Source organism: Streptomyces sp. NPDC051041, assembly GCF_044456065.1.
Lineage (GTDB): Bacteria > Actinomycetota > Actinomycetes > Streptomycetales > Streptomycetaceae > Streptomyces > Streptomyces glaucus.
The window spans coordinates 1-57,671 of record NZ_JBITFM010000006.1; the positions used below are offsets into that span (position 1 = coordinate 1).

Annotated in this window: 48 protein-coding genes, 1 tRNA gene, 2 pseudogenes and 1 riboswitch; of the genes and pseudogenes, 30 read left to right on the top strand and 21 right to left on the bottom strand. The window is 72.2% G+C overall.

Features of this window, described 5'->3' with window-relative positions:
• The first annotated feature begins 134 nt into the window (after positions 1–134).
• Positions 135–749: a hypothetical protein gene (locus ACIBAI_RS12430; protein WP_399033474.1), complete on the top strand. Its 615-nt coding sequence runs from the start codon at positions 135–137 to the stop codon at positions 747–749.
• A 155-nt stretch (positions 750–904) separates the two neighbouring features.
• Here ACIBAI_RS12430 and ACIBAI_RS12435 read toward each other — a convergent pair whose 3' ends face one another.
• Positions 905–1,267, bottom strand: coding sequence for a hypothetical protein (locus tag ACIBAI_RS12435; RefSeq protein ID WP_399033476.1), 363 nt, complete (start codon positions 1,265–1,267; stop codon positions 905–907).
• A 678-nt stretch (positions 1,268–1,945) separates the two neighbouring features.
• Between ACIBAI_RS12435 and ACIBAI_RS12440 the strand changes: the two genes are divergently transcribed.
• On the top strand, positions 1,946–3,133 hold the full coding sequence (locus ACIBAI_RS12440) for an MFS transporter (protein WP_399033478.1): 1,188 nt from the start codon (positions 1,946–1,948) through the stop codon (positions 3,131–3,133).
• A 171-nt stretch (positions 3,134–3,304) separates the two neighbouring features.
• On the opposite strand, the gene ACIBAI_RS12445 is transcribed toward ACIBAI_RS12440, so the two are convergent.
• Positions 3,305–3,391: transfer RNA gene (locus tag ACIBAI_RS12445), tRNA-Ser, on the bottom strand.
• Between the two features lie 104 nt (positions 3,392–3,495).
• Complete coding sequence (locus tag ACIBAI_RS12450; RefSeq protein ID WP_399033480.1) at positions 3,496–4,971, bottom strand: S1C family serine protease; 1,476 nt, start codon at positions 4,969–4,971, stop codon at positions 3,496–3,498.
• A 270-nt stretch (positions 4,972–5,241) separates the two neighbouring features.
• Between ACIBAI_RS12450 and ACIBAI_RS12455 the strand changes: the two genes are divergently transcribed.
• The 3 genes from ACIBAI_RS12455 to ACIBAI_RS12465 all read left to right on the top strand — a co-directional run bounded on the left by ACIBAI_RS12455 (position 5,242) and on the right by ACIBAI_RS12465 (position 8,184).
• Positions 5,242–6,174: a glycerophosphodiester phosphodiesterase gene (locus tag ACIBAI_RS12455; RefSeq protein ID WP_399033482.1), complete on the top strand. Its 933-nt coding sequence runs from the start codon at positions 5,242–5,244 to the stop codon at positions 6,172–6,174.
• Between the two features lie 249 nt (positions 6,175–6,423).
• On the top strand, positions 6,424–7,062 hold the full coding sequence (locus ACIBAI_RS12460) for an ATP-binding protein (protein WP_399033484.1): 639 nt from the start codon (positions 6,424–6,426) through the stop codon (positions 7,060–7,062).
• A 156-nt stretch (positions 7,063–7,218) separates the two neighbouring features.
• Complete coding sequence (locus tag ACIBAI_RS12465; protein ID WP_399033486.1) at positions 7,219–8,184, top strand: DUF5926 family protein; 966 nt, start codon at positions 7,219–7,221, stop codon at positions 8,182–8,184.
• A gap of 235 nt (positions 8,185–8,419) precedes the next feature.
• Here ACIBAI_RS12465 and ACIBAI_RS12470 read toward each other — a convergent pair whose 3' ends face one another.
• A complete protein-coding gene (locus tag ACIBAI_RS12470) occupies positions 8,420–9,007 on the bottom strand; it encodes a hypothetical protein (protein WP_399033488.1) in 588 nt (195 codons plus the stop codon).
• 370 nt (positions 9,008–9,377) lie between these two features.
• Positions 9,378–10,043 (bottom strand): bifunctional DNA primase/polymerase, encoded by a 666-nt coding sequence (locus ACIBAI_RS12475; RefSeq protein ID WP_399033490.1) that lies wholly within the window; start codon positions 10,041–10,043, stop codon positions 9,378–9,380.
• Between the two features lie 484 nt (positions 10,044–10,527).
• Here ACIBAI_RS12475 and ACIBAI_RS12480 point away from each other — a divergent pair, with 484 nt between their 5' ends.
• On the top strand, positions 10,528–12,042 hold the full coding sequence (locus ACIBAI_RS12480; protein ID WP_399033492.1) for a PP2C family protein-serine/threonine phosphatase: 1,515 nt from the start codon (positions 10,528–10,530) through the stop codon (positions 12,040–12,042).
• Positions 12,043–12,241: 199 nt separating this feature from the next.
• On the top strand, positions 12,242–13,726 hold the full coding sequence (locus tag ACIBAI_RS12485; RefSeq protein WP_399033493.1) for an aminopeptidase P family protein: 1,485 nt from the start codon (positions 12,242–12,244) through the stop codon (positions 13,724–13,726).
• Between the two features lie 111 nt (positions 13,727–13,837).
• Here ACIBAI_RS12485 and ACIBAI_RS12490 read toward each other — a convergent pair whose 3' ends face one another.
• A complete protein-coding gene (locus ACIBAI_RS12490; RefSeq protein WP_399033495.1) occupies positions 13,838–14,290 on the bottom strand; it encodes an ATP-binding protein in 453 nt (150 codons plus the stop codon).
• A gap of 230 nt (positions 14,291–14,520) precedes the next feature.
• On the opposite strand from ACIBAI_RS12490, the gene ACIBAI_RS12495 reads away from it, so the two are divergent.
• From ACIBAI_RS12495 to ACIBAI_RS12535, 9 genes are all read left to right on the top strand, one after another.
• Positions 14,521–15,333 (top strand): hypothetical protein, encoded by an 813-nt coding sequence (locus tag ACIBAI_RS12495; protein ID WP_399033496.1) that lies wholly within the window; start codon positions 14,521–14,523, stop codon positions 15,331–15,333.
• A 301-nt stretch (positions 15,334–15,634) separates the two neighbouring features.
• On the top strand, positions 15,635–16,372 hold the full coding sequence (locus ACIBAI_RS12500) for a YcnI family protein (protein WP_399033961.1): 738 nt from the start codon (positions 15,635–15,637) through the stop codon (positions 16,370–16,372).
• 76 nt (positions 16,373–16,448) lie between these two features.
• On the top strand, positions 16,449–17,105 hold the full coding sequence (locus tag ACIBAI_RS12505; protein WP_399033498.1) for an SCO family protein: 657 nt from the start codon (positions 16,449–16,451) through the stop codon (positions 17,103–17,105).
• Positions 17,102–17,554, top strand: a complete 453-nt coding sequence (locus ACIBAI_RS12510; protein WP_399033500.1) for a copper chaperone PCu(A)C — start codon at positions 17,102–17,104, stop codon at positions 17,552–17,554. The genes ACIBAI_RS12505 and ACIBAI_RS12510 overlap by 4 nt, the downstream gene beginning before the upstream one ends.
• 13 nt (positions 17,555–17,567) lie before the next feature.
• The gene (locus tag ACIBAI_RS12515) at positions 17,568–19,532 is read left to right on the top strand and encodes a copper resistance CopC/CopD family protein (protein ID WP_399033502.1); all 1,965 of its coding nucleotides are present in this window, start codon (positions 17,568–17,570) and stop codon (positions 19,530–19,532) included.
• Between the two features lie 8 nt (positions 19,533–19,540).
• The gene (efeB, locus tag ACIBAI_RS12520; protein ID WP_399033503.1) at positions 19,541–20,998 is read left to right on the top strand and encodes an iron uptake transporter deferrochelatase/peroxidase subunit; all 1,458 of its coding nucleotides are present in this window, start codon (positions 19,541–19,543) and stop codon (positions 20,996–20,998) included.
• A gap of 103 nt (positions 20,999–21,101) precedes the next feature.
• Positions 21,102–22,034, top strand: a complete 933-nt coding sequence (pheA, locus tag ACIBAI_RS12525; protein ID WP_399033505.1) for a prephenate dehydratase — start codon at positions 21,102–21,104, stop codon at positions 22,032–22,034.
• Between the two features lie 572 nt (positions 22,035–22,606).
• Positions 22,607–23,884 (top strand): serine--tRNA ligase, encoded by a 1,278-nt coding sequence (serS, locus tag ACIBAI_RS12530; RefSeq protein WP_399033507.1) that lies wholly within the window; start codon positions 22,607–22,609, stop codon positions 23,882–23,884.
• On the top strand, positions 23,881–24,696 hold the full coding sequence (locus ACIBAI_RS12535; protein ID WP_399033509.1) for an HAD family hydrolase: 816 nt from the start codon (positions 23,881–23,883) through the stop codon (positions 24,694–24,696). The genes serS and ACIBAI_RS12535 overlap by 4 nt, the downstream gene beginning before the upstream one ends.
• Positions 24,697–24,802: 106 nt before the next feature.
• Here the strand turns inward: ACIBAI_RS12535 and ACIBAI_RS12540 are convergent, their stop codons facing one another.
• The 4 genes from ACIBAI_RS12540 to ACIBAI_RS12555 are packed head-to-tail and all read right to left on the bottom strand — an operon-like array spanning position 24,803 to position 28,316.
• The gene (locus ACIBAI_RS12540; protein ID WP_399033511.1) at positions 24,803–25,522 is read right to left on the bottom strand and encodes an ABC transporter permease subunit; all 720 of its coding nucleotides are present in this window, start codon (positions 25,520–25,522) and stop codon (positions 24,803–24,805) included.
• Between the two features lie 10 nt (positions 25,523–25,532).
• Positions 25,533–26,444 (bottom strand): ABC transporter ATP-binding protein, encoded by a 912-nt coding sequence (locus ACIBAI_RS12545; protein WP_399033513.1) that lies wholly within the window; start codon positions 26,442–26,444, stop codon positions 25,533–25,535.
• Complete coding sequence (locus ACIBAI_RS12550; protein WP_399033515.1) at positions 26,441–27,358, bottom strand: ABC transporter permease; 918 nt, start codon at positions 27,356–27,358, stop codon at positions 26,441–26,443. Before ACIBAI_RS12550 ends, ACIBAI_RS12545 begins: the two co-directional genes overlap by 4 nt.
• Entirely contained in the window at positions 27,348–28,316 is a 969-nt protein-coding gene (locus ACIBAI_RS12555) for an ABC transporter ATP-binding protein (protein ID WP_399033963.1), read from the bottom strand. Before ACIBAI_RS12555 ends, ACIBAI_RS12550 begins: the two co-directional genes overlap by 11 nt.
• Before the next feature lie 403 nt (positions 28,317–28,719).
• Between ACIBAI_RS12555 and ACIBAI_RS12560 the strand changes: the two are divergent.
• The 4 genes and pseudogenes from ACIBAI_RS12560 to ACIBAI_RS12575 form a co-directional block, all read left to right on the top strand.
• A pseudogene (locus tag ACIBAI_RS12560) lies at positions 28,720–29,631 on the top strand (alpha/beta fold hydrolase); the annotation flags it as partial.
• A 253-nt stretch (positions 29,632–29,884) separates the two neighbouring features.
• Positions 29,885–30,433 carry an RNA 2'-phosphotransferase gene (locus tag ACIBAI_RS12565; protein WP_399033964.1) on the top strand — a complete coding sequence of 183 codons (549 nt, stop codon included), beginning with the start codon at positions 29,885–29,887 and terminating at the stop codon, positions 30,431–30,433.
• Positions 30,434–30,519: 86 nt separating this feature from the next.
• On the top strand, positions 30,520–31,422 hold the full coding sequence (locus tag ACIBAI_RS12570) for an LLM class flavin-dependent oxidoreductase (RefSeq protein WP_399033516.1): 903 nt from the start codon (positions 30,520–30,522) through the stop codon (positions 31,420–31,422).
• Between the two features lie 65 nt (positions 31,423–31,487).
• The gene (locus ACIBAI_RS12575) at positions 31,488–32,405 is read left to right on the top strand and encodes a Cof-type HAD-IIB family hydrolase (protein WP_399033517.1); all 918 of its coding nucleotides are present in this window, start codon (positions 31,488–31,490) and stop codon (positions 32,403–32,405) included.
• A gap of 6 nt (positions 32,406–32,411) precedes the next feature.
• Here the strand turns inward: ACIBAI_RS12575 and ACIBAI_RS12580 are convergent, their stop codons facing one another.
• From ACIBAI_RS12580 to hisC, 5 genes are all read right to left on the bottom strand, one after another.
• A complete protein-coding gene (locus ACIBAI_RS12580) occupies positions 32,412–33,461 on the bottom strand; it encodes a peptidoglycan DD-metalloendopeptidase family protein (RefSeq protein WP_399033519.1) in 1,050 nt (349 codons plus the stop codon).
• Positions 33,462–33,597: 136 nt separating this feature from the next.
• The gene (cydD, locus tag ACIBAI_RS12585; protein ID WP_399033521.1) at positions 33,598–37,086 is read right to left on the bottom strand and encodes a thiol reductant ABC exporter subunit CydD; all 3,489 of its coding nucleotides are present in this window, start codon (positions 37,084–37,086) and stop codon (positions 33,598–33,600) included.
• A gap of 12 nt (positions 37,087–37,098) precedes the next feature.
• A complete protein-coding gene (gene cydB / locus ACIBAI_RS12590) occupies positions 37,099–38,106 on the bottom strand; it encodes a cytochrome d ubiquinol oxidase subunit II (RefSeq protein ID WP_399033523.1) in 1,008 nt (335 codons plus the stop codon).
• A 20-nt stretch (positions 38,107–38,126) separates the two neighbouring features.
• Complete coding sequence (locus tag ACIBAI_RS12595; protein WP_399033525.1) at positions 38,127–39,632, bottom strand: cytochrome ubiquinol oxidase subunit I; 1,506 nt, start codon at positions 39,630–39,632, stop codon at positions 38,127–38,129.
• Between the two features lie 666 nt (positions 39,633–40,298).
• Positions 40,299–41,378 (bottom strand): histidinol-phosphate transaminase, encoded by a 1,080-nt coding sequence (gene hisC / locus ACIBAI_RS12600; RefSeq protein WP_399033527.1) that lies wholly within the window; start codon positions 41,376–41,378, stop codon positions 40,299–40,301.
• A 400-nt stretch (positions 41,379–41,778) separates the two neighbouring features.
• Here hisC and ACIBAI_RS12605 point away from each other — a divergent pair, with 400 nt between their 5' ends.
• The 3 genes and pseudogenes from ACIBAI_RS12605 to ACIBAI_RS12615 all read left to right on the top strand — a co-directional run bounded on the left by ACIBAI_RS12605 (position 41,779) and on the right by ACIBAI_RS12615 (position 45,309).
• Complete coding sequence (locus ACIBAI_RS12605; protein WP_399033528.1) at positions 41,779–42,891, top strand: LacI family DNA-binding transcriptional regulator; 1,113 nt, start codon at positions 41,779–41,781, stop codon at positions 42,889–42,891.
• Between the two features lie 250 nt (positions 42,892–43,141).
• Positions 43,142–44,254 carry a metallophosphoesterase gene (locus tag ACIBAI_RS12610; protein ID WP_399033530.1) on the top strand — a complete coding sequence of 371 codons (1,113 nt, stop codon included), beginning with the start codon at positions 43,142–43,144 and terminating at the stop codon, positions 44,252–44,254.
• A gap of 193 nt (positions 44,255–44,447) precedes the next feature.
• Positions 44,448–45,309 (top strand): annotated as a pseudogene (locus ACIBAI_RS12615) (hypothetical protein).
• A 299-nt stretch (positions 45,310–45,608) separates the two neighbouring features.
• Here ACIBAI_RS12615 and thiC read toward each other — a convergent pair.
• Positions 45,609–47,417 carry a phosphomethylpyrimidine synthase ThiC gene (thiC, locus tag ACIBAI_RS12620; RefSeq protein WP_399033532.1) on the bottom strand — a complete coding sequence of 603 codons (1,809 nt, stop codon included), beginning with the start codon at positions 47,415–47,417 and terminating at the stop codon, positions 45,609–45,611.
• Positions 47,410–47,599, bottom strand: a riboswitch (TPP riboswitch). It overlaps the preceding gene by 8 nt.
• A 71-nt stretch (positions 47,600–47,670) precedes the next feature.
• Here thiC and ACIBAI_RS12625 point away from each other — a divergent pair.
• The gene (locus tag ACIBAI_RS12625; protein ID WP_399033534.1) at positions 47,671–49,260 is read left to right on the top strand and encodes a YibE/F family protein; all 1,590 of its coding nucleotides are present in this window, start codon (positions 47,671–47,673) and stop codon (positions 49,258–49,260) included.
• A gap of 174 nt (positions 49,261–49,434) precedes the next feature.
• On the opposite strand, the gene ACIBAI_RS12630 is transcribed toward ACIBAI_RS12625, so the two are convergent.
• The 4 genes from ACIBAI_RS12630 to ACIBAI_RS12645 all read right to left on the bottom strand — a co-directional run bounded on the left by ACIBAI_RS12630 (position 49,435) and on the right by ACIBAI_RS12645 (position 51,735).
• A complete protein-coding gene (locus ACIBAI_RS12630; RefSeq protein ID WP_344600711.1) occupies positions 49,435–49,872 on the bottom strand; it encodes an SsgA family sporulation/cell division regulator in 438 nt (145 codons plus the stop codon).
• Positions 49,873–49,969: 97 nt separating this feature from the next.
• Entirely contained in the window at positions 49,970–50,704 is a 735-nt protein-coding gene (locus ACIBAI_RS12635; protein WP_399033965.1) for an IclR family transcriptional regulator, read from the bottom strand.
• 328 nt (positions 50,705–51,032) lie between these two features.
• Positions 51,033–51,245: a DUF5326 family protein gene (locus ACIBAI_RS12640; RefSeq protein ID WP_399033537.1), complete on the bottom strand. Its 213-nt coding sequence runs from the start codon at positions 51,243–51,245 to the stop codon at positions 51,033–51,035.
• Positions 51,246–51,417: 172 nt separating this feature from the next.
• Complete coding sequence (locus ACIBAI_RS12645) at positions 51,418–51,735, bottom strand: cupin domain-containing protein (protein ID WP_344600707.1); 318 nt, start codon at positions 51,733–51,735, stop codon at positions 51,418–51,420.
• Between the two features lie 59 nt (positions 51,736–51,794).
• Here ACIBAI_RS12645 and ACIBAI_RS12650 point away from each other — a divergent pair, with 59 nt between their 5' ends.
• The 6 genes from ACIBAI_RS12650 (at position 51,795) to ACIBAI_RS12675 (ending at position 56,962) form a co-directional block, all read left to right on the top strand.
• Positions 51,795–52,172 carry a phage holin family protein gene (locus ACIBAI_RS12650; protein WP_344600705.1) on the top strand — a complete coding sequence of 126 codons (378 nt, stop codon included), beginning with the start codon at positions 51,795–51,797 and terminating at the stop codon, positions 52,170–52,172.
• Positions 52,173–52,177: 5 nt separating this feature from the next.
• The gene (locus ACIBAI_RS12655; protein ID WP_399033540.1) at positions 52,178–52,672 is read left to right on the top strand and encodes a low molecular weight protein-tyrosine-phosphatase; all 495 of its coding nucleotides are present in this window, start codon (positions 52,178–52,180) and stop codon (positions 52,670–52,672) included.
• Complete coding sequence (locus ACIBAI_RS12660; RefSeq protein WP_399033541.1) at positions 52,669–53,832, top strand: cystathionine gamma-lyase; 1,164 nt, start codon at positions 52,669–52,671, stop codon at positions 53,830–53,832. The genes ACIBAI_RS12655 and ACIBAI_RS12660 overlap by 4 nt, the downstream gene beginning before the upstream one ends.
• Positions 53,833–54,049: 217 nt before the next feature.
• Entirely contained in the window at positions 54,050–54,955 is a 906-nt protein-coding gene (locus ACIBAI_RS12665; RefSeq protein WP_399033543.1) for a LysR family transcriptional regulator, read from the top strand.
• An 87-nt stretch (positions 54,956–55,042) separates the two neighbouring features.
• Complete coding sequence (locus tag ACIBAI_RS12670) at positions 55,043–55,525, top strand: NUDIX domain-containing protein (protein ID WP_399033545.1); 483 nt, start codon at positions 55,043–55,045, stop codon at positions 55,523–55,525.
• 570 nt (positions 55,526–56,095) lie between these two features.
• A complete protein-coding gene (locus tag ACIBAI_RS12675) occupies positions 56,096–56,962 on the top strand; it encodes a GNAT family N-acetyltransferase (protein ID WP_399033547.1) in 867 nt (288 codons plus the stop codon).
• Positions 56,963–57,049: 87 nt separating this feature from the next.
• Here ACIBAI_RS12675 and ACIBAI_RS12680 read toward each other — a convergent pair whose 3' ends face one another.
• On the bottom strand, positions 57,050–57,472 hold the full coding sequence (locus tag ACIBAI_RS12680) for a heme-binding protein (RefSeq protein WP_399033549.1): 423 nt from the start codon (positions 57,470–57,472) through the stop codon (positions 57,050–57,052).
• Between the last annotated feature and the right edge of the window lie 199 nt (positions 57,473–57,671).

The window sequence follows — 57,671 nt, forward strand, 5'->3', positions numbered from 1 at the left end:
GAGACGACACAACAACCCGTCCCTCCCGCCGAAACACCACCCCTACACCTGACCAGCGGAAACACACCCGCACTCTCGGAAAGACAACAGCTTCTCAGCGCAACTGTGGGCGTGTTCGGAGAGTCGTACCCGCCGTGACCGAAGCATGCACACAGCACAGCGTGAGGTTGTCGCCGGCCGTCTCCATGGCAACCGGCACCGGGAGCCTGGCACTCGCCGCCGTGGCAAGTTGGAATAACCTCCTGCTGGTCGTGCAGGGGCGGGTGATCCCCGGCTGGGGCGTGAGTGCAGTTCTCCTTGTCGTATCGCTCGTTCTCCGATGGACCCTCACCCGGGTGGGCCGCCTGACGGATGCCTCAAAGCTCCTGAGGAAGCGAGCCAAGTGGGCACGGCTGGGGAGCAGTCTGCTGATCGTGACGGCATCGCTCGGCACTACATGGGGAGCGGTAGACGACCTGATCTCGAACGTGGAATACCGCGTGCTGCGCCCTGTGGGGCCGAAGGGCTGCACGGCCGTGGTGCGGGAGACATCCTTCCTCGTGATCGGCAATGGCGAGGTGTACGCGGTGGGGCGCACCGGCCTGGCCCTGGGCGAGTCGGGTTCCTGGACGGTCGACGATGGTTACCGTCCCATCGATGCAGGCACGTACGAACTGTCCTGGGGACAGGAGGGCGGCCATTTGCGGATCAGTGGTACGAGCACCGATCCGGTCCTCCATGGGGCATCGACCGACATCGACTGCGGGTAACCGATCGCTTCAGAAGGCTTCTGACATCCGCAGCTGACATCAACGAAGCCGGACAGGGGCATACGCCAGCACACCTGTCCGGCAGTCGCTCCAGTCGACAGCAGCAGTCGAAACGGGCCCGGATCGAACTCCTGAAGCGGGTGTCGAGGGCGAGGTCATTCCTCGCGGTGCTGAGCGAACACCTGCTGCTGCTCGTCCCGCCAGCTCCAGTTGGCCGGCCGGGAGAAGGGCAGGCTCCGAGCAAGGCCGGAGAACTGCTCGGACGGCTCCCGGCTCGCCTTGTTCACCACGATCGCCGAAAGCATCGGTGCTCGTCCGTCCTCGTTACGGTGAAGGCAGACGTCCTTGAGCAGGTAGGTCATGATTCCGCGGTGAGGCGGAATGGAGTCAAAGCCCCGTGCCGCCAACTCTGCGCTCAGCTCCCCATACGTGATGGTCTGTCCCTGCCGGGCCCGCTTCCGCAGGATTTCCACGGCCGCTTCGACCGCTGCCGAGTACTCCGGATCCTTGATCCTCATTGCCCCTCCCCCATCGCGTGGACACTGCCCAGCCTGCGCATCGTACCGGCCTGACACCGGCCCGGTACTACTACAAGCAGTACAGCAGCGAAGTACAGCAACCACCACGACCGCAGCCGATCACCAACAGCCGTCAGCGGCCCACCGACCAGCTCAGCAGCCCTCGACGACCTCCCAGCCGAAAGTTCGGGACGAAGAGGTCGCGCCAGAACCGTGCCAGATCGTGCGGGGAACCACGGGGAAAGGCAGGGACCAGGTCGTCGGCCAGTCAGGGCTCCGTAGCCGGTCTACCGCAGGTCAGCCCAGCAACCATCTGTAGAGAGCCCAAGCTTCCCAAGCTCATGGTCTTGCAGTGGCCAGGCCGCTCTTGGCAGCGCCACGATTGGGTCTGCCGTACTCCCTGCGTCACGCGGGAGTCTCACTCTGGCTTGAGTCCGGATCTTCCCGGCTGAGTTCGCGCGGCGGGCTGGCCACAGTATCGCTGTCCTCTTCCGCTTCTACGCCAAGGCGATTCACCGCAGCCAGCGCTCGAACGAACAGATCGAGCGGGCCTTGGAAGCCGCCGAAGAGGAATGGACGGGCTGGGCTGGACAACGCCGCCACGCCAGGGTCATAGAGCGTCGCCCCCACGGAAAACGAGTGGGGGCGATACCCATTCCGGTGCTACTCCTTGGCCGTATGGTCACGACACAACCGGCTTCATGGCACAGGCTGGCAGTGCTCGCGGCCCTGATGCTGGCCGCCTTCACCTTCAACACCGCGGAAAATCTGCCGGTCGGCCTCCTGGAACTCATCTCCGAGGGCCTACAGGTGTCAGTGTCAGCGGTCGGCTATCTGGTCACCGGCTACGGCGTGACAGTCGCCGTGGCGTCCTTGCCGCTGGCCCACGTCACTCGGGTCATGCCGCGACGCTATGTGCTTACCGGACTGCTGGCCGCTCTCATCGTGTCCAGCCTGGTCGCGGCGCTGGCCACGTCCTACTCGGTGCTGCTCGCAGCTCGACTGGTGACCGCGCTCGCCCAGGCGCTGTTCTGGGCCGTAATGGGGCCGGTCGCGGTGGGCCTGTTCCCGCCCGAGATCCGGGGGCGAGTAATCGGGGCGCTGTCCGTCGCCGGTTCGCTCGCCCTCGTACTTGGCGTCCCCCTGGGTACCTGGCTCGGCCAGCAGAGCGGCTGGCCAGTGCCACTCGCTGTGCTGGCGGGTCCTGGGCTCATCTCCCTCGTCACGATCGCCGCCCTGTTGCCGACCTCCCGTCCGGACGAAGGGCGTGCCGCTTACGGTTCCAACCCTGACACGAACTGGTTCGGGACCGTACTGGCGGCCGGCACCCTGTCCGCCACCGGGGCGTTCGCGGGGTTCACCTACATCGTGAAGTTCCTTGGCGACGTGAGCGGGTTCTCTCCCAGTACAGTCAGCGCTCTGTTCGCCGCTCTTGGCGTTGCCTGTTTGGTCGGGGTGAGCATCACCGGGACACTGCTGAACCGCTTCCCGCACTCCACGCTGACCACTGCCGTAGCCACTCAGACAGTCGGCATGCTCGGCTTGTACGGAACCGGTACCCATCCGTTGGCAGCAGTGCTGTTCCTGGTGTTGATGGGCGGTGCACTCGGGCCGGTGTTCATGGCCACACAGAACGAGATGCTGCGCTGTGCACCTAGCCGCACTGATATCGCGCTCGCGGCCAACTCCGGTGCCTACAACGCCGGTATCGCGGCAGGATCCGCGCTCGGGGGACTGGTACTGCCGCTCGCCGACGTGCGTGGCATCTTCCTTGTAGGCGGGCTGCTGTCCATGGGGTCCTGCGCGCTGCTGCTCGGCGGGCGACTGCTGCTGCCGCAGCGAAAGTCCTCAACGTCCGGGTCGTGAACAAAAGCCCTGGTCACAACACATCTCACGGGCCGAATCTGGTCCACGACTGGTCCACACGCACTGATCAACAACGTGACAGAGCCGGATCAAGGTGAGACAGCCCTAGTGCAGAAGGGGCGCCCCCCATCGAGGGGCACCCCTTCTGACCTGCAACATCTACGACCTGTGCGGAGGCGGTGGGATTTGAACCCACGGTGACATCGCTGCCACGACGGTTTTCAAGACCGTTCCCTTCGGCCGCTCGGGCACACCTCCCCGCGTCGGCCGTGCCGGCGACGCGGGGACAAGGGTAGCGGGTCGGCACGCGCGCGTGCGGGTCAGCCGTGGGGAACCGGGGTGGCACGCGCGCGGTGGCGGGCTCAGCTGTCGCCCACGCGGGAGCCGAGGGTGAGCTCGGCCGTGTGTTCCTTGCCGTCGCGCTCGTAGGTGATGGTCACCTTGTCGCCGGGCTGGTGGGTCCAGATCTCGCCGATCAGGGTCGGGCCGCTGTCGATCACCGTGTCGTCGAGCTTGGTGATCACGTCCCCGGGCTGCAGGCCGGCCTTGTCGGCCGGGCCGCCCGGCTCGACCGGCTCGGTGCCGCCGGTGCCCTGGTCGGTGATCTGCGCGCCGTCCGTGGTGTCCTCCAGGGAGACGGAGGCTCCGATCTTCGCGTACACCGGCTTGCCGGTCTTGATCAGCTGCTGGGCGACGTACTTGGCCTGGTTGATCGGGATGGCGAAGCCCAGGCCGATCGAGCCGGCCTGTCCGCTGCCGAAGCCGCCGTTGCTGCTGGACTGGATGGCGGAGTTGATGCCGATGACGTTGCCCTGCGCGTCCAGCAGCGGGCCGCCGGAGTTGCCGGGGTTGATCGAGGCGTCGGTCTGCAGGGCGCTCATGTAGGACGCCTTGCTGTCGGCGCTGCCGTCGCTGGAGGCCACCGGGCGGTCCTTGGCGCTGATGATGCCCGTGGTCACCGTGTCGGACAGGCCGAAGGGGGCGCCGATGGCGATGGTCGAGTCGCCCACGGCCACCTTGTCGGAGTCGCCCAGGGGGAGCGGCTTCAGATTCGCGGGGGCGTTCTTGAGCTTGATGACGGCCACGTCGTAGCCCTGGGCGTTGCCGACCACCTCGGCGTCGTACTTCCTGCCGTCGGGGAAGGTCGCCGTGAGCCTGCCGCCGTCGACCGCGCCCGCCACCACGTGGTTGTTGGTGACGATGTGGCCCTGGGTGTCGAAGACGAAGCCGGTTCCGGTGCCGCCCTCGCCGCTGGTGCTCTCGGCCTCGATCGTGACCGTGCTGGGCAGTGCCTTGGCGGCCACGGCGGCGACCGTGCCCGGGTCGCGCTTGAGGGAGCCGCCGGTGTCGGAGGCGGAGACCGTCGTGGAGGCGGTCTCGTCGTTGTTCTTGGCCAGGGTGTACCCGAGACCGCCGCCCAGTCCGCCCGCGGCCAGCGCGGCGATCAGGATCGCGGCGAGCAGTCCGCCGCGTCCCCGGCCGGCCTTCGGCGCCGGCTGCTGGTAGGGGGCGCCCCAGCCGCCGGAACCGCCGTCCCCGCCGCCGTACGACGGGGTGGTGGGCGGGGGCGGGGGCCAGGCGGCGTCCGGGGCCGGGCCGTGGAAAGCGTGCCCCTGCGCGCCGCCCGCTGCCGCGCCCGCCGGTCCGTAGGCCGGCGCCTGGGCGGCGTACGCCCCCTCCCGGTCCGTGCCGGGGGGAGCGCTCGCGGGGGGCGCCGGGGTCGCCGGCGCGTCGCTGCCGGGCGCCGCGGCCTGCGGGGAGGCTGCGGGGGATTCCACCGGCACGGGGGGTGCGGACGGGGCCGGGGGTACCGCGGTGCCCTCGTTCTCGGTGTTCACAGCGTCTCTCCTCGATCCACGGCTGCTGTCTGTTCGCACTCGGTCACGCTGGTGGGCGCTGGTCGGTGCCGGCGGTCCGGCGCGATTCAACTGTGCGTGTCCTGCATGTCTATTTGTATGCCGACAGCTTTTCCCACGAGCCGTCAGAGCACCATAAGCGGTTGCTGTGGGGCCGCGACCATTCCTTATATAGGGCATGTGACACTTACCGGACGCAAGAGCGTCGCCGCCGTTCGCACGCCTACCCGCGCGCGGTGGCACCATGACGCGGTGACCCACGCACGGCAGCAGCGGATCCAAGTCGTCGCCCATCGCGGAGCCTCCGAGGAGGCGCCCGAGCACACCCTGGCCGCGTACCGCAAGGCGATCGAGGACGGTGCGGACGCCCTGGAGTGCGATGTGCGCCTGACCGCCGACGGACACCTCGTGTGCGTCCACGACCGCCGCGTCAACCGTACGTCCAACGGCCGGGGCGCGGTCTCCGCCCTGGAGCTGGCCGAGCTGGCCGCCCTGGACTTCGGCTCCTGGAAGACGCGCGCATCCTGCCGGGACGCCCCCCGGCGGGACGGCCTGCGGCTGGACGGCCTGCGGCTGGACGGTTTCCGGCGGGGCGATTCCCGGCGGCACGACTTCGGCGCGAGCGACTCCTGGCAGGACAGGGACGAGGAGCCCGACTGGGAGCACCGGCCCGAGGACCGGGAGGAGACCTCCGTCCTCACCCTGGAACGGCTGCTCGAACTCGTCGCCGACGCCGACCGCCGGGTGGAGCTGGCCATCGAGACCAAGCACCCCACGCGCTGGGCGGGGCAGGTGGAGGAGCGGCTGCTGACGCTGCTGAAGCGGTTCGGACTCGACGCGCCGGCCTCCCCCGACCGGTCCCAGGTGCGCGTGATGAGCTTCTCCGCCCGCTCGCTGCACCGGGTGCGGGCCGCCTCGCCGACGCTGCCGACGGTGTACCTGATGCAGTTCGTCCCGCCCCGGCTGCGCGACGGGCGGCTGCCCGCGGGCGTGGGGATCGCCGGTCCCTCGATCCGGATCGTGCGCAATCACCCCGCCTACGTCGAGCGCCTGAAGCGGGCCGGCCACCAGGTGCACGTGTGGACCGTGAACGAGCCGGAGGACGTGGATCTCTGCGTCGGCCTGGGCGTCGACGCCATCATCACCAACCGTCCGGGCGCGGTGCTGCGCCGGCTCGGCCGCTGATCCCGCGCGGGCCCCGCGTCCGCCGGGATCGTCCGCTCCTGCCGGAACCTGCTGGTCACGCGGGGGCGTCCGCTCCCGCCGCCGTCCTTAGGTCCCGCCGGAATCCCTTGTTCCCGTCACGGCCCTTGACCCGGCGGCCGGACTGTTCCATCCTCCCCTTTCGGCCACACCGACGGAATCCAGCCATATGGTTACGAGGAGTGCTCCGGCGCGTCCGGCGCGCGTTCGGTGCGTGTTCGATCGTTTCGGATGCGTCACCGGACGTGGATCGGCCGGTTTCCGGTACAGGCCATTGGGGCATCCACACCGTGGCGTGGGGCGAAGGAGGTCTCGGGGGTGGCGTTGGTGGTGGCACAGGAGGTGCCCACGTCGTCGAGCATGGCCGTTCCCCACGGTCCGGCAGGCGTGGGGGAAGCGAGACGCCGCATGCGCGATCAACTGCGCAGGGACGGCGTGGCGGAATCGGTCGTCGACGACGCCGTACTGATTCTTTCCGAACTCTTGAGCAACGCGTGCAAACACGGCCGGCCGCTGGGCGACGCCCTGGCCGGCGACGGCGACGTCCGGGCCGCGTGGCGGGTGGAACCGGACGGCCGGCTCGTCGTCGAGGTCACGGACGGCGGCGGCCCGACCCGCCCGGCGCCGGCCACCCCGTCGGTCACCGCGCACGGCGGCCGCGGGCTGAACATCATCACCGCGCTGGCCGACGACTGGGGCGTACGGGACGACGCCCGGGGCGAGGTCACGGTCTGGGTCGTCGTCCACGACGACGTGCACGACCCGGACGCCGGGCGCCGCCGGGACGGCTTCGCCCCGCGGGCCGCGGCCCCGGCCGTGTCCCGGATCCCCGGCCCGGGCCTCAGGAGCGCGTTCGACGAACGGGGCTGAGCGGCGGCTTCGGTGACCGGCCCGCTCCCGCTTCACCGGCACGGGTGGCCCGGCCGCCCACGGGTCGCGCCGTCGTCCACGGGATCCCGACCGACGCGGCGGGAACGGCTAGGCTCGCGCCCGTACGAGACGAGCCGTAACCGGGAGACACCCACGATGGCCAAGAAGCGACCTCAGACGAAGGCCAAGCGCCCGCAGCTCGGCGATGCCGAGATCCCGGTGGTCGGCGCCCGCGAACCGTGCCCCTGCGGCAGTGGCCGCCGCTACAAGGCCTGCCACGGCCGGGCCGCCGCCCAGGCCGTGACCGAGCTGGTGCAGCGCCCGTTCGAGGGACTGCCGGGCGAGTGCGACTGGGTCGCGCTGCGCGAGCTGGTGCCCGCCGCCACGGTCGAGCTGACCCTCAAGGACGGCCTTCCCGAGGGCGTGCCGTCGGTCACGCTGGCCACGGTCCTGCCGATGGCCTGGCCCGCCCTGCGCCGCGACGACGGCTCGGTGCTGCTCGGCCTGCAGAACGACACCCCGTCGGGCGACCTCAGCCGCGACCTCGCCGACACCCTCCGGCGCGCCCTGACCGCCGAGCCGGGCACGCCCGTGCAGGGCCGCCGCGCACCGGCCGACGGCCCGCGGCTGCAGGACCTGCTCGACCCGGCAGGCGCGTTCGAGCCAGTTGTGCACAGCGGCTTCGAGTTCTGGGTCCCGGACCCGGAGAACGCCACGGCGGAGGTGACCGCCTCTCTGGAGCGGGCCAACGCCGCGGCCATCCCGACCGTGCGGCTCCAGGGCGTGGACGCCGCGTACTGGTGCGAGACGCCGGAGAAGAACCACCTGCGCTGGGTGATGCCGCACGCCGAGGAGCGTCTTCTGGACGCGCTCGCGCGGCTGCAGGCGGCGGGCCGCACCAGCCTCGGCGAGGGCACCCGGCTCGTCGGCTCCTTCCGTGCCCACGGGCTGACCGTGCCGGTCTGGGACCTGCCGAGCGGGGTCGGCGCGCAGGACGTGGAGAAGCCGGCCGCCGTGTTCGCCGAGCACCTCGCCGAGGCCCTGGCCTCGGACGCACCGCTCACCGCGGACGAGCGGCGGGCCCGCGGCGGCCTGACCAACCGCCAGGTCACCCTCAGCTGACGCCGCCCCCGGGAAGCCGGTTCGGCCGGTCGTCCGCACCTCTCCCGCGGTGCGGACGACCCGGGCCGCAACTCCCGGTACGGGCAGGCCGATCGGTGACCGGAAAAGCAGAGATCGAATTTGCGAACTGCCGATCTCTTGTTACCGTTCCAGTAGCCCGGTTGCTGGTGCATCCCCCGTCGCCAGCAACCGGGTCTTTCCATGTCCGCGGTCCTGCACGGTGCGCAGTCGCCCGTCAACTCCCCGTTTGCATGGGCGAGTTGCTCGCGGACCGCAGCAGCAGCGGCCCGCTCCCGGTCCGGCGCGCGAACTCCGTGACGGCCGTGTAGGCGGCCGGCGCCGCCCGCAGGCGCTCCCGGGGCGTCTCGCACAGCCCCGGCTCGTCCCCGGCGCCCACCGCGCAGTGCAGCCGCACGGCCCGGGAGCCGGGCCCCAGGAGGCTCAGCACGGCGTGCAGCGCGTCGCCGGTGAGGTTGCGGTAGTAGGTCCGCGCCCAGGTCTCCTCGCCCTGCGTCAGGACGCACGTCTGCGCCTCGACGCCGCCGGGGGCGGCGAGTTCGGGACCGCAGCGCACGGCGGTGGCCTGGCCGGGATCCAGGCGCAGCCGGGAGGGGGCGGGGTGGGCGGCGCGCGCCTTGCCGTCGCCGGGGAGCGCGGCATCGCCGCCGGGAGGCGCCGCGGTGTCACCGCTCCGCGCGGGGAACCGTACGGCCGGGCGGCCCTCCTCCCCCGCCGATCCCACGACCGCCCCGAATCCCACGGACCCCGCGGACGCCACGGCGAGCGGCAGGACGACCGCGCACGCCACGATGCCGATGAGCACCAGCAGACGGACACGCCGGGGATCCGGCCCGTCGTGGACGGCGTGCGGCGACCTCGCGGCACGGTGTCTCCCGGCCCCGGCACGATGCCGTCCGGCCGTGCGGCGTCCCGGTCCCGGCCGGCGCGTCACACGCCCGGCGCGGGGCACCCGGCGGCGCTCCCCGCGAGGCGGCGGGTCCGGCGCGGGGCGCACCGGCCTGTCGTCGTCCCCCGGCCGTCCCTCGGCGCGACGCACCGGCCCGCCGGCGTCACGCCCCCGGCCCTCGGTTCCGTGCGCCCCGTCTCCGGCGCCGTGCTTCCCAGAACGAAGCGGCATGGAGCGGACGATAACGACCACGGGCGGGAGTCGGGTTCCGCCCGCGCCGACACCCCTACAACTCGGGCGCGCTCACACCCGTACGAGTGAGGGCCTCGACCGCGGCGTCCACCACGGCCTCCACGTCCGGCACCCACGGCGCGGCCGAGCCCGGCAGCGGCGCGCGCTCCCAGCGGACGGCGCCGTGGCCCGTCTCGGACGGGGGCAGCGCGAGATAGCCGCCCTGGCCGTGGAAGCGGAGGGAGCCGGGCACGAAGTCCTTGGCGTACAGCAGCTCGCCCAGCTGCTCCATGGAGTACGGCCGCACGAGGATCGACCAGCGCGTGGGGGAGGCGACGACGGGGCCGAGGCGCAGGCCGGCGCGGTCCAGCGCCTCCAGGGCGTGGGCGGCCGGCAGCGCGGGCAGGGAGACCGCGCACGGCGCCCTGCCGCCGGTGGCCAGGATGATCGGCGCGGTGGGCCGGTTGGTCCACCACCAGCGCACCATGCGCGCGTCGGTGGTGGCCGCGAGGAGGCCGGGGTCGAAGGGGTGCGCGCCCGGCACCGTGCACTCCGGGTCGGGGCAGCCGCAGCGGGACCGCCCCTGCGGGTTCGCCGTCACGCCGGGGAGTACGGGCCACTGCCATTGCGTCGCGAAGGTCAGGGCCGCGCCGACCGGCTCAGGCTTTCCGTCCTTCCGCTGGGACAGGAGCCTGCGTCGCCTTCCGAGGATCTCGCGCATGAGCGCTCGTTCCTTTCCGTTGCACCGCTGGCAACACCGTGGTCCACATCACAACATGTGTCGATCGCTTCACTGTGCGTACCTGTTGGCGCATCACACCCCCGCCGGAGGCGAGGGGAACCCCTACGGGCCGAGCGTGGGCTGCGTCCCCGTCCATGCCGCGTCTGTCGAAAGCATGGCCGTGGCGTGGGGTGGCGAAGTCTGGCGTTTTGCCGCCCGCGTATGTCTCTCCGCCTCCGTCACGGGAGGATGGGGCACGGTCGTCGGTGGTTAAGACGCCCGGGTCGTTCACCAGGTTCCCGGGTGACCCCGGGCCACCCCTGGTCTTTCACCGAGTACGTACCCATCACAACCGCTGTGACGCTCCGTGGAGCAAGCCCAGTCGACCGCAACAAGCCGTTGACTGGAGCAGTTTCAAGCCAACTTTGCCCTGCGGCAAAGGGATCACACAAGCCCCTGGGACACCAGCGATCCCCGCAGGACAATGCTGGACATCCCCTCACGAGTCCGTGTACATGTGGAGACACTGCTGGCGGCGCAGAACGACATGGGGGTTTGCGATGCTTTTGGGCAGTACGCACCGGCCGGAAAGCCGGAAGCCATGAACGCTTCGCACCCTCCGAAAGTGGCCGGAATCGATTCAGCGGTTCCCTCCCCCGCACAGACTGTTGCGCCCGCCGCGCAGGGTTCCTCCCCCGCCGCCCCGCTCCCTCCCGCGCCCCCTCCCGGCGCCCTGCTCCAGGACCGCCTGGCCGGCTGGGTGTCGGACCTGACGACCCTCCACGAACTCACCGGGCGACTGGCCCGCACCGGCGCGCTCCCCGAAGCGCTCCAGGAGGTGCTGCGCGCCGGAGCCGCCCTGGTGGGCGCCCGGCGCGGCCTCCTCGTGCTGGAGCCGCACGACGGACTCGGCCCCGCCACCACCGCCGGCCTGGGCCTGGGCCGGGCCGACCTCGGCCACCTGGAGACCGTGCCGCGCGGCGCGACCCCGTACGGACGGATCCTCGACGGCCCGCCCGGCTGCGCGGACGGCGTCGCCCAGCCCGACCTGTTCGCCGAGGAGGGCCTGGACCCGCGCCACCGCGAGGTCGCCGCGCGCCTCGGCTACGCCGCCAGTTACGCCCTCCCCCTGTCGCCCGAGTCCGCGGGTCGGCTGGGCGTCGCCGTGTGGCTCTACGACGAGCCCGCCGAGCCCGCCGAGCGGCAGCGCCACCTCGTCGGCCTGTACGCCCGCTACGCCGCCGAGCACCTCGCCCGGCTCGTCGAGGTCGAGCGCGCACGCGCGCGCATGGCGACGATGTCCGAGGAACTGCTGCCCACGCGCCTGCCGCGGGTGCCCGGCGTCCGGCTCGCCGCGCGGCACCGCACCGGACCGCGCGGCGGCGGCGACTGGTTCGACGCGCTGCCGCTGCCGGACGCCGCCCTCGGCCTCGCCGTCGGGTCCGTCACCGGCTCCGGGCCCGGCGCGGTCGCCGCGATGGGCCGGCTGCGGGCGTCCCTGCGGGCGTACGCCGTGATGGAGGGCGAGGACCCGGTCGCCGTCCTGTCCGACCTGGAGCTGCTGCTGCGGCTGACCGAGCCCGCCCGCTCGGCCACCGCCCTGTTCGGCTACTGCGAGCCGGCCCTGCGGCGGATCACGCTGGCCGGGGCCGGGCACAGCCCGCCGCTGCTGATCGGCCGGCGGCGCACGGAGTTCGTGGAGACCTCCGTCTCCGCGCCGCTGGGCATGCTCGCCTGCTGGGAGGCGCCGAGCGTGGAGATCCACGCGGAGCCGGGGGAGACGGTCCTGCTCTACACCGACGGGCTGCTCCAGCGCACCGGCGACCCCGCCGACCGCGCCTTCGCCCGGCTGCACGCGGCGGCGGCCGGCGTGCCCAGGGCGGTGCGGCGCGACCCCGGCGCCGTCGCGGACCACGTCCTGCGGACCGTGCTGCCGGACGCCGCGGACGCGGCCGGCGGCGGGGAGGACGTCGTGCTCCTCGCGGCGCACTTCGAGTAGCGGGCCCTTGCTCCTCCGGCCCGGTCCCCTCCCCCGCACGACCGTACGATGATGAGGGTGTCTCCCGTCCGGGCGGAGCCGACAGCTCGGGGGAGCGCCCCCCGTTCGAGCGGAGCCGGCAGCTCGGTGGGGGTGCCCCCCGCTCGAGCGGAGGCGACAGCTCGGGGGAGGGTCCAGTGCCGTATCGAGGAGGATGACCGTGGCCGAGGAACTCACCCCGGCGGTGTCCGGTGCCGCTGCCGCCGCAGCGGACCCGGAAGCGCCCGAGGAGCCCATCAAGCAGCGCAAGAACGGCCTGTACCCGGGCGTGTCCGACGAGCTCGCCGAGAACATGCGGAGCGGCTGGGCCGACACCGAGCTGCGCGACCTGGAGCCGATCCCGCAGGCCGCCCGGACCGCCGCGCGCCGCGCGGCGCTGTCCGCGCGCTTCCCCGGCGAGCGCCTGGTCGTCCCCGCGGGCAACCTCAAGACCCGGTCGAACGACACCGAGTACCCCTTCCGGGCCTCCGTCGAGTACGCCTACCTCACCGGCAACCAGACCGAGGACGGCGTCCTGGTCATGGAGCCCACGGCCGACGGCCACCGGGCCACGATCTACCTCCTGCCGCGCTCGGACCGGGAGAACGGCGAGTTCTGGCTGGACGGCCAGGGCGAGCTGTGGGTCGGCCGCCGCCACTCCCTCGCCGAGGCCGAGCAGCTGTACGGCATCCCCGCCTCCGACGTGCGCGAGCTGGCCGGCAGGCTGCGCGAGGCGACCGGGCCGGTGCGGGTCGTGCGCGGCCACGACGCCGGCATCGAGGCCGCGCTGACCGACAAGGTCACCGCCGAGCGGGACGAGGAGCTGCGGGTCTTCCTCTCCGAGATGCGGCTGGTCAAGGACGACTTCGAGATCGGCGAGCTGCAGAAGGCCGTCGACTCCACCGTGCGCGGCTTCGAGGACGTGGTGAAGGTCCTGGACAAGGCGCAGGCGACGAGCGAGCGCTACATCGAGGGCACGTTCTTCCTCCGCGCGCGGGTGGAGGGCAACGACGTCGGCTACGGCACCATCGCCGCCGCCGGCCCGCACGCCTGCACGCTGCACTGGGTGCGCAACGACGGCCCGGTCCGCTCCGGCGACCTGCTCCTGCTGGACGCGGGCGTGGAGACGCACACGTACTACACCGCCGACGTCACGCGCACCCTGCCCGTCAGCGGCCGCTACAGCGAGATCCAGCGGAAGATCTACGACGCCGTGTACGAGGCCCAGGAGGCCGGCATCGCGGCCGTCCGGCCGGGCGCCAAGTACCGCGACTTCCACGACGCCGCCCAGCGCGTGCTGGCCGGGAAGCTCGTCGCGTGGGGGCTCGTCGAGGGCCCGGTGGAGCGGGTGCTGGAGCTGGGGCTGCAGCGCCGCTGGACGCTGCACGGCACCGGGCACATGCTCGGCATGGACGTCCACGACTGCGCGGCGGCGCGGACGGAGACGTACGTGGACGGCGTCCTGGAGCCGGGCATGGTGCTCACCGTCGAGCCGGGGCTGTACTTCCAGGCCGACGACCTGACCGTGCCCGAGGAGTACCGGGGCATCGGCGTGCGGATCGAGGACGACATCCTGGTCACCGAGGACGGCAACCGGAACCTGTCGGCGGCGCTGCCGCGCCGGTCCGACGAGGTGGAGGCGTGGATGGCGGCCCTGAAGGGCTGAGCGGCGGCCCTGCGGCGCCGGTCACGGGCCGGTACGACGCGATGGCCGGGCGCCCCGCGGGGTGTCCGGCCATCGGTGCGTCCGGGGACGGCCGACACGGCGGGCCGGACGTCACACCGCTGCCAGGGGCGCGCCCTTGCGCCACTTCACGGTCTTGTCGAAGCTCACCACCGCGCCGCTCCGGCCCGGCGCGCTGCCGATGTGGACGTGGTCGGCGAGTTCCCGGATGAGGCACAGGCCCCGGCCGTGCTCGGCGTCCGCGGGCGCGGGACGGACCGCCGGCGCGCCCGGGGCGGGGAAGCCGGGGCCCGCGTCGGTGACCTCGATGCGGCACATCTCGCCGTCGAGGTAGGCGGTGACCCGGTACGCCTCGGAGCAGCCGCCGCGCCCCCTGCCCCCGCCGTGCTCCACCGCGTTGGCGCAGGCCTCGCTGAGGGCGACGGACAGGTCGTAGGAGATCTCGGGGTCGACGCCCGCGGTCTCCATCGTGCCGAGCAGCATGCGCCTGGCCAGCGGCACGCTCGCGGCCTCCCGCCGCAGATGGAGTGACCACCAGATGCTCATGCTCCAGCCTCCCGGCCGCGGCTCGACATACCGTTACGTATTGCCCCCCGTGCTCGAACGTAAGCGCAGAGTCCGCGTGATACCGCCCATACGGCGGATGCGCCGCCGCCGTGGCGGGTGTATGCGGGACGGGTGCTACCAGACGGTTCAGACGGTGACCTTCCGGCCGTAGCGCATTTTGCGGACCTGCCGCACGGCGGGGCGGCGGCCAGTGGGATGATGAGCCCGCCATGACTGCCCCCCACCAGCGCACGGCGCGCTCCGGAGACGGCCTCCGGATGCTGCGGGCCGCGGTGTTCGCCGCGGTCTGCGTCGTGCTGGCCGCCGCGGGGCACTCCCTGGCCTCCTACGCCGCCGTTCCGCTGTGGACGCTGGGCGCGGGATTCCTCGGGGCGGTCGTGGTCGCGGCGCCGCTCGCCGGACGCGCGCGCTCGCTGCCCGGGACCGCGGCGCTGCTGGCGGCCGGCCAGACCGCGCTGCACACGCTGTTCGGGCTGGGCCGGCACGGCACGGCGACGGTCGCGGACCCCCCTGCCGACGCCACGCTGGTCGAACAGGCCGCCCGGCTGATGTGCGGGACCACCGCGGCGGCGATCAGCCCGGCCCAGGCGCAGCGCATCCTCGCCGACGCCCGGATCCGTCCCGACACCGGCCTCCACGCCGGCACCGCGCACCACCCGGCCGACGCCCTGTCGGCCGCCGCCGGTTCCCCGGCGGCGCTGCTGCCGTCCCTGCCGATGCTGCTCGGCCACGTCCTCGCGGCGATCGCCGCCGGCTGGCTGCTGCGCCACGGGGACCTGGCCGTGGCGCGGCTCGTCGACCTGTCGGCGCACACCGTCACCGAGGGCGCGCTCGTACGGTCCCTGCGCGGGGCGCTCGCGCTGGTGCGCGCCCTGCACGCCGGGCTCCCGGCCGCGCCCGGGGCCGGTCCGCGCCCGCCCCGTACCGCCCTGCTCGCGCCGCCGTGCCCGCACACCGCCGCACTCCAGCACACGGTGATCCGACGCGGCCCGCCGGCCGCCGCCCTCGCCCTGGCCGCCTGACGCGCCGCGACACCGCTCCGCCCTCCGCACCCCGGAAGCGGGGAGGGCCGTGGCCGTCCTGCGGCACGCGCGCGGGCGGCCGCCTTCCGGCGGCCCGCCCCGGCCCGGCGCCCCGCGGCCCGTTTCGCCGCGGCCTGCGGCGGCCCGCCCCGGCCCGGCGTCCGTTCGCCGTCTCCGGCGTCCGGCCGCCTTCCCGGTGCCCCTGGCGGGCTCCCGTGCCGGAAGCCGTCCCGCGCGCATCCCTCCTCGTCGTCCACCTCACTCGAAGCGGAGTGCTTCTGTCATGAAGGCCACGAAGGCCGTGAAGGCTTCCCGTATCGCCGCCGCCGGCGCCGCCGGCGCCGCCGTCCTCGTCCTGTCCTCCCCCGCCTTCGCGCACGTCACCGTGCAGCCGGAGGGCCCGGCCGCCAAGGGCGGCTACGCGGTCGTCGACTTCAAGGTCCCCAACGAGCGCGACAACGCCTCCACCACCAAGCTGGAGGTCTCCTTCCCCACCGACCACCCGCTGGCCTCGGTGATGCCGGAGCCGGTCGCCGGCTGGACCGTCAAGGTCACCAAGTCCCGGCTGGACAAGCCCCTGGAACTGCACGGCGAGAAGATCGACGAGGCCGTCACCAAGGTCACCTGGACCGCCGACGGCAAGGGCATCCAGCCCGGCTTCTTCCAGAAGTTCCCCGTCTCCGTCGGCGCGCTGCCCGAGGACGCCGACCAGCTCGTCTTCAAGGCGATCCAGACGTACTCCAACGACGAGGTCGTGCGCTGGATCGAGGTGCCCCAGGAGGGCCAGGAGGAGCCCGACAACCCGGCCCCGGTGCTGAAGCTGTCCGCCGCCTCCGAGGACGGGCACGCGCACGACTCGTCCGACGAGGAGGCCTCCGACGAGGCCCGGCCGGCCGCCACGGACACCGCCGCCGAGGAGGAGGACTCCTCCGACGGCACCGACACCACCGCCCGCGTCCTCGGCATCGTCGGCATCGTCGTCGGCGCGGTGGGCGTGGCGTACGGCGTGCTCGCCCAGCGCCGGCGCGCCGGCGCCTGACCCCCCTTCACGGTGTGCGCCGGGCGTCGGACGACCCCGGCGCACACCGGATCACTCACATCTGGGACATTTTTCCATGCGCAAGAAGACGTTCGCCGCGGCCGCGCTGCTCGCCGCCGCCTCCCTGACCCTGACCGCGTGCGGCGGCGGCGAGGACACCGCCGCCCAGCCCGTCTCCGTGGTCTCCGAGGAGGCGGGCGCCCAGCGGGCCGCCACCGTCCTCGACAAGCCGTTCGAGAAGCCGGACCTGGTCCTCACCGACACCCGGGGCGAGAAGTACGACCTCCGCGAGGAGACGGCGGGCAAGCCGACGCTGGTCTACTTCGGCTACACCCACTGCCCCGACGTCTGCCCGCTGACGATGAACAACATCGCGGTGGCCAAGAAGCAGCTGTCCGAGGCGGAACAGGACGAGCTGCGCGTCGTGTTCGTCACCACCGACCCCGAGCGCGACACCCCGTCCGAACTCGGCAAGTGGCTCAAGGGCATCGATCCGCAGATCGTCGGCCTGACCGGTGACTTCGCCACCGTCCAGGCCGGCGCCCGCACCCTCGGCATCTCCATCGAGGCGCCGCACAAGGACGAGAACGGCGAGATCGTCTCCGCCCACGGCACCCAGGTCGTCGCGTTCTCGCCGAAGACCGACGACGGGTACGTCCTCTACGGCGAGGACGCCACGGTCGAGGACTACACCCGGGACCTCCCCAGGATCGTCAAGGGGGAGAAGCCGTGAGAGGCCTCGCGGTGCCCGCCGCGGTGCTCGCCGGCGCCCTGCTCCTCGCGGGCTGCGGCGGGGACGGCGCGGGCGCCGCCGACCTCTCGGTCAGCGCCGCCTACATGCCGCAGCCGGTCTCCGGCTCCATGGCGGCCGGTTTCCTCACCATCACCAACGAGGGCGGCGCCGAGGACCGGCTGACCTCGGTCACGAGCGACGCCGCGGACGAGGTCACGGTGCACGAGACCGCCGACGGGACCATGCGGGAGGTGCGCGCCCTCACCGTCCCGGCGCACGGCCGGCTCGTCCTGGAAAGCGGCGGCGGCCATCTGATGTTCGAAAAACTGAGGCGCCGGCCGAAGGAGGGTGAGACGGTCTCCGTCGAGCTGCGCTTCGCCCACTCCGACCCCGTCCGGGTCGACATGCCGGTGAAGCCGGCCACCTACACCCCGCCGACCGGACACTGAGGGAGGGACCACCTTGACGCAGACCATCGCCCCCCGCGTCCGGACCCTGGTGCTGCTGCTCCTGGCCGTCACCGGCGCGCTGCTCGCCGGCGCCGGCCCCGCCTCCGCGCACGCCGCGCTGACCGGCAGCGACCCCCGGCAGGGGGCGGTGGTCGACCGGGCCCCGGCCCAGGTCTCGCTGACCTTCTCCGAGCGGGTCGCGGTGGACGGCGACGCGCTGCGCGTGCTCGACCCCCGGGGCAAGCGCGTCGACGACGGCGAGCCGGCCGGTGCCGGCGGCACCACGTACACGGTGCGGCTGCACTCCGGCCTGCCCGACGGCACGTACACGGTGACCTACCGGGTGGTGTCGGCGGACAGCCATCCGGTGGCCGGCGCCTTCACCTTCTCCATCGGCGCCCCGTCCAAGACCTCCGTCCCGGCGGCCGGCCAGGAGGCGGGCGGCGGGATCGTCGGCCTGCTGTACGGCGCCGGGCGGTACGTGTCGTACGCCGGCTTCGTCGTGCTGGCCGGCGGGGCCGCCTTCGTCCTGGCCTGCTGGCAGCGCGGCTCGGGGGTGCGGGCGGTGCAGCGGCTGGTCGTCTCCGGATGGCTCGCGCTCACCGCGGCCACCCTCCTGCTGCTCCTGCTGCGCGGCTCCTACACCGGCTCCGGCAAGCTCGGCGACGTCTTCGACCTGACCCTGCTGGGGCAGGTGCTGCAGACCAAGGCGGGCGCCTCGCTGGTGTCCCGGCTGCTGCTGCTCGCGGCGGCGGCGCTGTTCATCGCCGTGCTCTTCGGGACGTACGCCAAGCACGTGGCGGACGCGGACGGCACGGACGGGGCCGGCGACGAGGAGGCGGCCAAGGAGAAGCGGGACCTGACCTTCGGGCTCGCCGCCGGCGGGGCCGTGGTCGCGGCCGGGCTCGCGGCGAGCTGGGCGATGGCCGAGCACGCCTCCACCGGGCTCCAGCCCGGCGTCGCCATGCCGGTCGACATCGTGCACCTGCTCGCCGTCGCCGCCTGGCTCGGCGGGCTCGCCGCCCTGCTCGTGGCGCTGTACCGGACGTCCGGGGAGGCGCCCGTCGAGGCCGTCGCCGTGCGCCGGTTCTCGCGGGTCGCGTTCGGCAGCGTGCTCGCGCTGGCCGCGACCGGGATCTACCAGTCCTGGCGCCAGCTCGGCTCGTGGACGGCGTTCACCGACACCCGGTACGGGCAGCTGCTGCTCGTCAAGCTCGGGCTCGTGGTGGTGCTGGTCGGCGTCGCGTCCTTCTCGCGGCGGTGGACGGCGCGGCTGGCGGAGGCGGGACCCGCCGCGGTGCGCGGGCGGACCGCGGGACCGGCCGAGGACCGCGCCGAGGAGCCGGGCGAGGAGTCCCGCACGGAGCCCGTGAAGGAGCGCGTCGCGGTCCGGGCCGCCGCCGGCGACCCCGAGCGGGCCGCCCAGCTCGCCCGGCAGCGGGCCGCGGTGGAGGCCGCGCGCCGCAAGCGGCTGCGGGACGCCGACCCGGACCGGTCCGGGCTGCGCCGCTCGGTGCTCGCCGAGACCTGCGTCGCCGTCGTCCTGCTCGCCGTCACCACCGCGCTGACCCAGACCGAGCCGGGACGCACCGAGGAGGGGGCCCGGGCGGCCGCCTCGTCCGCCGCGTCGTCGTCCGGGGCGCTGACCCTCGACCTGCCCTTCGACACCGGCGGCGAGGACGGCGAGGGCGTCGTGCGCATCGACCTCGACCCCGCGCGCGTGGGCGGCAACACCCTGCACGTCTACGTCGAGCGGCCCGACGGCCGCGCCTTCGACGTCCCCGAGCTGAAGATCGCCCTCACCCTCCCGTCCCGGGACATCGGGCCGCTGCCCGTCGTCCCCGACCACATCACCACCGGACACTGGTCGGCGAGCGGAGTGCAGATCCCCATGGGCGGCGACTGGAAGATCGCCGCGACCGTGCGGACCTCCGACATCGACCAGGTGACCGTCTCCAAGAACGCGCAGATCGGCTGAACCGCACCATGGCTGACCAGTCCATTCCGGGGGCCCGTACCCCTGAGGCGGCCCCCGGCGGGGCCCGGGAGGGCGCCCTGAAGGGGTCGTCGAGCGGGTCCTCGAAGGGATCCCTGCGGGGGTCCGCGAAGAGCCCCGTGAAGGAACCCGCCGAGGAGTCCTCACGGGTGTCCCCGAAGAAGTCCGCGAAGGAGTCCTCACGGGTGTCCCCGGAGGAGTCCGCGGCGGGGCCCCGCTCCGGGACGGCCCCCGGGGAGGGGATCTCGCGCCGCCGGCTCCTCGGCACCGCCGGCGCCACCGGGCTCGTGCTCGGTGCGGCGGGCGGGGCGGCGGGGTACGCGGCCCGGCCCGCCGAGGCCGTGCCGCTCACCTCGCTCGGCGCCGGCCGGGTGGCGTTCCACGGGAAGCACCAGCCCGGCATCACCACGCCGATGCAGGCGCGCGGGCACCTCGTCGCCTTCGACCTGGCGGCGGGCGCCGGCCGCAAGGAGGCCGCCGCGCTGCTGCGCCGCTGGTCGGAGACGGCCCGGCGGCTGATGGCGGGCGAGCCGGCCGCCCAGGACGACACGGACGTGGCCCGCGACGCCGGGCCGTCGTCCCTGACCCTCACCTTCGGCTTCGGCCACAGCTTCTTCGGCAGGACCGGGCTGGCGAAGCAGCGCCCGGCCGCCCTGGACCCGCTGCCCGCCTTCTCCTCCGACCACCTCGACAAGGCCCGCAGCGACGGCGACCTGTGGGTGCAGATCGGCGCCGACGACGCCCTGGTCGCCTTCCACGCCCTGCGCGCGATCCAGAAGGACGCCGGCTCCGCCGCCCGGGTCCGCTGGCAGATGAACGGCTTCAACCGCTCGCCGGGCGCCACCTCGCGGCCCATGACGACCCGCAACCTGATGGGCCAGATCGACGGCACCCGCAACCCCGCGCCGACGGACTCCGACTTCGACCGGCGGATCTTCGTCCCCGAGTCCGGGGAGCCGGCCTGGATGGCGAACGGCTCCTACGTCGTCGTCCGCCGGATCCGCATGCTCCTCGACGACTGGGAGCGGCTCCCGGTCGAGGAGCAGGAGGCCGTCATCGGACGCCGCAAGTCCGACGGGGCGCCGCTCACCGGGGGCACCGAGACGACCGAGATGGACCTGGAGAAGACCGACGCCCGGGGCAACCCGGTCGTCCCCGTCAACGCGCACGCCCGGATCACCCGGCCCGACCAGAACGGCGGCGCGGCCATGCTCCGCCGCCCCTTCTCGTACCACGACGGCTTCGGCGCCGACGGGACCCCGGACGCCGGACTGCTGTTCATCTGCTGGCAGGCCGACCCGCTGCGCGGCTTCGTGCCGGTGCAGCGCAAGCTGGACCGGGGAGACGCCCTGTCGCCGTTCATCCGGCACGAGGCGAGCGGCTTGTTCGCGGTGCCGGGGGGAGCGGCCGAGGGGGAGTACGTGGGGCAGCGGCTGCTGGAGGGATGAGAGTCGCCTCACGGGAGCACGAGGGAGGGCGGGGGTCGCCCCGGGGAGTGGCCGGGACGGCAAGCGTGCCCGGCGTCCGGCCGCGGCCCATTAGGGTGAGCTCATGGCAGCGAGCTACGCGTATCTCGGCCCCGAGGGCACCTTCACCGAAGTCGCCCTGCGCACCCTGCCCGAGGCGGCCACGAGGGAACTCGTCCCGTACGTGTCCGTGCAGTCCGCGCTGGACGCGGTGCGGAACGGGGAGGCCGAGGCCGCGTTCGTGCCGATCGAGAACTCCGTCGAGGGCGGCATCACCACCACCCTGGACGAGCTGGTCGCGGGCGAGCCGCTGATGATCTACCGCGAGGTGCTGTTGTCGATCACCTTCGCGCTGCTGGTCCGCCCCGGCACCGAGCTGTCCGACATCAAGACGGTCACCGCCCACCCGGCCGCGCAGCCGCAGGTGCGCAACTGGCTGAGGACGAACCTCCCGGACGCCGTCTGGGAGTCGGCCGCCTCCAACGCGGACGGCGCCCGCCTGGTCCAGGAGGGGCGGTACGACGCCGCCTTCGCCGGCGAGTTCGCCGCCGCCCGGTACGGGCTGGAGGCGCTGGAGACCGGGATCCACGACGCGGAGAACGCCCAGACGCGGTTCGTGCTGGTGGGCCGGCCCGCCCGGCCCGCGGCGCCGACCGGCGCGGACAAGACGTCCGTCGTGCTGTGGCAGCGCGACGACCACCCCGGCGGCCTGCGCGACCTGCTGGGCGAGTTCGCCACGCGGGGCATCAACCTGATGCTGCTGCAGTCCCGCCCCACCGGCGCCGGCATCGGCAACTACTGCTTCTGCATCGACGCCGAGGGCCACATCTCCGACCGCAGGGTCGCCGAGGCCCTGATGGGCCTGAAGCGGATCTGCCTCCAGGTACGCTTCCTGGGTTCGTATCCCCGCGCGGACGTGGCCGTGGCGGACGTACGCCGCCCGCTGCCGGGCACCTCCGACGAGGAGTTCGTGGCGGCGGCGGACTGGGTGGCGCGGTGCCAGGACGGCCGGTTCTAGGCACCGGGACCGCCGGTACCGAGCAGGCCTGACCGGTCCTACCTGCATACCTTCGGTTGTCCACAGACGTTATCCACAGGCGGGTCCCCGCGCCTGGGGACAAGCCCGTCGCCGGGGGAGACAGAGTCGACAAATCACCCTGTGGACCTGCGCGGCGTCCACCGGCCCGCGGATCGGCCTTCGTTCGGCGTTTTCCCTTCGGCAACTCTTCCGGGTGACCTTTTTCCACTCGAACGTGAGGATGGAGTGGGTTTGCGCCGTGAATTTCGAGGCGCGATCACGGTTTCCGGAAGGATCAATTCCGAAGTCCACAGACCTTCCCCACAGCCTGTGGATAACTCTTCGGGAAGTGTGGATGCCTGTGGACAACCGGACTCAAGTCCCGCTCCTCACAAGGAAGACGAGTCAACCGGCCGCCTTCCGGCCTACCTTTTCCGTGGGTCTCGGCACCTTTTATTGACAGCCGTCGGAACCCGGGGCATTTCGCTCGTAACGGAATCCGGGGCCCGGTCGGAGCGGCACCCGGAACAGCGAGTCGTGGGCTGTCACCCCGCACCGGTAGCCTTGACCGCGTGATTGACCTTCGCCTGCTCCGTGAGGACCCCGACCGTGTGCGCGCCTCCCAGCGCGCCCGTGGAGAGGACGTCGCGCTCGTCGACGCCCTGCTGTCTGCCGACGAGCGGCGCAGGTCGTCCGGCGTCCGCTTCGACGAACTGCGTGCCGAGCAGAAGGCGCTCGGCAAACTCATCCCCAAGGCGGCCGGGGACGAGAAGGCCGAGCTGCTGAAGAAGGCGAGCCAGCTCGCCGCCGACGTCAAGGCGGCCGACGCCGAGCGCGACGCGGCCGACGCCGAGACCCAGCAGCTGCTGCTCCAGCTCGGCAACCTCGTCCACCCGGACGTGCCCGTGGGCGGCGAGGAGGACTTCGTCACGCTGGAGACGCACGGCACGATCCGCGACTTCGCCGCCGAGGGCTTCGAACCCAGGGACCACCTGGAACTCGGCCAGCTCCTCGGCGCCATCGACGTCGAGCGCGGCGCGAAGGTCTCCGGCTCCCGCTTCTACTTCCTCACCGGCGTCGGCGCCCTGCTGGAGCTGGCCCTGGTGAACGCGGCGATGGCGCAGGCCACGGCGGCCGGCTTCACGCCGATGCTGACCCCGGCGCTGGTCCGCCCCCAGTCGATGGCGGGCACCGGCTTCCTCGGCCAGGCGGCCCAGGACGTCTACCACCTCGACAAGGACGACCTGTACCTGGTCGGCACGTCCGAGGTGCCGCTCGCCGCGTACCACATGGACGAGATCATCGACGCCGACCGCCTGCCGCTGCGCTACGCGGGCTTCTCGCCCTGCTTCCGCCGCGAGGCCGGCTCGCACGGCAAGGACACCCGGGGCATCTTCCGCGTCCACCAGTTCGACAAGGTCGAGATGTTCTCCTACGTCGCTCCGGAGGAGTCGCAGGCCGAGCACCAGCGCCTGCTGGAGTGGGAGAAGCAGTGGCTGACCTCGCTGGAGCTGCCGTTCCGCGTGATCGACGTCGCCTCGGCCGACCTGGGCGCCTCGGCCGCCCGCAAGTTCGACTGCGAGGCGTGGATCCCGACCCAGGGCAAGTACCGCGAGCTCACCTCGACCTCGGACTGCACCGAGTTCCAGTCCCGCCGCCTGTCGATCCGCGTGCGCGAGGGCAAGCAGGTCCGCCCGCTGGCCACGCTCAACGGCACGCTGTGCGCCGTACCGCGCACGATCGTGGCGATCCTGGAGAACCACCAGCAGGCCGACGGCTCCGTGCGCGTGCCCGAGGTGCTGCGCCCCTACCTGGGCGGCCGGGAGATCCTGGAACCGGTCGCCGAGTGAGTACGACCGCTGCTCCGGGCTTTCCCCACCGGCTGATCGCCACCGACCTCGACGGCACGCTGCTGCGCTCCGACGAATCGATCTCCCGGCGTACCCGTGACGCGCTCGCCGCGGCTGCCGCGGCGGGCGCCGCGCACATCGTCGTCACCGGCCGCGCGGTGCCCTGGACCCGGCACATCCTGGACGACCTCGGCTACGACGGTCTCGCCGTCTGCGGCCAGGGCGCGCAGGTGTACCACGCCGGGGAGCACCGTCTGCTCACCTCGGTGACCCTGGACCGGCAGCTGGCGGGCGTGGCCCTGGCGAAGATCGAGGCGGAGGTCGGCCCGCTGTTCCTGGCCGCCAGCCGCGACGGGCTGGACGGCGAGGTGCTGGTCGGCCCCGGGTACGAGGTCCACGGCACGCTGCCCGCGATCCCGTTCACGGACGCGTCGGACCTGTGGACCGCGCCGCTGAACAAGATCTACATCCAGCATCCGACCCTCTCGGACGACGAACTGGCCAAGGTGGCCGACCAGGCCGCGGGCGGCTTCGTCACGGTCACCATGGCCGGTGAGGGCATAGTCGAACTGCTCCCCCTCGGCCTGTCCAAGGCGACGGGCCTGTCGCTGGCCGCCCGCCGCCTGAAGCTCAGGGCGGCGGACACGATCGCCTTCGGCGACATGCCGAACGACATCCCGATGTTCGCCTGGGCGTCGCGGGGAGTGGCGATGGCCAACGCCCACGCGGAGCTGAAGGCCGTCGCGGACGAGGTGACGTCCTCCAACGAGGAGGACGGGATCGCGGTGGTGCTGGAACGGCTGCTGGCGTAGCCGCCCGCCCGGGCGGACAATGGCACGGCGGTCCCCCGCGGACCGCGCGGACTCCCCCGCCCGGCGCGTCCGGACAGGGGCGGAACCCCTGTCCGGACCGGGGCCGCTACTCCTCCCCGGCGAGCGTCAGCGACCGCAGTCTCCGCCCCGCGTACCAGGTCGCGAGAACGGTGACCGCCGCGAGCAGCACCGTCGCGGTGGGCAGCCCGACGTCCGAGATCACCAGACCGCCGTCGGAGATCTCCTGGGCCACCGCCAGCGACCACTGCTGGACGCTCAGGGTGCGCGCCCCGGGGACCAGGCTGCCGAACAGGGCCTCCCAGACCAGCGCGTAGACCAGGCCGAACACCACCGCGTGCCGGGACACCGTGCCCAGCAGCAGGAAGAGCGCGGCGTAGGCGATGGAGGCGACGAGCGCGGCCACCGTGTAGGCGACGGCGACCTGCTGGCCGTTGCCGTTCAGGATCAGGCCGGCGATCAGGGTCGGCACCGCGGAGAAGGCCATCGTCACGGCGATCGCGACGATCAGCTTGGTGGAGATGATGACCGGCCGTCTGATCGGCTTGGACAGCAGGTACACCACCGAGCCGTCGTCGATCTCCGGTCCGATCGCGCCGGTTCCCGCGATGACGCCGATGATCGGGACCATGGTGGCGAGCGCGAACCCGCCCAGCACGTCCGCCGCCGTCTGGTCGTCGGCCCCGGCCAGGGCCCGCACCGCCACGGCGATCACCAGCAGGAGCAGCGGCAGCGCGCCCAGGATGAGGGCCCGGCGACGGCCGAGCAGGGCCCGGTAGGTGAGCCGGGCGACTGTGGGGTCGTACATCGTGGGCCTCCTACGCCGCGACCAGGTACGAGAAGACGGACTCGAGGGACTCGTCGGACGGCGAGACCGTGAGCAGGCGGATGCCGTGGTCGCGCGCCACCCGCGGCAGCAGGGCCGTGAAGCGGCCGAAGTCGACGGCCTGGACGCGCAGCGCGCCCTCGGTCACGTCCACCTCGATGCCGGACGTGGACGGGTCGGCGATCAGCGCTGCCGCCAGGGCGCGGTCGTCGCTGGAGCGCACCAGGTAGCGGTGCGGCCGGTCGGTCATCAGGCGGCGGATCCTGCGGAAGTCGCCGCTGGCCGCGTGCCGGCCCGCGACGACGACCTCGATGTGCCGGGCGAGCTGCTCGACCTCTTCGAGGATGTGGGACGAGAACAGCACCGTGCGGCCCTCGTCGCCCATGCGCCGCAGCAGCTCCATCAGCTGCATGCGCTGACGCGGGTCCATGCCGTTGAACGGCTCGTCGAGCAGCAGCAGCGACGGGTCGTGGACCAGCGCGGAGGCCATCTTCACGCGCTGCCGCATGCCCTTGGAGTAGGTGGCGATCTTCCGGTCCTGCGCGTACTCCATCTCGACGGTGGCGAGCGCCTTCCGGGCGGCCTGGGCGCCCAGACCGTGCAGCTCGGCGTTGGCCAGCACGAATTCACGGCCGGTGAGGAAGTCGTACATCGCCTCGCGCTCGGGGACGACGCCGATGTGCCGGTAGATCCGCTCGTTGCGCCACACGGGCTGTCCGTCGAGGGTGACCGTGCCGGTGGAGGGGGCGAGGAAGCCGCCCATCATGTTGATGAGGGTGGACTTCCCGGCGCCGTTCGGGCCGAGGAGGCCGGTGACGCCGGGGCCGATCGTCATCGTGATGTCGTTGACGGCGACCACGTTGCCGAACCAGCGGGAGACGTGGTCCAGGGAGAGAGTCGTCACAGTCCCACCTTCTTGTAGCGGCGCGTCAGCAGGCCGTAGGCGGCGGCGATCAGGCCGAGGCAGACGAGGACGTAGACGACGCCCTCGGCGGTGCCCGGGCCCACCCCTCCGGGGAAGATGGAACGCGCGCCCAGGAACGCGGACTGCACGCCGTCGATGAGCGTGATCGGCGAGAACAGGCCGATCCAGGCGATGGCTCCGGTGCTGCCCTGCGCGTCCGCGATGGCCTGCAGGGTGGAGACCGCGCCGTAGGAGATGGTCAGCGCGGCGATCACGGCCGCGATGCCGAAGCCGCGGCGCGGGGTGACCGAGGCGATGACCAGGCCGATGCCGGAGAAGAGCAGGGAAAGCAGGGCCACCGAGACGAGTCCCTGCGCGAACCCCTCGGTCTGGTCGGTGAAGTCGAGCTTGGCCAGCAGCGCGCCCGCGTACAGCACCAGCAGCGGGGCGGCGGTGAGGACGAACAGGGCCGACGCCAGTGCCGCGTACTTGGCGCGCACGTAGTCGGCGGTCTCGATGGGCCGCGAGAAGTACAGCGGCACGGTCCTGAAGCGCAGGTCGCGCGAGACGGACTGGGGGGCCTGCGAGGCGACGTACAGGCTGATCACGGCCTGCATGACGATCGCGTAGCGCGTGTAGTCGAGCGGCAGCTCCTTCCCCTTGGCGGCCACGGTGACGGCGACCATGATGGCCGCGGGCACGCACATCACCACGAACAGCAGCACCGGCAGCACCTTGGACTTCGCCGAGCGGCCGAGGCCGTAGGCGCCGCGCAGGGACTGCGCGTACAGGGAGCGGCGGGCGTAGGCCCGGCCCAGGCGGGGACCGTCGTAGGCGCGGTAGCCGATGTCGTGGATGCGGGTCTGGTCGCCCGACGGGGCGACCGGCGTTCCCAGGGGCTGCTCAACCGCCATGGCCGGCCTCCTCCTTCCGCTGCTCGTGCTCGTCACTGCTCCGGAAGACCTCCGCGATGCGGTGCCGGCGCTGCTCCATGCGCACCAGGCCCAGGCCGAGGTCGGCGATCACGTCCCGGACCAGGTCGTACGTCTCCTCGCCCCGCGCGGTGAGCAGCAGCACCCGGCCCGCGCCGGGCAGACCGCCGCCGTCCTCGACGGTCACCCCGCGCGTGTGCAGCGCGTCGCGCACCGCGCGGGTGCCGTCCGGGTGCTCGTCGCTGTCGGTGACCTCGATCGCCAGGGTCGTCGTGGTCTGCGTGAAGTCCGTGGTGGAGCTGGCGCGGAGCAGCTTGCCGCCGTCGATGACGACGACGTGGTCGCAGGTGCGCTCCAGTTCGCCCAGCAGGTGCGAGGTGACCAGGACCGAGATGCCGAAATCGGTGTGGACGCGGCGGATCAGGGCGAGCATCTCGTCGCGGCCGACCGGGTCCAGGCCGTTGGTCGGCTCGTCCAGGAAGACCAGCTGCGGGTCGTGGACGAGGGCCTGGGCCAGCTTCACGCGCTGCTTCATGCCGGTCGAGTAGCCGCCGATGGGGCGGTAGCGCTCCTCGTACAGGCCGACGTGGCGCAGGGTGTCCGCGGTGCGCTCGCGCGCGGCGGCGGGCGGCAGCCCGGACATGCGCGCCATGTGGACGACGAACTCGGTGGCCGAGACGTCCGGCGGCAGGCAGTCGTGCTCCGGCATGTAGCCGACGCGCTCGCGGATGGCGGCGCCCTCGGTGGCGACGTCGAGTCCGAGTACCTCGGCGCGGCCCTCGGTGGCGGGGGAGAGACCCAGCAGGATCTTGATCAGTGTGGACTTGCCGGCCCCGTTGGCTCCGACGAGTCCGGTCACACCGGGCCCGACGTCCACGGAGAGCCGGTCGAGCGCGGTCACCCGGGGGAACCGCTTGCTCAGGCTTTCGGTCGCGATCACAGTCACGCCTTCGACGGTAGTGACGCGGGCCACCGGGGTCGTCAGCCCGCAGAGCCGTCTCGGTCTCCCCCTGGAGTCGTACGGATCCCGGAGGGTCACCCCGAGGTCTCATCGCGTCACGGCTCCCGTCCCGGTTCGTCCTCGCCCGCCCCCGGGCTGCTCCGCGTCGGTGCCGCCGTCCACCGTCCGGCGGCTCCCTGCCCGCGCGGTCCGTGGTCACCGCCGGGCCCCGGTGCCGCGGTGCGCGTGGCGCGGCGGGCGGGGACCGGTGGGCGGCCGGACCCGCCGCGGCGGGCGGGGTACCGGGGCGGGGCCCGGGAACCCGGAGGGCGGGAGGCCCGGGGATCGAGGGCGTTCGAGGAGTCCGGGAGGCCCGGAGCGGGGCCGGCGGAGGAGGAGTGACGTGGAGGGTGCGCGCGAGCGCCGGGTGCGAACCGGCGGGGTCGAACTGTGCGTGGCCGAGCTGGGTGACCCGGACCGGCCGACGGTGGTCCTGGTGCACGGCTACCCGGACAGCAAGGAGGTGTGGTCCGAGGTCGCGACGCGGCTGGCCGGGCGCTTCCACGTGGTGCTGTACGACGTCCGCGGCCACGGCCGCTCGACGGCGCCGCGGCCGCTGCGCGGCGGGTTCACGCTGGAGAAGCTGACGGACGACTTCCTGGCGGTCGCGGACGCGGTCAGCCCCGGCCGGCCCGTCCACCTGGTGGGGCACGACTGGGGCTCGGTGCAGTCCTGGGAGTTCGTCACCGTCCGGCGCACCGAGGGGCGGATCGCCTCCTTCACCTCGATGTCCGGGCCGTCCCTGGACCACCTCGGGCACTGGTTCGGCAAGCGCCTGAGGCGCCCCACCCCGCGCCGGATCGCCCAGCTGCTCGGCCAGGGCGCCAGGTCCTGGTACGTCTGCCTGCTGCACACGCCCGTGCTGCCCGAACTGGCCTGGCGCGGCCCGCTCGGCGCCCGCTGGCCGGGGATCCTCGAGCGCGCCGGGAAGGTGCGCGCCGACGACTACCCGGCCCCCTCGCTGCGGTCCGACGCGGCACACGGGGCGTGGCTGTACCGCGACAACGTGCGGTCCCGGCTGCGCGCCCCGCGCACGGACGCGTACGCACACGCGCCCGTGCAGCTCATCACGCCGCTGGGCGACCCGTTCCTGTCGGAGCGGCTCCACGACGAGCTGGAACTGTGGGCGCCGCGGCTGACCCGGCGCACCCTTGCGGCGGGGCACTGGGCTCCGCGCACCCGGCCCGACCGGCTGGCCGCCTGGATCACCGAGTTCGTGACGTCCGTGGAGGGCGACGGGCCGCAGGCGACGGCGTAGGGCCGGCACGCCGACCGGGTGGAGCCGCCCGTCGGAGAAGGCCGCCGGCGCGGACGTCGGCCGGCTCGCCTCCGGCCGGCTCGCACGAGGGCGGTCGTGCCCAAGTCCTGTGCGTCGAGGGACCGTTGTCCACAGAATCTTCAATCCGCCTGTGGATAACCATATTTCGCTGTGGATCAAACATCGGAAGCGAAATCTTTCGCGTGATGTGCGTCTCTCCCGGCATGCTGGAGGGATGAACGGCAGCCGGATGGACGACGGACGCACCGTGAAGATCTCGAAGTACCTCTCCAAGCACCTGCGGCACCAGCCGGAGCGCATCGGGCTCGCCCTCGACGAGGGCGGCTGGGCGGAGATCGACGACCTGATCGCCGCGTGCGCCGCGCACGGCTTCCGGTTCACGCGGGAAGAGCTGGACCACGTGGTCGCCACCAACGACAAGAGGCGCTTCGCGGTGGAGGGCACCCGGATCCGGGCCAGTCAGGGCCACAGCGTCGACGTCGACCTCGGACTGCCGCCGTCGCCTCCGCCGCCGTACCTCTACCACGGCACCGTCGCCCGCCACCTGGACGCGATCCGCGCCGAGGGGCTCAGGCCGATGAGCCGGCACGACGTCCACCTCTCGCCCGACCGCGAGACCGCCACCCGCGTCGGCGCCCGGCGGGGCCGGCCCGTCGTGCTCTCGGTGGACGCGGCCGCCATGCACCGCGACGGTCATGTCTTCCGCGTCAGCGCGAACGGCGTGTGGCTCACCCGGGCCGTACCGCCGCAATATCTGCGGTTTTCCGCAGGGCACTGACACCACGCGATCGGACGGGAGAGGCCGCCCGGTGACCACGCGGACCGTTTCACGTGAAACGCCGGCGGCCGCATAGGGTCGGTGCCATGAGTCTGCGTCTGAGCACCGTGATCCTCCCCTACCGCCGCTGGCACGAGGGCGGACGTTCGGCATGGGTCCGTGCCCAACGACTCGGCTTCCACACCGCGTACACCTACGACCACCTGTCCTGGCGCAGTTTCCGTGACGGCCCCTGGTTCGGCGCCGTGCCGACCCTGACCGCCGCCGCGGCCGTCACCGACCGGATACGTCTGGGCACCCTGGTGACCTCGCCCAACTTCCGGCACCCGGTGACTCTCGCCAAGGAGCTGATCTCCCTCGACGACATCTCCGGCGGTCGGATCACGCTCGGCATCGGAGCGGGCGGCACCGGGTTCGACGCCACGGCCCTCGGTCAGGAACCGTGGACACCCCGCGAGAGGGCCGACCGGTTCGCCGAGTTCGTCGCGCTGCTCGACCGGTTGCTGACGCAGGACGCCGTGTCGTACGAGGGCGATTTCTACTCGGCGCACGAGGCACGCACCGTACCGGGTTGTGTGCAGCGGCCCCGGCTGCCGTTCGCGGTGGCCGCCACCGGGCCGCGCGGGCTGAGGCTCGCCGCGGAGCACGGTCAGGCGTGGGTGACCACGGGCGACCCCAAGCTGTATGAGGACGGCACCCCCGAGCAGTCGGTGCGAGCGCTGCGGGGGCAGGTCGAGAGGCTGGCCGAGGCCTGCGCGGCGATCGGCCGTGACGTGAGCACCCTCGACAAGATCCTGCTCACCGGCTTCACCCCGGACCGCAACCGGCCGCTGCGGTCCCTGGACGCGTTCGTGGACTTCGCGGGCCGGCACCGGGAACTGGGCTTCACCGAGATCGTGATCCACTGGCCGATCCCCGACTCGGACTTCGCGGCGGACGAGAAGGTCTTCGAGCGGATCGCCGTGGAGGCACCGGCCCAGCTGGACTGAACCGGCGAGGAGACCGGCCGAGCCGGTCCTCCCGGAGCGCCGGGCGAGAGCCGTACCTCACAGATGTGCGGGCTCCCGCACGGGCGTGCGGACCGGTACGGGACAATGGCCGGGTGACCTCAGCGACTCGCCAGCCCGAAACCCCGGCCGCCACCGTCCGCCCCCGCCTGATCGCCACCGACCTGGACGGCACACTGCTGCGTGACGACAAGTCGGTCTCCCCGCGCACGGTCGCCGCGCTGGCCGCCGCCGAGGAGGCGGGCATCGAGGTCTTCTTCGTCACCGGCCGACCGGCCCGCTGGATGGACGTCGTCAGCGACCACGTCCACGGCCACGGCCTGGCCATCTGCGGCAACGGCGCCGCCGTCGTCGACCTGCACGGCGGCCCCGGCGCCCACCGGTTCGTGAAGGTGCGGGAGCTGGCCCGGGAGAACGCGCTGGACGCCGTACGACTGCTGCGCGAGGCGGCGCCGGACACGGCGTACGCGGTGGAGCAGACGTACGGTTTCCACCAGGAGCCGGCGTATCCGAAGATGCACCTGGAGGTCCCCGACGCCTTCGCGTCCGCCGAGGAACTGCTCGCTCCGGACGGTCCCGCGGCCGCCGAGCCGGTCCTGAAGATCCTGGCCTTCCACCCCGAGCTCGATCCGGACGCGTTCCTCACCCTGGCCCGGCTCGCCATCGGCGACCGCGCCAACGTCACCCGTTCCAGCCCCAGCGCCCTGCTGGAGATCAGCGGCCCGGGCGTCTCCAAGGCCAGCACGCTCGCCCTGTGCTGCGCCGAGCGCGGCATCTCGCACGAGGAGGTCGTCGCGTTCGGGGACATGCCGAACGACGTGGAGATGCTGACCTGGGCGGGCCAGTCGTACGCGATGGGCAACGCGCACCCGGACGCGATCGCCGCCGCGTCGGGGCGGACGGTCGCCAACAACGAGGACGGAGTGGCGGTCGTGATCGAGCGGATGCTGGCGGAACACGCCTAGTCCGCGTCACAGCGGCACCCCTCGCCGTGCCAGCCACGACACCGGGTCCACCGCCGAGCCCAGCTGCGGAGTGACCCGTACCTCGAAGTGCAGGTGCGGACCGGTGGAGTTGCCGGTGTTGCCCGACTGGCCGATCCACTGCCCCGGCGAGACGCGCTCCCCCTGGTCGACGGCGACGGCGGCGAGATGGGCGTACTGCGTGTAGTAGCCGTTCGCGTGCCGGACCACGATCTCGATGCCGAAGGCACCGCCGCAGGAGACCCGCACCACCCGGCCCGCGCCGACCGCCCGCACCGGCGTGCCGACCGGCACCGCGAAGTCCTGCCCGGTGTGCCGGTTCACCCACCGTGCGCCGCCACTGCCGAAACCCGCGGACAGCACGTACGTCTCCACCGGCGCCACCCAGGAATCCGTGAAACCGGTCTCCGGCTGGTCCAGCCGCGTGGCGCCGCGGCAGCTGCCGGCCGTGACCGAGGCCTCCGCCTGCCCCTGCAACCGCACCCGCGCCGCCTCGAGCCTCCGCTCGATGTCCTTCTTCAGAGCGGCGAGTTCGGCGTTCCGCCGCTCCAGTTCCTGCCAGGCCGCCCGGGCCCTGGCCTCGTCGGCGGCGAGCCGGTCCTGTGCCCGCCGGCTCCTGCCGACCGCGTTGTCCACGGCCAGCTCCGCCTGCCGCACGGCCCGCCGGCCCCGCATCAGCTCCTCCGGATCGTCGGCGAGGACCAGGTGCGCGGCGAGCGGCAGCCCGCCGCCGCTGCGGTACTGGGCGCGCGCCATCCGGCCCAGGTCCTCGTGCAGCACGGCGATCTCCCGCCGCTCGCGGTCGAGCAGCCCTTCGAGCCGCTTCGCCCGCGCCCGCTGCGCCTCGGCCTCACGCCGCCCGTCCTCGTACCGCCGCGTCGCCCGGGCCGCGTCCTCGTACAGCTGCGCCACCTGCGCGCTGATGCCGGACCCGGTGCCGCCGTCCTCCTCCGCCGCGTCGGTGGGGCGGGCAGCGAGCACGGCGAGCGCGCACAGCAGCGCCGGAACGAGCCAGGGACGGCGGCGGGATGAACGCATGTCAGCGATCGTGACCCGCGCGACGGCCCCAGGTCCTGTTCGTGTCGTACAGCCGGGGGACGCATTGCTGCACATGGCCCAGTACGGGCGGGAGCGGCACCGCCGGCGGGCCGGTCCGCTCCGTCACCGGCCGCCGTCAGCGCGCCCCCACCGGCTGCTCCGCCTCCGCCTCCCGCTCGATCATCGTCCGCAGCGGCCCCGCCACGGCGGCCAGCTCCGGATACGGTCCCCGCTGCACCACGCTCCCCCCGTCCAGCACGACGACCTCGTCCACGGCCTCGAGTCCCGCCAGCCGATGGGTGATCAGCAGGGTCGTCCGGCCCTCGGTGGCGGCCAGCAGATCGGCGGTGAGCGCGTCGGCGGTCGGCAGATCGAGATGCTCGGCGGGCTCGTCGAGCACCAGGACGGGGAAGTCGGCGAGCAGCGCCCGGGCGAGCGCCAGCCGCTGTCGCTGGCCGCCGGACAGGCGCGCCCCGTGCTCCCCGACCAGCGTGTCGAGCCCGTCGGGCAGCCCGTCGGCCCAGTCGAGCAGCCGGGCCCGGGCGAGCGCGTCGCGCAGCTCGGCCTCGGTGGCGTCCCGCTTGGCCAGCAGCAGGTTCTCGCGCACGGAGCTGTCGAAGAGGTGCGCGTCCTGGGCGCACAGTCCGACGAGCCGCCGTACGTCGTCGCTGCCGAGGGCGTACGCGTCCACGCCGGCCAGCGTGTACGAGCCGGCGTCCGCGTCCAGGAACCGCAGCAGCACCTGCGCCAGCGTCGTCTTGCCGGACCCGGACGGCCCGACCACCGCCACCCGGCGGCCCTCCTCCAAGGTCAGGTCCAGCCCGGCGAGCGCGTCCCGGTCCTGCCCGGCGTGCCGGGCGGCCAGCCCCCTGACGACCAGCGGGAACGGCGTTCCGGGCGCCTTGCGGGGCCGCTCCGGCTCCCGTACGGGCTCCGGCGCGTCCAGCACCTCGTAGACGCGTTCCGCGCTCCTGCGCGCCCGCTGCCGGTACTGCACGGCGAGCGGCAGCCCGAGGACGGCCTCGAAGGCGGCCAGCGGCGTGAGGACGACGACGGCCATCGCCACGCCGGCCAGCCGCCCGTCGGCCACCGCCTGAGCCCCGACGAGGGCGGCGCCCGCGACGGTGAGCCCCGAGATCAGGGCGGTGAGCCCGTCGCCGAGCGCGGTGGCGGTGGCGGCGCGGGAGGCGATCCGGGTGAGCGTGCCGTCGGCCCGCCGCGCCGCGGCGGCACGGGCGGGCAGAGCACCGGCGACGGTCAGCTCGGCGGTGCCGGTGAGCAGGTCGGTCACGCGCGTGGCGAGTTCTCCCCGGGCGGGGGCCAGCCTGCGCTCGGCCCGCCGCGCCACAGCTGCGGTGAGCAGCGGAACACCCGCCCCGGCCGCCAGCAGACCGGCCGCGAGCACGGCTCCGGCCTCGGGCAGCAGCCAGGCGGTGAAGGCGACGGACCCCGCGGACACCACCACCGCGGCACCGGCGGGCAGCAGCCAGCGCAGCCAGTAGTCCTGCAGCGCGTCCACGTCGGCGACGAGCCGGGACAGCAGGTCGCCCCGGCGGGCGCGGCGCAGTCCGGCGGGCGCCAGCCGCTCCAGCCTGCGGTACACGGCGACCCGCGTGTCGGCCAGCATCCGCAGCACGGCGTCGTGCGACACCAGCCGCTCGGCGTACCGGAACACGGCCCGGCCGATGCCGAAGGCCCGCGTCGCGGTGACGGCCACCATCAGATACAGCACCGGCGGCTGCTGCGAGGCCCGGGAGATGAGCCAGCCGGACGTGGCCATGAGGCCGACGGCGCTGCCGAGGGCGAGGCTGCCGAGCAGCAGCGCGAGGCCCAGCCGGCCTCGACGGGCCCGGGACAGGGCGCGCACCCGCGCCAGCACACCGCCCCCGGACGTCACGCGCTCGGGCGCACCGGCCGCGCGGGCGTCCGCCGGCCCCTCCTCGACACGGCGGACCCCGGGCGCCGTACGCCCGGTCCCCGCGCGCACGGGAGCCGTCTCTCCGGCCAGCCGTACCACCCGGTCCGCCACCGCCAGCAGTGCCGGCCGGTGCACCACCAGCAGTACCGTCCGGCCCGCCGCCAGCCGCCGCACCGCCTGCACGACCTCGGCCTCGGTGGCCCCGTCCAGCGCGGCCGTCGGCTCGTCGAGCAGCAGCACCGGACGGTCCGCGAGGAACACCCGGGCCAGCGCCAGCCGCTGCCGCTGTCCGGCCGACAGGCCGGCCCCGTCCTCACCGAGCACGGTTTCGAGTCCCTCGGGCAGCGCTTCCACGAACTCCAGCGCCCCGGCGTCCCGCAGCGCCCGCCGGACCGCGTCGTCGTCCGCTCCGGGCCGGGCCAGCCGGACGTTGTCGGCGATGGTCCCGGCGTACAGGTGCGGTCGCTGCGGCACCCACGCGATGCGCGAGCGCCACTGCTCCGGATCCAGGCCGGCGAGGTCGGCTCCCCCGATCCGGACCTTCCCCCGGGTCGGCCGCACGAACCCGAGGAGCACGTCGAGCAGCGTCGACTTGCCCGCGCCGCTCGGCCCGACGAGCGCGACCGTCTCCCCGGGCTCGACCGAGAAGCTCACGTCCGACACGGCGTCCGCGGACCGCCCGGGGTAGCGGACGGTCACGCCCTCGAAGGAGAGGGCGCCCGCCGGCACGGCGCCGGTCCCCGGCGCCGGTACGGGCGTCTCCAGGACCGCGAAGATCTCCTCGGCCGCCGAGAGCCCCTCGGCCGCCGCGTGGTACTGGGCCCCGACCTGGCGCAGGGGCAGGTACGCCTCGGGCGCGAGGATGAGGATGACCAGGCCGGTGTAGAGGTCCATCTCGCCGTGGACGAGCCGCATGCCGATCGTCACGGCGACCAGGGCGACCGAGATCGTGGCGAGCAGTTCCAGTGCGAACGACGACAGGAAGGCGATGCGCAGCGTCCGCATGGTCGCCCTCCGGTACTCGCCGGTGATCCGCCGGATCGACTCGGCCTGCGCCTTGGCCCGCCCGAACACCTTCAGCGTGGGCAGCCCCGCGACCACGTCCAGGAAGTGCCCGGACAGCCGGGACAGCAGCCGCCACTGCCGGTCCATCCGGGACTGGGTGGCCCAGCCGATCAGCATCATGAAGACCGGAATGAGCGGCAGGGTGCCGACGATGACGGCCGCCGACACCCAGTCCTCCGTGACGATCCGCGCCAGCACCGCCACGGGGACCACGACCGCGAGCCCCAGTTGCGGCAGGTAGCGCGAGAAGTAGTCGTCGAGCGCGTCGACCCCGCGGGTGGCCAGGGCGACCAGCGATCCGGTCCGCTGCCCGCCGAGCCGGCCCGGCCCCAGCCGCGTGGCACGATCCAGCAGCCGCCCGCGCAGTTCCGACTTCACCGCCGCGCTCGCCCGGTGGGCGGCGAGTTCGGTCAGCCAGGAGACCACCGCCCGGCCGCAGGCGACGGCCACCAGCGAGAGCAGGGAAGCGCGCAGTCCGGCGGCGGACATGCCGTGCTGGAACGCGCCGACGACGACCTGAGCGATGAGCATCGCCTGCGCGATGACCAACCCGGCGTTGACGGCGCCCAGGCCGACGACCGCCACCAGGAAGAGCCGGGTGGCGCGGGCGTATCGGAGCAGCCGCGGGTCGATCGGTTTCACGTGAAACACACCTCAGTGCGCGATGTCGGGGGCGATGTGCTGAGTGCCGATCCGCTTGCGGAACACCCAGTAGGTCCACGACTGGTAGAGCAGGACCAGCGGCGTGGCGATGCCCGCGCACCAGGTCATGATCTTCAGGGTGTACGGGCTGGACGAGGCGTTGGCGACCGTCAGGCTCCAGTCGTCGTCGAGCGAGGACGGCATGACGTTCGGGAAGAGCGACAGGAAGAGCATCGCCACGGCGGCCACGATCGTGACGCCGGACAGGGTGAACGCCCATCCCTCGCGCCCGGCCCTGACCGCCGCCAGCGCCACGACCAGTGCGCCGACGGCCACCGCCAGGGCGATCAGGCTGCTGGCGTTGCCGCTGTCCGCCTGCGTCCAGAGCAGGAAGAGCAGGACGACGCCGGCGGTGACGGCACCGACCCGGAGCGCCAGCGTCCGAGCCCGTTCCCTGATCTCCCCGACCGTCTTCAGCCCGACGAACACCGTCCCGTGGAAGGTGAACAGCGTCAGCGTCACCAGACCGCCGAGCAGGGCGTAGGGGTTGAGCAGATCCCCGAGGCCGCCGACGTACTCGAAGTCCGCGTCGATCTTCACTCCGCGCACGATGTTGCCGAAGGCCACACCCCACAGGAACGCGGGGATCAGCGAGGTCCAGAAGATCGCCGTCTCCCACCTGCGCTGCCAGCTCTCCTCGGGCCGCTTGACCCGGTACTCGAAGGCCACGCCGCGGACGATCAGGCAGATCAGGATGGCCAGCAGGGGCAGGTAGAAGCCGGAGAAGAGGGTGGCGTACCACTCGGGGAAGGCGGCGAAGGTCGCGCCGCCGGCCGACAGCAGCCACACCTCGTTGCCGTCCCAGACGGGGCCGATGGTGTTGATCAGCACCCGCTTCTCGGGCCGGTTGCGGGCAAGCAGCCTGGTCAGGACGCCGACCCCGAAGTCGAAGCCCTCCAGGAAGAAGTAACCGGTCCACAGGACGGCGATCAGGACGAACCAGACGTCGTGCAGTTCCATGACTGTGCAGCTCCCTCGGCCTAGTAGGAGAAGGCCATCGGCCTGTCGGCGTCACGGGTGTCGCCGCCGATCTTCGTGGGCGGATTGAGGTCGGCCTCGGTCAGCTCGGGCGGGCCCGCCTTGACGTACTTCGCGAGCAGCTTGACCTCGACGACGGCGAGGACGGCGTACAGCGCGGTGAAGGCGATCATCGAGGTGAGGATCTCGGCCTGGGAGACACCGGGGGAGACCGCGTCCCGGGTCTGCATCACGCCGTAGACGACCCACGGCTGACGGCCCATCTCGGTGAAGATCCAGCCCCAGGAGTTGGCGATCAGCGGGAACCCCATCGTCCAGAGCGCCAGCAGCCAGTACAGCCGGGAGAACCTCGGCCCGAGCGGCTTCTTCAGCAGCACCAGATGCGGTACCTCGTCCTCCCCCGTGCGCAGGGCGGCCGGCAGGAGGAACTTCTTCCGGGTGAGCCACAGTCCCAGCAGGCCGAGGGAGAAGGACGCCATGCCGAAGCCGATCATCCAGCGGAAGCCCCAGTAGGCGACGGGGACGATGGGCTTGTAGTCACCGGGGCCGAACTTCTCCCGCAGGGTCTCATTGGTGTCGTTGATGCCGGGCACGTACGACTCGAAGTCGCTGTGGGCGAGGAAGGACAGCAGTCCGGGGATCTCCAGGGCGACCGTGTTGTGCCCCTCGTCGACGTCCCCGTATGCGAAGACGGAGAAGGGCGCCGGGCTCTCGCCGTCCCACAGGGCCTCCGCGGCGGCCATCTTCATCGGCTGCTGCTCGTACATCACCTTGCCGAGGGTGTCGCCGCTGACCGCGGTGAGCAGGCCGCCGACCGCCAGGGTGACCAGGCCGAGCCGCAGCGAGGTCCGCATCACGGGGATGTGCTTCTTGCGCATCAGGTGGAAGGCGGCGATGCCCACCATGAAGGCGCCGCCCGTCAGGAAGGCCGCGGAGAAGCTGTGGAAGACCTGGTTGAGCGTGGTGTTCTGGGTGAGGACCAGCCAGAAGTCGGTCAGCTCGGCACGGCCCTTCTCCTCGTTGATCCGGTAGCCGACCGGGTGCTGCATCCACGAGTTGGCCGCGAGGATGAAGTACGCCGACAGCAGCGTGCCGATGGAGACCATCCAGATGCAGGCCAGGTGGATCTTCTTCGGCAGCTTGTCCCAGCCGAAGATCCACAGGCCGATGAAGGTCGACTCGAAGAAGAAGGCGATCAGTGCCTCGAAGGCGAGCGGCGCGCCGAAGACGTCACCGACGAAGCGGGAGTAGTCGGACCAGTTCATGCCGAACTGGAACTCCTGCACGATGCCGGTGACCACGCCCATCGCGATGTTGATCAGGAAGAGCTTGCCCCAGAACTTCGTCGCCCTGAGGTACTTCTCCTTCCCCGTGCGCACCCAGGCGGTCTCCAGTCCGGCCGTGAGGGCGGCCAGGGAGATCGTCAGGGGGACGAACAGGAAGTGGTAGACGGTCGTGATGCCGAACTGCCAGCGCGCCAGGGTCTCCGGCGCCAAAGCCATGTCCACGTCGTCGTTCTCCTTACATCGCCGTGGTCCGCGGCAGTTTGTGCGTGTATGACACACCCATCTCAGGAGTAACCAGACACGCTTGTGAAAGCGTTCACATTCACAAGCAATTATGACCTACTGGTTTTCGCATCCGGAAGGGGGGTCCCCTGTGATGTCAACCCCTCTGCGAGGACTTCACCAGCCCGCCGGGTCTCCGGCTCGGCACACCGGCTCGTCACCGGCCGGATCCGGGTCCCACGCCCGTGCGCGCGCTCGCGCTCGCGGAGACCCCGCCGGCCCCTTCGACACTGCGGCCCCGCAGGTCCCGGCCGAGGCGCCGCCCCCCCTCTGCCGCTCGCCGGAGGCGAGGAGGACGCTTCGGCACAGGCGTGTCCGTTTCACGTGAAACGGACACCCCGGGAGATCGCCGAGCCGGGCACGGCCGCCTCCCGGACCGACGGCATCCCCCGATGTCCCCCGCCGGCCCCAGCCCCCCCCCCTCGCGGAGACGCGTACCGCCTCGCAGCCCCGTGCGGTCCCCCGGGTTCGGGCCGCCCCGGCAGCGGCCGCCGCCTGCCGGTGACGTTCGCGGCGGCGACCCGGTACACAAGGAATCGGCCGGCGATCAAGTCGCCGGCCGACGCGCAAGGTCCCCGCGGAACCGCTGGAGCTCTTCCCGAGTCGCTAGAGCTCCTTGCGGAACCCTTCCGCCACCTTCAGGAAGATGTCGTTCCCCTCGGTCTCCGCGATCGTCACCCGCACTCCCTCACCCGGGAACGGACGGACGACCACGCCGGCCTGCTCGCACGCCTCCGCGAACGCGGTCGTGCGCTCTCCCAGCCGCAGCCACACGAAGTTGGCCTGGGTCTCCGGCACCGTCCAGCCCTGGGCGCGCAGCGCGTCGACCACGCGCGTGCGCTCGCACACCAGCGAACCGACCCGGCCGAGCAGCTCGTCCTCGGCACGCAGGGAGGCGATCGCCGCCTCCTGCGCGAGCTGGCTGACTCCGAACGGCACCGCCGTCTTGCGCAGTGCCTCCGCCACCGGCTCATGGGCGACCGCGAAGCCGACCCGCAGCCCGGCGAGGCCGTACGCCTTGGAGAAGGTGCGCAGCACGCAGACGTTCGGCCGGTCGCGGTACAGCTCGATACCGTCCGGCACCTCGGGGTCGCGGATGAACTCGCGGTAGGCCTCGTCGATCACCACGAGCACGTCGCCGGGCACCCGGTCGAGGAACCGCTCCAGCTCGGCCCGCCGCACCACCGTGCCCGTCGGGTTGTTGGGGTTGCAGACGAAGATCAGCCGGGTCCGGTCGGTGACGGCGTCCGCCATCGCGTCCAGGTCGTGCACATCGCCCGGGGTCAGCGGCACCTGCACCGGGGTCGCACCGCCGATCTGCGTGATGATCGGATACGCCTCGAAGGACCGCCAGGCGTAGACGACCTCGTCACCCGGGCCGGAGGTCGCCTGGACCAGCTGCTGGGCCACGCCGACCGAGCCGGTTCCGGTGGCCAGGTGGGAGACGGGGACGCCGAACCGGTCGGACAGCTCGTCGACCAGGGAGGCGCAGAACAGGTCCGGGTACCGGTTGAAGGACGAGGCCGCGGCCGTCACGGTCTCCATCACGCCCGGCAGCGGCGGGTAGGGGTTCTCGTTGGAGGACAGCTTGTAGGCCGCGGGACCGCCGGTCGCGGCGGACCGGCCCGGTTTGTAGGTGGGAATCCCCTCCAGCTCGGCGCGCAGCCTGGGCCTCGTCTCGCTCACCGCAGTCCTCCTCGTCACCGCCACCGGCATCGAATACTCCTCACCCTATGAGGATTCCGCGGCCCTGCGTAGTGCGAGAAACGACCTCGTCCGTCCCAAGGGCATCAGGGGCATCGTCACAGGAAGATGTACGAATCGGGGGGCGCGTCACACATATATCTATGCGCCGGTAGTTCACACCGTGGCGCGCATCCCCCGTCAAGGTGAGTTGAGACCTCTTCGCAACATCGGCCACTCGGCAGGCCCATACGCGCCGACACGCCACGTCCTAGCATGAAGCGCCCCAACTACCTTTGTTTCGTAGGCACTTGGCAAGGAATGATCATGCAGAAACGTGCCTGTCAACGAGTGCATATGCGTCCGCCCTACCCCGCCGCATGAGCCCTACTATCGGCACGCCATGACAGCAGCAGGGAAGCACCAGGTGAGCCGCGCGGAAACCTCACGTCGAGGCAACCGGCCGGGCCGGGCGGGCATCAGGGACGTGGCCGCCGCCGCCGGAGTCTCCATCACGACCGTCTCCGACGCCCTCAACGGCAAGGGCCGGCTCCCGGATGCCACCCGACGCCATGTCCGCGAGGTCGCCGACCGGCTGGGTTACCGCCCGTCGGCCGCCGCCCGCACGCTCCGCACCGGCAAGTCGGGCCTCATCGGCCTGACCGTGACGACGTACGGGGATGAACCTTTCACCTTCACCGAGTTCGCGTACTTCGCCGAAATGGCCCGGGCCGCGACCTCCGCCGCGCTCGCCCGCGGCTACGCCCTCGTCATCCTGCCGGCGACCTCCCGCCACGACGTGTGGTCGAACGTCGCCCTGGACGGCACCGTCGTCATCGACCCCTCCGACCAGGACCCGGTCGTCAGCGAACTGGTCCGGCAGGGGTTACCGGTCGTCTCCGACGGCCGCCCGGCCGGCTCCCTCCCGGTCACCGCCTGGGTCGACAACGACCACGAGGCCGCCGTGCTCGGCATCCTCGACCACCTGGCCGACGCCGGCGCCCGCCGCATCGGCCTGCTCACCGGCACGACCACGGACACGTACACCCATCTGTCGACGACCGCCTACCTGCGCTGGTGCGAGCGCGCCGGCCAGGACCCGGTGTACGAGGCCTACCCGGCGCACGATCCGTGCGCGGGCGCCGTCGCCGCCGACCGGCTGCTCGCCCGCCCCGACCGGCCCGACGCCGTCTACGGCCTGTTCGACCCCAACGGCACCGATCTGCTCGCCGCCGCCCGTCGCTACGGCCTGCGTGTACCGGACGACCTGCTTCTGGTCTGCTGCAGCGAATCCACCGTGTACGCCAACACCGAGCCGCCCGTCACCACGCTCTCCCTGAAGCCGCGCCGCATCGGCACGGCGGTGGTACAGCTCCTGATCGACGCCATCGAGGGCGTCGAGTCGGAACAGCCGGTCGAGCGGGTGATACCGACCGAGCTGATCGTGCGCACCTCCTCCCAGCGCCGTCCGTCGCGTACGACCGTCAGCCCGCCGCGGTCGTCCGACGAGCGGTAGGCCTGCGCGGTCACCGTAGGAGTCGGTAGGCCGCGAAACGGGGCGGAGGAGAGCCGGGAAAGGCGGGCGAGCACGGTCGCCGGCTGGTCGAAGCCTGGTCCAATCGGGGCGAAAGCCGCGGTGAACCGGACTCCTGCTCCGATTCACCACCCCTGGGTCATCACATGGCGCGATCCGCATTCCTATGATGGGCCCACGACACCGCGGGCCGCTGCGACCAGGCAGTCCGATGCGGTGCAGATGCGGCGCGATGGTGGAGGGGTCGATGACTCAGGGGGCCGGTCAGGGACCCGAGGTGGAGCGGACGGCGACGTTGCGCGACTTCCGGGTGCCCGCGTACGTCCACGAGACCGGTCCGTACGTCCACAGCACGCACCCGGGCGAGGTCGCCCCGCCGCCCGTCGTCCCCCCGCCGCCGCCCGAGGAGGCCTACCCGGAGGGGTACACGCCCACCCAGCGCGACCTGCCCGTCATCAACCGGGGTGACACGCTTCAGGTGGCCGTCGATCCGGTGACGGCGCCGGTCCCGCAGCCGGCCACCGGCCCGGGCCCGCTGTACGTCGTCGGCGACGTGCACGGCTACCTCGACCAGCTGGTCGTCGCCCTTCAGGAGAAGGGCCTGATCGACGCGGCGGGGCACTGGTGCGCGGGCACCGCCCGGCTGTGGTTCCTCGGCGACTTCACCGACCGCGGCCCGGACGGCATCGGCGTCATCGACCTGGTGATGCGGCTGTCCGCCGAGGCCGCCGCGGCCGGCGGCTACTGCAAGGCGCTGATGGGCAACCACGAACTGCTGCTGCTCGGCGCCAAGCGGTTCGGCGACACCCCCGTCAACTCCGGCGCGGGCACCGCCACCTTCCAGGCGGCCTGGCTGCTCAACGGCGGCCAGAAGACCGACATGGACCGTCTCCAGGACCACCACCTGCAGTGGATGGCCCGGCTCGACGCCCTGGAGGAGGTCGACGGCCACCTGCTGGTCCACTCCGACACCACCGCCTACCTGGACTACGGCCGCTCGATCGAGGAGGTCAACGACACCGTCCGCGAGACGCTCACCCGCAACGACGCGGACGAGGTCTGGGACCTGTTCCGCAAGTTCACCAAGCGGTTCTCCTTCCGTGACGAGGGCGGCGCCGACGCCGTGCGCTCCCTGCTGGACACGTACGGCGGCACCCGCATCGTCCACGGCCACAGCCCCATCCCGTACCTGCTGGGCGAGGTCGGCTCGGAAGACGGCGAGGACGGCGCCGGTCCCGTCGTCCAGGGACCGCACGTCTACGCCGACGGGCTCGCCATCGCCATGGACGGCGGAGTGACGATGGCCGGAAAGCTGCTGGTCCAGCAACTGCCGCTGGACATCTGAGCGTTCACCGGACGCAATTCCTCCCCCGGCGGACTGCCGAGCGACCGCGCCGGTCGGAGGGCATTCTCGGTCGACCCCCCGTCACCGCGAGCCGCCATCGCTCCACCATCGGCGTATCCGTAGCAGGCTCCCCTCCGTTTCTGTCCGACGGCTCGTCGGCATGCGCGCCCCAAGCCCTACGGAGCATCGGGGGATGCGGATGAACAGCGTTCCGCAGCACCTGCTGAGCGAGGACCGCCAGGAATACGAGCGGATCCTCGACGAGGCGCTGCGCGCTGCGCTTTGCGCCACACCGACCGGAACTGGCCGCTGCCGGACAGCGCCTCGACCTCGAACGACTGCGCGTCATGGCGCTCGGCGCCACCGCGCTCATCACGGCGGCCGTGGCGACCGAGTACCGGCACTACGTGAAGGTCCGCGAGGAACTGCGCCGGCCGGCGTCGTCCGTGCGCGAATCCGGCTCCGCGGAGCCGGGGACGAGCGCGGTGGGACCGGCCGCCACCATGGGCGAGGTCGCCGAGACCGCCGGCGCGGGCGTCGCCGCCGTCGTCGCGGTTCTGGTGCCCGTCCTCGCCGGCACCGCCGCGGTGATCCTCCTGTTCGTGGGGTGCCTCCTGCGGGTGCTCGCCCCCGAGGAGGCGTTCGCCCGGACGATGCTCGCCACCGGATGGGTGTTCGGCGCCCTGACCGCGGTCGCGATCCTCGTCGCCGCCGTGGGGCTGCTGCTCACCGCGCTGCGCAACCGTCCGACGGCCGAGGCCGGACCCTCCGGCGGACCCGGCGAGGAGGTGGCCCGCGCCCGGAATGCCCGGCGCGATGCCCTGCTGGAACGCGGCATGCTGCCGTTCCTCCGGGAGGCGCTCGCCGCCCCGGGCACGGCGGTCGCGCCGCACTCCGCGGCACCGCCCGCGCCGGCCGGCCGCATCCCGCACCTCGGCTACGGCCGGCCGGGATTCAGCAGCCCCGACGACGGTGTCCCGAGCCCGCGTCCGAGCTTCACGAGCCCGGACCACGGGGGACCGGACCACGGGGGACCGGAACACAAGCCGGAGTAGCGGGCGGGCCCGCGCTCCCCGGCTCGCGACGGGCATGCCGGCCGCGGCGACGACCGCGACGCCGACCGCGAAGCCGCGCCGCGGAAAGGCCGGGGTCCGCAGGGACGGTCCGGGGCCGGGTGACGGGGGCACGGGCGGCGTCGTCGCTCCACGTCCGTCACCGCGGCCGGCCCCGTCGGTCTCCGGCCGCGCCCCGCCCGTCCGGCCCGTGCCTGGTGGGCACGGGCCGGACGGCGCCGGATCATTCCAGCGCCGGATCGCGGAACAGGATCCGGGAGCGGATCACCCGCCCGGCCGGGTCAGTCCGCGATCGGCAGGTAGACCCGGTTGCCCCCGGCCGCGAACTCCTTCGACTTCTGGGCCATGCCCTCCTCGATCTCGGCCCGCGTGCCGCCGTGTTCGCGGCGGATGTCCTGCGAGATCTTCATGCTGCAGAACTTCGGTCCGCACATCGAGCAGAAGTGGGCCGTCTTGGCGGGCTCGGCCGGCAGGGTCTCGTCGTGGAACTCCCGCGCGGTGTCCGGGTCCAGGGCGAGGTTGAACTGGTCCTCCCACCGGAACTCGAAACGGGCGTCGGACAGCGCGTCGTCCCACTCCTGCGCACCGGGGTGCCCCTTGGCGAGGTCGGCCGCGTGAGCGGCGATCTTGTAGGTGATGACGCCGGTCTTGACGTCGTCGCGGTTGGGCAGGCCCAGATGCTCCTTGGGCGTGACGTAGCAGAGCATCGCCGTGCCCCACCAGGCGATCATCGCGGCACCGATGCCGGAGGTGATGTGGTCGTACGCCGGTGCGACGTCCGTCGTCAGCGGGCCGAGCGTATAGAACGGGGCTTCGTCGCAGATCTCCTGCTGAAGGTCGATGTTCTCCTTGATCTTGTGCATCGGGACGTGGCCCGGGCCCTCGATCATGGTCTGTACGTGGAAGCGCCTGGCGATCCGGTTCAGTTCCCCGAGCGTCCTCAACTCCGCGAACTGGGCCTCGTCGTTGGCGTCCGCGATCGAGCCGGGGCGCAGGCCGTCGCCGAGGGAGTACGTGACGTCGTAGGCGGCGAGGATCTCGCAGAGCTCCTCGAAGTGCTCGTACAGGAACGACTCCTTGTGGTGCGCCAGGCACCACGCGGCCATGATCGATCCGCCGCGCGAGACGATGCCGGTCTTGCGGTTCGCCGTCAACGGCACGTACGCCAGGCGCACGCCCGCGTGCACCGTCATGTAGTCCACGCCCTGCTCGGCCTGCTCGATGACGGTGTCCTTGTAGATCTCCCAGGTCAGCTCCTCGGCCTTGCCGTCGACCTTCTCCAGGGCCTGGTAGAGCGGCACCGTGCCGATGGGGACGGGGGAGTTGCGCAGCACCCACTCGCGGGTGGTGTGGATGTTGCGGCCGGTGGACAGGTCCATGACCGTGTCGGCCCCCCAGCGGGTCGCCCAGGTCATCTTCTCGACCTCCTCCTCGATGGAGGAGGTCACCGCCGAGTTGCCGATATTGGCGTTGACCTTCACCAGGAACCGCTTGCCGATGATCATCGGCTCGATCTCCGGGTGGTTGACGTTCGCCGGCAACACCGCCCGGCCCGCCGCGATCTCCTCGCGGACCACCTCGGGGGAGACGTTCTCCCTGAGGGCCACGAACTCCATCTCCGGTGTGATCTCACCCCGGCGCGCGTACGCGAGCTGCGTGACCGCCCGGCCGTCACGGCTGCGGCGCGGCTGCCGCGGCCGTCCGGGGAAGACCGCGTCCAGGTTGCGCAGGCCGCCGCGCGGCGAGGTGTGCTTGATCCCGTCGTCCTCGGGACGGACGGGACGGCCCGCGTACTCCTCGGTGTCGCCGCGGGCGATGATCCATTTCTCCCGCAGCGGCGGCAGGCCCCTGCGGACATCGGTGTCGACGAGTGGATCGGTGTACGGGCCCGACGTGTCGTACAGCGTGACCGACTGCCCGTTGGTGAGGTGCACCTGTCGGACCGGCACCCGCAGATCGGGGCGTGAGCCCTCGATGTACGCCTTGTGCCAGCCGATGGACTTCCCGGCCTCCCCGTTGCTCGGTCCGTCGGCCGGTCCCCCGGCCTGGGTCCGCATGGAGGCAGGCGTGCGTGCGTCCTTGTTGGTCATGAGACCTACTCCCTACGCCGGCATTACCCGGTAACAGGTTCGGCGGTCGACGCAGCGGTTTCCGTCCGGCGATGTCCCGTGTGAAACATCACTCGACTCCGGTGACGTTTCATGTGAAACATCGCTGGGACGGAGGTCAGCGCCCTCTCAGCCCGGTGCTCCGAGCTCCCGCGTGTACAAAGGTGCCTCCACGCTAGCGTCACTTCGGGCGCGGTGAACAGAGGGCCCCCCTCGTTCTTGCGATGATCGGTCGGTGACCACGACGCAGCATCCCCCCTACCCGCCGCCCGAACCCCCCCGCGGCAACGGCGCCGGAAACGGTACCGGCCGTGGAGACAGCCCTGCTTCCGGCGGGACCGGACACGGCGGCCGAAACCGCGGCCCGGGTCCCGGTGGCGGACACGGGTACGACCCGGGGTTCGGTACTGGGCCCGCGCACGGTCCGGCCCCCGGGCCCGCCGGCGGCGGGCCCGGCCATGACGGCGGCCACGGACACGGTCCCGGGGACGGTGGCGGGCACGGCCCCGGTGGTGACGGATACGGCCACTCGCACGGGCACGGTCACAGCCACGGCCCGGCGGCGCCCGTGTCCAAGCATCTGCGCAAGGTCATCGCTGCGGTTCTCATCCCGTTCGCCGCGGCGGTGCTGGTCGGGCTCGCGGTGCTGTGGCCGGGCGGCGCGCCACCGCACGAGCGCACCGGGGTCGGGTTCGACCGGCAGACGCAGCAGGCCACGGTCACGACCGTCGAGGAGGTGAGCTGCGCGTCCGTCAACGCCTCCGGCCCCACTCCGACCGGCGACACGTCCACCGCCGAGGGCTCCTCCGCCCAGCAGCAGGCGACCGGTACCTGCAAGAGGGCGACGATCCGGGTCGACACCGGCAGGGACAAGGGTCGTACGTTCACCGAGATCGTGCAGCCCGACCAGTCGCGGCAGCTGCACGAGGGCCAGGAGGTCGTGGTCGCCTACGAGCCCTCCGCGCCGAAGGACCTGCAGTACTCGGTGGCGGACGTGAACCGCCGGATGCCGATGACGCTGCTCGCCGGCGTCTTCGCGCTCGCCGTCGTGGTCGTCGGGCGGCTGCGGGGCGTCATGGCGCTGGTCGCGCTGGCCATCAGCTTCCTGGTGCTGAACCTGTTCATGCTGCCGGCGATCCTGCAGGGTTCGAACCCGCTGGTCGTGGCGGTGATCGGGTCGAGCGCCATCATGCTGATCGCCCTCTACCTGTGCCACGGCCTGTCGGCCCGGACCTCCGTGGCGGTGCTCGGCACGCTGATCTCACTGCTGCTGATCGGCGTCCTGGGCTCGCTCTTCATCGGCTGGGCCGCGCTGACCGGCAACACGGACGACAACACCGGTCTGATCCACGGCCTCTATCCGACGATCGACATGAGCGGTCTGCTGCTGGCCGGTGTCATCATCGGTTCGCTCGGCGTCCTGGACGACGTGACGGTCACGCAGACGTCGGCGGTGTGGGAACTGCACGCGGCCAACCCGTCGATGGGCTGGCGCGGGCTGTACCGGGCGGGCATCCGCATCGGCCGCGACCACATCGCGTCCGTGGTCAACACGCTCGTCCTCGCGTACGCCGGTGCCGCGCTGCCGCTGCTGCTGCTGTTCTCGATCGCGCAGAGCAGCGTGGGCACGGTCGCCAACAGTGAGCTGGTCGCGGAGGAGATCGTCCGGACGCTGGTCGGCTCGATCGGGCTGGTGGCGTCGGTGCCGGTCACCACCGCCCTCGCCGCCCTGGTGGTCTCGGCCGACCGGCCCGGGCCGGAGACGGCGGGGACCGTACCGGCTCCGGCCCGTAGCGGAGGCAGGGGGCGGCGCCGCAAGCGGTGACGCATGCGGCGGGGGGGACCGGCGCTTTCCACCGGGGTCCGGTGAGCCTCGCAGGGTCCGGGAAACCTCGCAGGGTCCGGGGAATCGATCCTGCCCGCCCTCGTCCGGCGGCTCCCGCCCCGGCCGCCGGCTGGCGAAGCGTTACGCCAACGTCGTAGCGCCTGATGCGACGCTTCAGCCCGCGCTCTGCTCCTCCGCCAGGATGCGGTCCAGCGCCTCGTCGAGGTGGGCGTCGAAGTCGGCGAGGGAACCTTCCTGTCCCAGTGGCACCAGCTTGTCGGTACGGTCGAGGAAGGCGACCAGAGGCGCCGCGGAGGAGCGGAACAGCGCCTGGTCGCTGCCGACCTGAAGCCGGATCAGGACCTCGCTCAGCGGCTCGGGTTCGACGGGCGAAATGCGCACATCGCCGTCCCCGCACGGCCGGCCCACTCCGTCGATCAGCAGTTCTCGCCCGAAAGCCCAGGTCACCGGGGCGTCGCCGGGCAGGTGAAAGGTCAGCCGCACGGCGTAGGGATCACAGGTCTCGTACCGCAACTCCACCGGGATGCGGAAAGAGAGCTCCTCGGAGACGAGAAAGCTCATCATGACCTCTGCCTGCACGGACTCTTGCATTGCCTACCCCGTCATTCGCCGTCGACTGGCCGGGAATCAACCTCTGATACTTGTGCATCTTGCTGAACGTGCACACCAGATCACAAGGAGTGAGTTTTCAGATACTGATAGAGAGGGTGAGCGACCCCAGCAGCCGCCCCATCTCCTGCTGCAACTGCCGCACCGCTGGCATCAGGCGTTCCGCCTGGTGAACGGGGAGGGAGAGGGCGAGGGTGGCGGCCGTGGCGCCGACCGTGACCGGGACCGCGGCGCACACCGTTCCCAAGGCGTACTCCTGTCGTTCGATCACTGGTTCCATACGCCTCAGCTGCTCCAGGCGCTTCAGCAGAGTGCTTTCATCACGCACCGTGTACGGCGTGAGGGGACGCACCGGATGGCGGTCGAGGTGGTCGCGGCGCGTCTCCTCGTCCAGCTGCGCCAGCAGGCACTGTCCGACGGCGTGCGCGTGCCCGGTCTCACGGAAGTCCGCCCACTCCTCGACGGCCGGATTGCCCGGAGTGTCGGAGACGCACACGACCTCGATCTCGCCGTCCCGGTACATCGCGTAGTACAGGGGCACGCCGATCACATCCCGCCACTCGGCGAGCGTGTCCGCGACCGTGCTGCGACGTTTCTGCCGAGCCGCGCTGCCGCCCAGCCGTACGGCCGCCTCGCCGAGGAAGAACAGCCCCTTCTCACGGTGCAGATAGCCCTCGTGCACGAGGGTGCGCAGCAAGTGGTAGGCGGTGGGCAGCGCCAGCCCGGTCTCGCGGGCCAGCTGCTTGGCGGGGGCCCCGTGCGGGTGCTCGGCGACGCGCTCCAGGAGACGCATCGCGCGCTGGACGGATCCGATGAGGGTTCCCGGGGGCGGCGCGGGGGACGCGGGCCGCTCGGAGTGCCGGGCCCGGTCTCCCCGGGAGGAGGCCGGGGTCCGGGGGGACGTGTGGGGGGTGTGGGGTTCTGCGGGTGCGAGGTGAGCGGTGGCCAAGGGGCACTCCCGAGCGCGAGGAGCCGGCCCGTGCGGAGAACACGGGTAGGGGTGTACGCCGCCCGCGAGGGGTGGGGGACCCCCGCGTGGATTTCCGGACTCTAACCGTCCGTCACCATTCGCATACGGCTCGCTCCGGAAACTTCCCCCGGCCGAGGGAACCGGCGACGCCCGTCACCGGCTCCCCCACGGCTCACCAGTCGCCGCGCGACGAGGAACTCGACGTGAACTTGCGTACGACGTAGATCAGACCGCCGACCAGGGCCACGAAGAGCAGCAGCTTGAACAGCAGTTTGACCACGAAGCCGACCACGCTGACGATCAGCCCGCCGAACACGAGCAGGGCGATGAGCGGCACCGCGATCCACTTCACCCACCACGGCAGTCCCGCGAAGATCTCTCGCATCGCCCTCGTCCTTACCTCTCCGCCCGTGCTGTGCCGGGTTGTGTCGGTGTTTCCGAAGCTCGGCGGTTCCGCTGCTTCCTGCACCCGATGCTAGGGCCGGCAGGGCGCCGGCCGGGGACCTCGCATCCCTTGTCCTCCCCTGACCGGTCCCCTAGGGAATCCGAGGGGCGGCTCAGCCCTCGGGCGGGGAGAACACGACGAGCACCCGCAGGTCCTCGCTGATGTGGTGGAACTTGTGGGCGACCCCGGCCGGCACGTACACCACGCTGCCACGCGCCACCTGGGTGGTCTCCAGGCCGACGGTGAGCGAGGCCCGGCCGCTCACGACGAAGTACACCTCGTCCTGCTCGTGCGGCTTCTGCGGATCGTGCTCGCCCGCGTCGAGGGCGTACAGGCCGACCGACATGTTCCGCTCCCGCAGGAACTGGAGATACGCCCCGTCGTTGGCGGCGCGCTCCGCCTCCAGTTCGTCCAGCCGGAATGCCTTCATCGCCTCGTCCGCCCTCGCCTCACTGCTCGTACCGATCCTGGTCTGCCACGATCAGACACATGATGAATTTCGTAGTCAAGACGATCGCCAACGCCGGTGCGCTGGCGGTCGCCGTCTGGCTGCTCGACAAGATCACCCTGACCGGGGACGGCACGGGCAGGAAGGCCGGTACGCTGATCCTCGTCGCGCTGCTCTTCGGTCTGGTGAACTTCCTGGTCAAGCCGGTCGTGCGGCTGCTGAGCCTGCCGCTGCTCGTCCTGACGCTGGGCCTGTTCACCCTGGTGGTGAACGCGCTGATGCTGCTGCTGACCTCGTGGCTGGCCGACAAGCTCGACCTGAGCTTCCACGTCGAGGGGTTCTGGACCGCCGTCGTGGGCGGCCTGATCATCTCGATCGTCTCCTGGGCCCTCCACGTCGTCCTGCCCGACAAGGACTGATACCGATGACCTACCGCGTCTGCTTCGTCTGCACCGGCAACATCTGCCGTTCCCCGATGGCCGAGGCCGTCTTCCGCGCGCGGGTGGCGGAGGCCGGGCTCGACGCCCTGGTCGAGGTCGACAGCGCCGGTACGGGCGGCTGGCACGAGGGTGAGGGCGCCGATCCGCGTACCGTGGCCGTCCTGGAGGAGAACGGCTACGCCATCGACCACACGGCCCGGCAGTTCCAGCCGTCCTGGTTCTCCCGCCTCGACCTCGTCGTCGCCCTCGACTCCGGCCACCTCAGGGCCCTGCGCCGCCTCGCGCCCACGGAGCAGGACGCGGAGAAGGTGCGGCTGCTGCGGTCCTACGCCCGCCCGTCGCCCGGCCACGACCTCGACGTGCCGGATCCTTACTACGGGGGCCGTGAAGGCTTCGACGAGTGTCTTGAGATGGTGGAGGAGGCGAGCAGCGGACTGCTCGCCGCGATACGCGAGCAAGTGGAAGGACGGGCGGCATGAGCGATTCCGCTACGGACGACGGAGACAGCGGGTTCCTGGGCGCCGGTGACGGCACACGCGCGGTACGGGCGGGGCTGCCCGAGCCGGTGAAGCACGAGCCGACCCTGCCCGGCCCCGTGTTCGCCGCCCACTTCCACCTGCCGGGCGACCCCACCGGCCCGTACACCTACGGCCGCGACGAGAATCCGACCTGGACCCTGCTGGAGCGTGCCATCGGCGAGCTGGAGGCGCCCGGGCAGGACGGCGTCGAGACGCTCGTGTTCGCCTCCGGCATGGCGGCGATCTCCTCGGTGCTCTTCTCGCAGCTGCGCGCCGGGGACACGGTCGTGCTGCCCGCCGACGGCTACCAGGTGCTGCCGCTGGTGCGCGCCCAGCTGGAGGCGTACGGCGTCGAGGTGCGCACGGCGCCGACCGGCGGTGACGCCCAGCTCGACGTCCTCGACGGCGCGAAGCTGCTGTGGATCGAGACGCCCTCGAACCCCGGACTGGACGTGTGCGACGTACGGCGGCTCGCCGAGGCGGCGCACGCGCGGGGCGCCCTGGTCGCCGTCGACAACACTCTCGCCACGCCGCTCGGGCAGCGTCCCCTGGAGCTCGGCGCGGACTTCTCCGTGGCCAGCGGCACCAAGCAGCTCACCGGCCACGGCGACATCCTGCTGGGCTACGTCACCGGCCGCGACGCCGAGGCCATGGCGGCCGTACGACGCTGGCGCAAGATCGTCGGGGCGATTCCGGGACCCATGGAGGCCTGGCTCGCGCACCGCTCGATCGCCACCCTCCAGCTGCGCGCCGAACGGCAGAACGCCAACGCCCTGGTCGTCGCCCGGGCCCTGCGCGCACGGCCCGAGGTGACCGGGCTGCGCTATCCGGGGCTGCCCGAGGACCCCTCGCACAAGGTGGCCTCGCAGCAGATGCGGCGCTACGGGTGCGTGGTGTCCTTCACCCTGCCCACGCGCGCGCGTGCCGACCGCTTCCTCGACGCGCTGCGCCTCGTGGACGACGCGACCAGCTTCGGCGGGGTGCGGTCCACGGCCGAACGGCGCGGACGCTGGGGCGGCGACGCGGTGCCGGAGGGCTTCATCCGGCTCTCGGTGGGTGCCGAGGACCCCGAGGACCTGGTGGCGGACCTGCTGCGCGCACTGGACGAGTCGGCGGACTGACCGCCGGATCGCTCCCGTCCTCATGGCGGACGGTCCGAGCCTCCCCCCTCGTGGCTCGGACCGTCCCCGGTTCTGCGCGCGAAGAACCGCTTCACCAAGGCTAGTTGACTCTGTGTCAGTGTCCAATCACCGTAGGGACAGAGGCCTATCGACATATTTATAGTTGGGCGCGGGCCGGAGAGCTGAGGCAGAAGCACCGAAGGGGGAGGTCGTTTTCGTGGATCTGGCCTTGCTGCGCACCTTCGTGACCGTGCACCGGGCCGGTTCCTTCACTCGCGCCGCCGCCCTGCTCGGCCTCTCCCAGCCGGCCGTCACCTCACAGATCCGCACGCTGGAACGGCAACTGGGCCGACCCCTGTTCCTGCGGCAGGCCCGCGGTGTGACGCCGACGACCATCGGCGACGAACTCGCCCACAAGGCCGCCCCCCATCTCGACGCCCTGGCGGAGATCGCCCAGAGCGGGCTCGACGACGACTCCTCCTTACGGACGCTGCATCTCGCCGGGCCTCCCGAGTTCACCGCCGAACGCGCGCTGCCCGCGCTCACCGAGCTCACCGGTCAGGACGGACAGGGCTTCGCCCTGCGCGTCTCCTTCGGCAACGCCGAGGAGACCCTGGAGGGGCTGGCCGCCGGGCATCACGACCTGGTCATCAGTACGGCCCGGCCACGTGGCGCGCTGCTTTCGGCGACTCCGCTCTGTGACGAGGAGCATGTGCTGGTCGCCGCCCCGCGCTGGACCAAGCAGAACGGCCCCGGGAAGCCGCGCAGCGACGAAGCGCCCGCTCTGGAACACATTCCGGTGATCGAGGTGCACGAGTCCCTGCCCCTCGTCTCCCGCTACTGGGCGTCCGTCTTCGACTCCCGCCCCGCCGCTCCGGGCACCGTCATCGTCCCCGACCTGCGCGCGGTGCTCGCCTGCGCGATCGTCGGCGCCGGGCTCGCGGTGCTGCCCCGCTATCTGTGTGCGGCCGCTCTGGAGCGCGGGGACGTCGTCGCCCTGCACGAGCCGGCGGTACCGCCGCTGCGAACGTACTTCCTGGTGGTGCGCACCGGCACGCTGGCGATGCCGCACATCGCGCGAGCCCATGAGTGGCTGCGGCGCGCGGCCGCCGACTGGTGCTGAGCCAGACGGGGGCGGCCTCACCGCGAGGGCCCGGTCGGTGACGTTTCGCGATGTTTCACGTGGAACCAGCCGGGCCACATTTCACCCATGACCGTCCGACCCGTGGTCAAGCGCACCGCCCGCGCCGTTCTTCTGGACGGCGACGACCTGATCCTGATCAAGCGCACCAAGCCTGGCCTGGATCCCTACTGGGTCACCCCCGGGGGCGGGGTCGAGCCGGGGGATCCGACCGTCGTTCACGCCCTGCACCGCGAGGTGTACGAGGAACTCGGCGCCAAGATCACCGACGTGGTCCCCTGCTTCGTGGACACCGTGGAGCACATCGGCGAGGACGGCGGCGCGACCGGAGTCAAGGTGCAGCACTTCTTCGTCTGCCGCCTGGAGTCCATGGACCCCTCCCTGCGGCACGGCCCCGAGGTCGACCAGCCCGTCGGCGAGTACGAGATCGTACGGGTGCCCTTCACCCGGGTCGGCATCGCCTCCGTCCACCTCGTGCCGCTGTCGCTGCGGCACTACCTGGACGGCAACATCGAGGGTGTGCGGGCCATGCACGCCCCTGATCTGGGCTGACCACCGACCGGGAGGCAGCGCTCGGCTTCGCGGCCGGTTTCCCGCGCGGCGTGGACCCGCCGCCCGCGAGCAGGGGAGACGGGTGCGGCACGGCCGCAGCGCCTTCGCCGGAAACCCCGTTCCACGGGGGACGCCCCACCGCGCGACCGGGAGTGTGAACCCTCACTCCCTCCGCCCCTGAAGCTGCACGGTTCCTGCTCCTGGCCCGTACGGGCTGTGCGCATCCCACCCCGGCCCCCTACCGGGATCGGCCGTACCGTCCGTTGCCTCACGCACAAACCCCTGCCCGGGCCACCTGTACCGGCGCGACACGAATCATCAGGTCCGTCGGCTGCCGGGCGCTCCCCACTCCGTCAGGGACATACGGCTGTCCTCCTGGCACCCCGAGGCTGCCTCCGGTCCGAGCCGCAGGAAGGAGACCGCCGGACACCGGTCGTTCCTCGACGTTTCACGTGAAACACCCGGCATCTGTCCGCACGCTGTACGTCCGGCCACGGCATGGCCAAAAGGCCGTATGTCTCGTGTGAAACAGGTGGACGCCAAGGGCTCTCTTCGGACAGCCTGACCTGCGTGCCGACTCCTTCCCTCACCTCTCTGCCCATTCGCCGTCTGACGCTTCGCGATCTCGCCGCCTGCGCCGACTTGTCCGAGAACCGGGGGTGGCCGCGTGAGGAGCACAAATGCAGCTTCCTCCTCACGGCCGGGAAGGGCTACGGCATCGACGACCCCGACGGGGGCCTCGTCGGCGCCTGTGTGGTCACCGAGTACGGGCCGCAGGAGCACCCCGCCCTCGCGGCCGTCGGGATGGTACTGGTCGCCGAACGGCATGCCCGTCAGGGTGTGGGACGCCGGCTGATACGCCAGGTCGTCGCGGCCATGGGCGCCACACCGCTGACCCTGCACTCGACACCGTACGGGCGGCCGCTCTACGAGGAGCTCGGCTTCAAGGTCACCGGCCGGGCGGAAATGCTGCGCGGGCACTTCACACCCGAGGAGCCGACGCCCCGGACCGCCACACGGGCGGCCACCGCGGAGGATCTTCCCGCGATCCTCCGGCTCGACGAGGAAGTGTTCGGTGTCGATCGCACGCACATCATCACGCGACTGCCCGCCTTCGCCGATCAGTTGCGCGTCGCCGAGGACCGAGGCCGGATCACCGGATACGCGGCCGCCTGGCCCAACATGGACACACATGTCGTGGGGCCGCTGATCGCCCGCGACACGGAGACGGCGAAGGCGCTGCTCGCCTCGCTCGCCGCCCATACCGACCGTCCGTTGCGCACCGACATCGACGTACGGCACGAGGAACTGCTGAGCTGGGCGAAGGAACGCGGCCTGGGGTCCGTCGCCTTCAACACGGTCATGACCTACGGCATCACGGAGCTGCCCGGGGACTGGACCCGGCGGTTCGCTCCCCTGACGGTGGCCGCGGGCTGACACCCCGGAGCCTGCCGTTCGCCGCGTACGACGACGCCGGTTCCCGAGGGCGGTCGGGAACCGGCGTGCGCGGGAACGCGAGTGGCGTCAGGCCAGGGCCTCCACGGCGGCCCCGGCGAAGGCGTGGTCCTGCTCCGGAGCGCCACCGCCGACACCGATCGCGCCGATCAGCCGGCCGTCACGGTGGACCGGCACGCCACCCGCGATGAAGAGCAGCGGCCGGTCGAGCGCGGTGGGCAGGGTGTGGAAGAGGCCGCCCGGCTGCACCGCGTCGACGAGATCGGCGGTGGGCGCGTCCAGCTGGAGTGCCGTGTAGGCCTTGCGGGTGCTGGTCTCCCCGGAGATCAGCACCGCCCGGTCGTCCCGCCGGAAGGCGAGCAGGTGGCCCCCGGCGTCCAGGACGGTGACACTGACCGGGACTCCGGCGGCCTCGGCGGCACGGCGGGCCGCGGTGACGAGGATCTCGGCGTCCTGGATCGTCAGCGGGGCGACGGCGGTAGTGGTGCTCATGGGAGGTTCTCTCCTTGATCGATACGTGATGGTGCTGTGCCTCGCCGGATGTCGAGGCGGTGCCCGGCTGCCGGACGCGGGGACGGCCCTGGCCTCGCGCCCGTCAGCCCGGTGTCCAGTGGGACCGGTGCCGCGGCCCGGTACCGGAGCCGGTTCCGCGGCCCGGTACCGGATGCGGTCCTGCTCCAGCGGTGGCTGG

Coding starts and splice junctions, on each gene's coding strand:
- ACIBAI_RS12440 (WP_399033478.1), top strand. CDS start 1,946: ATGGTCACGACACAACCGGCTTCATGGCACAGGCTGGCAGTGCTCGCG.
- ACIBAI_RS12460 (WP_399033484.1), top strand. CDS start 6,424: ATGCGTCACCGGACGTGGATCGGCCGGTTTCCGGTACAGGCCATTGGG.
- ACIBAI_RS12680 (WP_399033549.1), bottom strand. CDS start 57,472: ATGAGCACCACTACCGCCGTCGCCCCGCTGACGATCCAGGACGCCGAG.
- ACIBAI_RS12660 (WP_399033541.1), top strand. CDS start 52,669: ATGAGCGATTCCGCTACGGACGACGGAGACAGCGGGTTCCTGGGCGCC.
- ACIBAI_RS12670 (WP_399033545.1), top strand. CDS start 55,043: ATGACCGTCCGACCCGTGGTCAAGCGCACCGCCCGCGCCGTTCTTCTG.
- ACIBAI_RS12435 (WP_399033476.1), bottom strand. CDS start 1,267: ATGAGGATCAAGGATCCGGAGTACTCGGCAGCGGTCGAAGCGGCCGTG.
- ACIBAI_RS12655 (WP_399033540.1), top strand. CDS start 52,178: ATGACCTACCGCGTCTGCTTCGTCTGCACCGGCAACATCTGCCGTTCC.
- ACIBAI_RS12565 (WP_399033964.1), top strand. CDS start 29,885: ATGGACGACGGACGCACCGTGAAGATCTCGAAGTACCTCTCCAAGCAC.
- ACIBAI_RS12495 (WP_399033496.1), top strand. CDS start 14,521: ATGACTGCCCCCCACCAGCGCACGGCGCGCTCCGGAGACGGCCTCCGG.
- ACIBAI_RS12630 (WP_344600711.1), bottom strand. CDS start 49,872: ATGCAAGAGTCCGTGCAGGCAGAGGTCATGATGAGCTTTCTCGTCTCC.
- thiC (WP_399033532.1), bottom strand. CDS start 47,417: ATGACCAACAAGGACGCACGCACGCCTGCCTCCATGCGGACCCAGGCC.
- ACIBAI_RS12570 (WP_399033516.1), top strand. CDS start 30,520: ATGAGTCTGCGTCTGAGCACCGTGATCCTCCCCTACCGCCGCTGGCAC.
- ACIBAI_RS12490 (WP_399033495.1), bottom strand. CDS start 14,290: ATGAGCATCTGGTGGTCACTCCATCTGCGGCGGGAGGCCGCGAGCGTG.
- ACIBAI_RS12640 (WP_399033537.1), bottom strand. CDS start 51,245: ATGCGAGAGATCTTCGCGGGACTGCCGTGGTGGGTGAAGTGGATCGCG.
- ACIBAI_RS12480 (WP_399033492.1), top strand. CDS start 10,528: ATGCTGGACATCCCCTCACGAGTCCGTGTACATGTGGAGACACTGCTG.
- efeB (WP_399033503.1), top strand. CDS start 19,541: ATGGCTGACCAGTCCATTCCGGGGGCCCGTACCCCTGAGGCGGCCCCC.
- ACIBAI_RS12505 (WP_399033498.1), top strand. CDS start 16,449: ATGCGCAAGAAGACGTTCGCCGCGGCCGCGCTGCTCGCCGCCGCCTCC.
- ACIBAI_RS12605 (WP_399033528.1), top strand. CDS start 41,779: ATGACAGCAGCAGGGAAGCACCAGGTGAGCCGCGCGGAAACCTCACGT.
- ACIBAI_RS12550 (WP_399033515.1), bottom strand. CDS start 27,358: ATGGCGGTTGAGCAGCCCCTGGGAACGCCGGTCGCCCCGTCGGGCGAC.
- pheA (WP_399033505.1), top strand. CDS start 21,102: ATGGCAGCGAGCTACGCGTATCTCGGCCCCGAGGGCACCTTCACCGAA.
- ACIBAI_RS12540 (WP_399033511.1), bottom strand. CDS start 25,522: ATGTACGACCCCACAGTCGCCCGGCTCACCTACCGGGCCCTGCTCGGC.
- ACIBAI_RS12475 (WP_399033490.1), bottom strand. CDS start 10,043: ATGCGCGAGATCCTCGGAAGGCGACGCAGGCTCCTGTCCCAGCGGAAG.
- ACIBAI_RS12610 (WP_399033530.1), top strand. CDS start 43,142: ATGGTGGAGGGGTCGATGACTCAGGGGGCCGGTCAGGGACCCGAGGTG.
- ACIBAI_RS12580 (WP_399033519.1), bottom strand. CDS start 33,461: ATGCGTTCATCCCGCCGCCGTCCCTGGCTCGTTCCGGCGCTGCTGTGC.
- ACIBAI_RS12650 (WP_344600705.1), top strand. CDS start 51,795: ATGATGAATTTCGTAGTCAAGACGATCGCCAACGCCGGTGCGCTGGCG.
- ACIBAI_RS12645 (WP_344600707.1), bottom strand. CDS start 51,735: ATGAAGGCATTCCGGCTGGACGAACTGGAGGCGGAGCGCGCCGCCAAC.
- cydB (WP_399033523.1), bottom strand. CDS start 38,106: ATGGAACTGCACGACGTCTGGTTCGTCCTGATCGCCGTCCTGTGGACC.
- ACIBAI_RS12465 (WP_399033486.1), top strand. CDS start 7,219: ATGGCCAAGAAGCGACCTCAGACGAAGGCCAAGCGCCCGCAGCTCGGC.